Here is a 56,016-nt window from a genome sequence, read left to right on the forward strand (position 1 = left end):
AGCGCCGCCAGCGTCGAGTACGCAGACGGCATCCAGGTGGTCAAGGCGTTCGGCACCGGGGGCCGCGTCCTGCACCGCTTCGACGAGGCCGTGAACGAATACGCCGAAGCGTTCGCCGCCTGGGTCAACGAGGTTCGCCACAGCTCGGCGGTCACCCGGCTGCTCGGCTCGGAGATGGCCGTCCTCACGGCGGTCACGGCCGCGGGGGTGGCCTTCATAGCCCAGGGATCGCTCACCGGCGCGGAGCTGGTGGCGTTCCTGGTCGTCTCGGTCGGTCTGCCCGCCTCGATCATCCCCGCCGTGTCCGGCGCCCAGGCGGTGCGCAAGGGCCGGATGGGCGCGGCCAACATCGAACGGCTGCTCGCGCGCATGCCGCTCCCCGAGCCCGAACGGTCACGCACCCCGGACGGCCACGAGGTCGAGTTCGACCACGTGTCCTTCTCCTACGACGGGACGACCTGTGCGGTCGAAGACGTGAGCGCCGTCTGCCCGACGGGCACGGTGACCGCGATCGTGGGACCCTCCGGCGCGGGCAAGACGACCCTGACGAGCCTGCTGCCGCGCTTCTACGACGTTACCGGCGGCGCGATCCGGATCGGCGGCGTCGACATCCGCGAGATCGGATCGGCCAGGCTGCTGGCCTCGATGTCGCTGGTGTTCCAGGACGTCTCGCTGCTGCGCGACAGCGTGGCGGAGAACATCCGCATCGGCCGCCCCGGTGCCGGCGACGAAGACGTCCGCGAGGCCGCGATCGCCGCGCACATCCACGACGTGATCGAAGCACTGCCCCAGGGCTATGACACGCCGCTCGACGCGGGCGGCGGAGGTCTGTCCGGCGGCGAGCGTCAGCGCCTGACAATCGCGCGAGCGATCCTGTCCGGAGCACCGATCGTCGTGCTCGACGAGGCGACCGCCGCACTCGACCCCGACAGCGAGACCGCGGTCCAGGAGGCGCTGGCCAGGCTGGCGGTGGGCAAGACGGTGATCGTGATCGCTCACCGGCTGCACACCATCGCCGGGGCCGACCAGATCCTCGTGCTCGACAACGGACGACTGGTCGAGCGGGGCCGCCACGACGAACTGCTCACACGCGACGGCCTGTACGCGCGGATGTGGATGGCGCAAGAAGGAGTAACGGCATGATCCGCCGCCTCTACCACCTGTGGCCCGATCCGAAGCTGCTCGCCCGGCTCTGGTCGCTCACCGTGATCCAAGCGGTCCTGCAAGGTCTGCTGCTCGGCCTCCTGGTTCCGATCCTGCATGCCGTTGTACGGCAGGAGCCGGATATCGCCGCGGCGACGCCGTGGCTCGTGCTCGGCGGCATCGGGGCCGTCGTCTACGGGCTGCTGGCCATCGTCTCCGACCCGGTGGGCTACGCGGCGGGCGGTGTTCTCGCGGCACAGCTGCGCAAGCAGTTGATGCGTCACGTGAGCACCCTGCCGCTCGGCTGGTTCACCGCCGCGCACAAGGCGAGGCTCGCGCGCGCGGTGACCGCCGATGTCGGTGACGCCGCACACCTGGCCGTGGTGATCGGCAATCCGGTGATCACTTCGACGCTGTTGCCCGCCACCGTGGTCGCGATCGTGTTCGTCGCCGACTGGCGAGTAGCCGTACTGCTGTGCGTGATCGCTCTGGTCGGTTCCTGGACACTCAGGCGCGCCGCACGGGTCTCCGCCGAAGCGGAGATCGAGTTGGAGCGCGCGGCGGCTGACGTGGCCAGTCGTGCGATCGAGCTTGGCCAGGTCCAGCCCGTTCTCCGCGCGGCCGGACACGCCCACGGAACGCCCCGGATGCATGCCGCGCTCGACCGCCACCGGGACACCTACCGGGAAGGCATGGATCGCGCTCGCCGACCGTTCTTCCTCTACACCGGCGTTGTCGCGACCGGGTTCGTCGCCGTGCTCGCCCTGGTGGCGTGGCTGATGGTCAGCGAGCGCGTCGAGGTCGCCACGGCGGTTGCGCTGCTCGTGCTCGCCGCTCGCTTCCTGCAGCCGCTCGGCAATCTCATCGAGCTCATCGGGGCACTGCGCGCGATGACGAACAAGATCACCCGCATCGAGGAGTTCCTCGCCACGCCCGTGCTGCCGGTACCCGCCGAACCTGTGCGCCGAATCGTGGACCCCCACGTCGAACTCACCGGGGTCACCTTCACCTACCCCGGTGGCGAGGCGCCCGCGCTCCGCGAGGTGACGATCAGGTGCCGGGCGGGCACCACCACCGCGCTGGTCGGCCCGTCGGGTTCGGGAAAGACCACTGTCACCCGGCTCGTCGCCCGGTTCTTCGATGCCGAGGAAGGCCAGGTGCGCATCGGTGGCGTCGATGTCCGGGACCTCGACCCAGAGGTCCTGCTCAACGACATGGCGATCATCTTCCAGGACGTCTATCTCTTCGACGACACCATCGAGAACAATCTTCGCCTCGCACGACCGGAGGCGACCTGGGACGAACTCCGCGAGGTCGCCAGGGCGGCTCGACTCGACGAAGTGATCGAACGGCTTCCCGGCGGCTGGAACACCCGTGTCGGGGAGGCGGGAGCCCAACTGTCAGGGGGTGAACGTCAGCGGGTCGCGATCGCGCGGGCGATGCTCAAACAGGCCCGCATCGTGCTCGTCGACGAGGCGAGCTCCGCGCTCGACCCGGAGAACGAGGCGGCGATCACCCAGGCGATCGCGAACCTCGGTGCCGGCCGTGACCGCACCGTCATCGTGATCGCCCATCGCCCCGCGACGCTGGCATCGGCCGACCAGGTGGTGTCACTCGACGCGGGCCGGGTCGTCGAGACCGGAACCCCGGCAGAACTGCTGCGCACCGGCGGCACGTTCGCTCGCATCAGCCGGCAGTACGAACGAGCCCGGCACTGGCGCATCGGGACCGTTTCGTGAACACCGTCCGGTCCCGGTTCACTCAACCAATCTCATGAGAAGACTTCATGTTCACAGTTAATACATCGTCACGTCGCATCCGACGAAGGAGCGCGCTCGCGCTCACGGTGGCCTCGTGCGTCATCGCCATGGCCGGGTGCGGCTCTGACCCAGGTTCAACCTCTGCGGCGTCGGGTCAAGGCGCGATCGAAGTCCAGTCCTGCGGCCGCACCGTGAGCCTTGCCAAGCCCGCGGAGAGCGTGGTGGTCATCGGTGGCGGCTCGGTCGACACGCTGTTCGAGATGGGCGTCGGCGACCGCGTCGTCGGTGTCGTAGGAGTGCACGCGAAACCGGCTGAGAAGTACCGCGGGCAACTCGGTGAACTCCCCGACATCGGCGACGCGCTGCCGGGACGCGAAGCCCTGCTCGCCCTCCACCCTGACCTGGTGATCGCCGAGCAGGGACGGACTCTGTCGGGCGACGGAGGGACGCCCACGACAGAGCAGTTGGAGGAAGCCGGCATCGCGGTCTACATCGCGAACAGTGGCTGCGAGAAGAACTCGGCGACCAACAAGGTCAGCGACGTGTTCGGCGAGATCAAGAACATGGGCGCACTGCTGGGCGTTTCCGATGGCGCGAAGACCCTCAACGAGCGCCTCCAGAAGGTGCTCGATGACGTCGCCAAACGGGTCGATGGCAGAAAGCCCGTCAAAGTCGCGGGGGTCACGCTGATCGGGTCGGATCTGTGGGTCAACACGGGCGGGTTGGACGTGGACATCGCCGAACTCGCGGGCGGATCCAACAGCCTGTTCGACGATCCGAGCGAGGAGTTCAAGATCCTGAGCAAGGAGGAGATCACCGCCGCCAACCCGGAGGCGATCCTGTTCTTCCCCTCGACGACCACCAACGATCCGGTCGGCTTCGTCCAGCAGACATTCCCAACTACTGACGCGGTGAAGAACGACCGGATTCTCATCGTGAATCCCGACACCGCCGCGAGGACGGGCGTCCGACCGGTGTACGAGGTGGAAGAGTTCGCGCGCTTCCTGCATCCCGAAGCCTTCAAACAGGAGTGAGCCGTGCGTCCACGCTCTGACCGTGTACCGGTCACGAACGCGGCGAAGGCGACCACCCTGTGGGGCGTCGTGTCAGTCCTCTGCGTGGTGCTGGTCGCCATGGGAGCGTTCGGTATCGCGTTCGGCGCGGTCAACATCGACCTGGGGACCGTGGCCGACGTGATCTGGAACCGCCTCCTCGGCGGCTCACAGCACATCGGCGGCGTGAACGACCAGATCGTCTGGAACCTGCGCACGCCTCGCGTGCTGCTCGCTGCCGCTGTCGGGGCGGGCCTGGCGCTTGTCGGCACGGTCCTGCAGGCGACCGTGCGTAATCCACTCGCCGACCCCTACGTCCTCGGTGTCTCAGCGGGCGCCGGGCTCATGGCCTCGATCACCATCACGTACGGCGCGGCGGCCCTGGCCGGTCTGCCGACCTCGACGACGGCGTTCGCCGGTGCCCTCATGGCGACCGTCGCCGTGCTCTGGCTGGGCCAGCGGGGCGGGCGATACTCGCCCACCCGCCTGGTCCTGGCCGGAGTCACGCTGTCCTACCTGTTCACCGGACTGACCAGTTTCGTGATCTTCCGCTCGGCGGATCCTGACAAGACGCGATCGGTGATGTTCTGGCTGCTCGGCTCCCTCGGACAGGCCAAGTGGTCAAATATCGCGATTCCCACAACGGTGGTGGTGGTCGGATGCGGCTATCTCCTCCTCCAAACCCGCGCGCTGAACGCGATGGTGCTCGGGGACGAGGCCGCGCTCTCCCTTGGCTTCCCCGTCCACCGGCTCCGATGGAAGTTCCTCATCAGCACCTCACTCATGACCGGAGTCCTCGTCGCCCTCGTCGGTGGCATCGGATTCGTGGGCCTCGTCATCCCGCACCTCGTCCGGATCATCGTCGGCCCCGACCATCGCCGGGTGCTTCCGATCGCCGTCCTCGTCGGGGCGATCTATCTCATCGCGGTCGATCTGCTGTGCCGCATCGTCATCAGCCCCGAGGAACTGCCGATCGGCATCGTCACCTCCGTGCTCGGTGCGCCATTGTTCCTGTGGCTGCTACGACGTAAAGGGGCCGAGCGGTGACACGACTCCAACTGGCCGGCGTCAGCGTCGAACTCGGGGGAGTGCCGATCGTCACCGAGTGCGATCTTGAGGTCGGCGACAACGAACGCGTCGGGCTCGTTGGTCCGAACGGCAGCGGGAAGAGCACACTGCTGCGCACCGTCTTCCGCGCGGTCGATCCCGTCGCCGGTCGGGTCGCGCTCGACGGCGACGACGTACGGTCCCTCAGCCAACGACAGATCGCGCGTCGTGCCGCCCTCGTGCACCAGGAACCGGTCACCGATTTCGACTTCACCGTCGAGGACATCGTGGCGCTCGGCCGCGCGCCCTGGCAGGGACCGTTCGACCGCACCGGCCCAGCCGACCACGACGCCGTCATGAACGCCCTCGCACGTGTCAATCTCCTCGACTACCGATCACGCCAGATCGGCACCCTGTCAGGTGGCGAGAAACAGCGCGTCCTCGTCGCCCGGGCCATCGCACAGGACAGCCCCCTGCTTCTGCTCGACGAGCCGACCAACCACCTCGACATCCACGCCGCCCTCGATCTCCTCGAACTCGTCCGGACACTCGAACGCACAACCCTGTGCGTGCTGCACGACCTCAACTTCGCCGCGAGCTACTGCGACCGCCTCTACGTCCTCAAAGCAGGCCGCGTCGTCGCGGGCGGCCCCCCGGCGGATGTACTCAGCCCCGAACTGGTCAGAGACATCTTCGGCGTCGAATGCACACACCTGACCCACCCCACCACCGGCCAACTCCTTCTAGCCTTCTCACCAACACCCCCACGAACCCCCGACCCGGCGAGCGGCAACGTGCCCCTGGGAGAGAAAATGAAGAGCCGAGTCGGCCAGTGAGCTCATCCCAGATGTACGGCGCGCACATGCTCACCCGCGCCGACGCGACCCTTGTCGGCGAGATCGATCACCCAACTCATGCCACCATTCCCAAGACCGTTCTCCTGAGGGAACCCCGCGGTCCATATCTGAAATGCCTGTCGAGATCCACGAGGGTGTTGTTCGGGTCGAAGAGCGTCAACCATCGCATGGCGGCTGATGCTAGGAAGAGCCTCTTGCAGGGCTGAGAATCCGCGATGGAATGATTCCCTCTCTCGTTGTGACGGTGACGAGAAGGGCGTGGAACGGCTGGCTGACGTTGGGGGAGCGGCGATGTCGAAACCGCGTGGGCGGCGGTTGCCTGTATGGGTGAGCGGCGCTTTAGCTCTTGCGATCATGGTCGTTGCATGGTCCGTCCTGCAGCCGATCTGGTCCGGTGTCACAGGCAAGGCCGAAGAGGAAGTTGTCTGGGTCGACTCCTCGACGCGCGAGGCGCTCATCGAGGTCGCTGACCGTTTTCTGGAGACGGATTCTGATCGTGTTGGAAACTATGTGCTGGCCAGTGACAGGCCGGATCTGAATCCGCGGGTGTTCTGCCACGAGGAATTCGTAGAGGTACGTCGGAAGGGCTCTGACCTACTGCTCGGGATTGTGGCCGCGTGCGAGGAACTCGCCCGTTCCGGGACCCTGCTCGTTGGCGGTAGCGGGTACCGGACCTCGCTTCTTCTGACCGTGGAGTCGGCCGACGGGCGCTTGGCCGTACGGCAGGTGAAGGAGCCTCTGGACGGTGACCTGAACACCCCTTCGGTCCGTGAGATGTTCTCCTTCTGGGGCGCGCCGCGGGCATTGAGGCTGGAGGCCACCGGTTCGGACATGCACGATGTGGTCAGAGAAGCGGCCTGTGAGGTCTTTGGCCTGCCCTCGGACACCGATGTCACGTACACCCTCGACCTGAAGAGCCTTCCCACTCCAGGTTCGTAGCCCTTGACCGGGCTCCTACAGGGCTTCGTGATGGTCGCGAGCTCGGGAGGCTCCGGCATACTGATGGCTCACCGAGCCAGAGACGCCATCATCATCAAGTGCGTATTCCGCAACCACTGACACAGGGCGGCCTGTGGCCGTTCAGAAATATGATCATGGATGCCCCAGGCCGAGGGCGTATCCACTGACAGGAAGAGTGCCCCCGGCATGATTCGAACATGCGACACCCGCTTTAGGAGAGCGGTGCTCTATCCCCTGAGCTACGGAGGCAGGGACTCTCCTTAAGAGTAGCGAAAGTGTGGAGTGGATGTGCGCTCGGAGGGGGAGTTGGGGGCGATCGCTGGGTTATCGGTTCGCTGAGCTGCGGTAAAGGGGCGGCAAGTGGGTGAGTGTCGCCGGAGTGGCGACGTTTAGTGTCGCACTCCGTGACTGAGCGGCAACGGAAGCGGATCGGCGGGCATCGGGCGTTACGGCCGTTCGTGCTGTGCGGGGCGATGCTGGCGCCCGCGCTTCTGGCGGTAGGTCTGCTGGTGGCGGAGCTCGCTGGCTACCGGGCTGCCGCTCGTGGGATCGCCGCGGGGGCGCAGTTCCGTGGCGGGCCGTCGCCCTACGACCCTCGTGCTCAGGGCATCGGTGAGGGTTTTGAGGGGTTCGGTGTACGGCCTGCCTTTCGGGAGTTGGGTGAGGTTGGTAAACCCTCGGGGCTCGGTGAGGACTGTGTTCTCGCTGAGGCTCCTGTTCGCGGTCTCCGGGAGACCTACGCGGAGGAAACGGGGGCGATGGGGCTTGGGGTCTGGGGGGTGACGGAGGAGGCGGGGGACGGTGCTTCGGAACCGGCGATCGCCCTGGTGCCCATCACGATCGCGCCGATACGGAACATCGTGCGAGTGTCCGAGGTCGCCCCTTCGACCGCGTCCGCGCGGCCGGGAACCGTCTCGGCGAGCATGGTCCTGGAGCCGAAGGTCGTCCCGCCTCCGTATCGGCCTGTCCGTGTCTACGGGAGACAGGTGCCCCCGGTGGTCGTCACGAGGACGCGGCCCTCGGTGGTCGCCGCGCCGCCTCCTGTGATCAGGAGGGAGCGTCCGGCTCCACCCGCGCAACGGCCTGTACGGAGACCTCCGCGTCCCGAACCGGTGAGTGACGCGTTCGGATGCCCCAAGGAGTGGCGGGACACCTGGTTGTGGGAGGTCTGTAGGGAGCGGATGCGGAGCGAGGCCTGAGACGCCAGAGTGCCAAATGGGGTGTTTGGCGCATATCAGCTGTAGTGAGTCTGACCCAGGCACTTGGTTGGCTGTAGTAACGTGCGTGCCTGACCCAGGTCACGAGTTCGCAAACGGAGGGGTCGAACGTGCCACCTCGTCGATCAGCGGGCCTGATCGTCGTCGTCGCGACGATGTCTTCCCTCGTCCCGGGGGTGGCTGTCGCGAATCCGACGCAGACGAAGGCTCAGCCGGTCGCCGCCGGTCAGTCGACCAACCTCGCGAAAAGAACGCAGGTCACCCCTACCGGAACCCTTCGCGAACCCATCAACCTCACCGAACTGCGGCGTGAGGCGGAGAAGGCCGCCAAGGAGCTGGAGGACGCGACAAAGGCGCTTGAGCAGAGACGCGCCAAGATCCAGGCTTCGGAGAAGGAACTGGCCGCCAAGCTCCGCGAACTGCAGGCCGCGGAGAAGGCCTTCGCGGAGGTACGGCAGCCGCTGTCGGATCTGATCGGTCAGCTCTACCAGCACCCCATCGGGGGTGACGCTCTCTTCTTCCTGTCCGGTGACGCCGACGGCTCCACCCTCAGGGCCCTGGCCGACGTCAACCAGATCACCGCCGAACGCAGCCAGGTCCTGGACGACGGGGCCCGTCTGCAGGCGGAGAAGGAACGCCTGGCAGGGGAGGCCCAGGAGCTGAGGGCGGGCAACCTCCTGGCCGAAGCCCAGATGAACGCCGAGATCCAGACCCTCAGGGAGCGCTCCTCCAAGATCGTGAAATCACTGACGCAGGCGTTGGTGAAGCTGGGGGTCAAGGTCAACAGGTCGGGCAATCCCGTGGGAGGGTGCGATCCGACGAGGGCGACCTCGCTGGGTGACTTCCCCAACGGCCTGATTCCCAAGGCCTATCTCTGTCCGCTCCAGCAGCAGGGCAACCAGTTGCGGGCCGACGCGGCGCTGGCGTTCATCAGTCTGAACGAGGCCTATCGGCGGAAATTCGGCAAGCCCATGTGCGTGACGGACAGCTATCGGAGTCTCGCCGAGCAGCAGTCGGTCTACTACCGCAGGCCTGGATTCGCCGCGGTGCCCGGCCGTAGCAACCACGGTCTCGGCCTTGCCGTGGACCTGTGCGGGGGCGTGGAGCGGTTCCGGTCGATCGAGTTCAACTGGCTGGAAGCCAACAGCAAGCAATATGGATGGATGCACCCGAAGTGGGCGTATGTTAGTCCCTTCGAGCCTTGGCACTGGGAGTACGACCCGAAACTCGGTTCACTGCTGTAGACCGTGACACGAGGGCATGACGTGTCTTCGTGATCAGAGGACGGGGGTGACCTGGGCGGTGCACTGGGAGCATCGGGCGGCGGCCCTGGGGATCTCGGAGAGGCATTCCGGACAGTCACGCATGACGCTCTCCTCCTGCCTGGCGAACCTGGAGGAGATCTTCTCGTAGGGGCGGACGACGAGGAAGTAGATGACCGCCGCCACCATCAGGAACGAGATCAGGGCGTTGAGGAAGAGGCCGTACTTGATCTCGCCCCCGCCGATACGCAGGGTGAGCGCGGAGAAGTCGGGACGACCGCCGATGGCGGCTATGAACGGCGTGAGGATGTCGCTGACGAAGGAGTTCACGATCGCCGTGAAGGCGGCGCCGATGACCACCGCGACGGCGAGGTCGACCACGTTGCCGCGCAACAGGAAGTTCTTGAATCCGTTGATCATGGTTCCCCCTCGTCCATGCTCTCAGCCGGTATTCATATCGCTACTTTAGGCATCTGTCACATTACTCTACGTGAGGATTGATGGTGATCGACAGGCGGCCACTCGCCTGGGCGGATGCCAGCTCGGCGGCCTGTGCCGAGGAGGTGGCCAGCACGACGAGCGCGCCCTGGTCCGCCTCGCCTCCGGGTGTGGCCAGCACGGTGACCCCCTCGGCCACGGTCCGCGCCGGGGCGGAGCCGTCCCAGGAGGAAGGAGCGGCGAGCACGTTCACGATGTCACCGGGGGAGAGCAGACGGGCCGTCTGAGGGTCGGCGACCCGGATGGGAGCGGCGACCGTCCCCGGCCCCCGGGCGGTCAGCAGGCCGGGGCCGAGAAGGCGGACGTTCGTCAGCGGTTCCCCACGCCGCACGGGACCGGTCAGGACCTTTCCGGCGATCGGCGCACCGGGTCTCAGCGCACCGTCAGGGACGGTCTCGGGCCGCATGGCGACCGTCTTCAGGTCGGATGCCCTCAGCGCCCCTCCGGGAAGATCTCTGGCCGCGGTGAGCACGGCCACCGACGCGCTGTCGGGCCGTAGCCCGATCAGGGCACAGGCCATCGCCGACGCGGCGACGAAGGTCGCGATGATCCGGTGACGACGCCCTCCGAAGCGGCGCGCGATGTCCCGGCTCCGGGTGGAGGCGGCGGGAGGGGAGGGGGCGCGTGGCTGGGCGGAGGAACCGGTCAGATCACGGAGGACGCGCATGTCTGACTCCAGAGGTGGTTGGGACGAGGCGGAGAGGAGTTTTGTGGCATGCCGAAGGCGGGTGCGCTGTGGGAAAGGCAGCCCTCATGCTGGGTGGTCGGGGCTTCGGCCGGGTTTCGCCGTACGGCAGGCCCGGCGTGGGAGAGCCGGGGGCCTGCCGTAGGAGATCTTGGTCAGCCGGGGAGCTCGAAGGGGAGAGTCAGGCCTTTCAGGGTGGTGGGGCAGGGGCAGGTGCGCTCTTCCGGCAGGGCCGTGACGACGTCGGCGACCAGGGAGCGCATCCGGTTGATGTTGGTGGCGAAGAAGGCCAGGACCTCCTCGTGGGTGACCCCCTCGCCCACCTCGACACCGGCGTCGTGGTCGGTGACCAGGGACAGCGTGGTGTAGCACATGGCCAGCTCGCGGGCGAGGATCGCCTCGGGAGAGCCGGTCATGCCGACGATCGTCCAGCCGTTCGAGGTGAACCAGCGGGACTCGGCGCGGGTGGAGAAGCGGGGGCCTTCGATGACAACCAGCGTGCCGTCCTCGGCCAGCTCCCACCCGGCGGAGCGGGCGGTCCCGATGGCCGCCGCGCGGCCCGAGGGGCAGTAGGGGTCGGCGAAGGTGACGTGGACGACGCCACCGTTGTCGTAGTAGGTCTGCGTGCGGCCCATGGTGCGGTCGACGAGCTGGTCGGGGACGACCAGGGTGCCGGGGCCGAGCTCGGGCCGCAGTGAGCCGACCGCGCTGGGAGCCAGGACCTGGCGGACCCCCAGGGAGCGCAGTGCCCACAGGTTGGCGCGGTAGGGGATGAGGTGGGGGGCGAAACGGTGGTCGCGGCCGTGCCTGGGCAGGAAGGCGACCGACCGTGACCCGATCCGCCCGACGGTGATGACGTCGCTGGGTGGGCCGTACGGGGTGGCTACCTCGATCTCTGCCGCGTCGTCGAGCAGAGAGTAGAAGCCCGAGCCGCCGATGACTCCGATGTCCGCTTTGGTGACCATGGCGCCGAGATTAGCGTCATCGACGAACCGCTGAGGAGGCCCATGGGGGTCCTGTGGATAACTGGGGAACGGCGAAACCTCCCTGTGGAAAACTGGGCCACGATTTCGGACAACCAGGTCACGCCCCGCGAAACCCACCGTGGAGAGGCCCACGAACCGACTGTGGAGAGGCCCACCAACCTGTCACGGGGAAACCCGTGAAACCCACCAGGAAACGATCACGGCCCTCGGTGGGAGCAAGCCGTACGAAAGCCGCACGAAAGCCAGCCGAACCCCCAGCAGAACCAGCGCCACGGAAACGGCCGCGTGAAGCCAGCCGTACGAAGCCAGGCTAAGCCGTACAAAACCCTAAATAGCCCAATAAATCCGCAACAAAACAGGGCCCCACACGACAGAGGCCGCCCTGGGTAGAGGAACAGGGGGCATCGGTGATGAGGGGGACGGGGCATGGGGGTCGCGCGCCGTATGGGGGCGGGAGTGGGGCTCGTCATCGGGGCGCTCATGCTGGGCATGTTGCTCGCGGCCCTCGACCAGACGATCGTCGCCACCGCGCTGCCGACGATCGTGGCCGATCTCGGCGGCCTCGGGGAGCTGTCCTGGGTGGTCACCGCCTACATGCTGGCCTCGACGGTCTCCACGCCGTTGTGGGGCAAACTCGGCGACCAGTACGGCAGGAAGGGGCTCTTCCAGGCCGCCATCGTCATCTTCCTCATCGGCTCCGCGCTGTGCGGTCTGTCGCGGAACATGGGGCAGCTGATCGGCTTCCGCGCCCTGCAGGGGCTCGGCGGGGGCGGGCTCATGGTGCTGGCGCAGGCGATCGTCGGGGATGTCGTGCCCGCCAGGGAACGCGGGAGATACCAGGGGTTCTTCGGGGCGGTCTTCGCCGTCTCCAGCGTCGCGGGGCCGCTGCTCGGCGGCCTGTTCGTCGATCACCTGTCCTGGCACTGGGTCTTCTACGTCAATCTTCCGGTCGGAGCCGTGGCGTTCGCCGTGATCTCCTCCGCGCTGCCCCAGGACACCGACCGGACCCGCCACGTCATCGACCATCTCGGCATCGTCCTGCTGGGCGCCGCGGCGGCCTGTCTGGTGCTGGTGGCGACCTGGGGCGGCACCGTCTACCCCTGGACCGATCCGGTCGTCATCGGTCTGGTGCTGGTCGCGGTGCTGCTGCTGGTGCTCTGGTGGCGGGTGGAGAACCGGGCGGCGGAACCCGTGCTGCCGCCCCATCTGTTCCGGTCGAGGGCCTTCGTCGTGGCATCGCTGATCGGCTTCGCCGTGGGGTTCGCGATGTTCGGCTCGCTCACCTACATGCCGCTGTTCCTGCAGGTCGTGCAGGGGGTCTCGCCCACGTGGTCCGGCATTCACCTGCTGCCGATGATGGCCGGGATGCTGGTGACCTCGATCATCAGTGGCCAGGTCATCACCAGGACCGGCAAGTACAAGATCTTCCCCATCGTGGGCGGCGCGGTCACCACGCTCGGGCTCTATCTGCTCTCCCACGTCCGCGAGGACATCCCGGTCCTCGAACTGAGCGTCTACCTGCTCGTGCTGGGCGTCGGCATCGGCATGGTGATGCAGGTGCTGGTGATCGTGGTGCAGAACGCCGTGGGCTTCGAGGACCTGGGGGTAGCCACCTCGGGGGTCACCTTCTTCCGCTCCATCGGCGGCTCCTTCGGCGTGGCCGTCGCCGGGACCGTCTTCACCTCACGACTCACCGACGATCTCGTACGGCTCTCGCGGACCGTACGGCTCCCGCCGGGGGTCGCCACGGCGGTCCAGTCGGACCCCACGGCCGTCAGGAGACTGGAACCGGAGGCCATGGCCGCCTTCCTGACGGCCTACTCGGACGCGATCGCCAGGGTGTTCCTCTACACGGCCCCCGTGGCGCTCGTGGCCTTCGCCGCGGCCTGGCTGCTTCCCGAGGTGCCGCTCCGCGAGACCACCAGGCCCGTGGACCTGGGGGAGTGCTACGGCGCGGTGTCCACGCAGCGCTCCTCGTTGCGCGAGGTCGAACGCGGCCTGTGGCGGCTGGCCGACGCGGACATGCGCCGGGACTACTACCGCCGTCTCGGGAAGGCGGCCCGTCTCGACCTGCCACCGGGCTCGGTATGGCTGATCGCCAGGCTGGGCACCGGGGGCGGCCAGGCGAGCACAGAGCTGGCGGAGCGGGCCGGGGTGACGGTCGAGGAGGGCAGGCCGTACGCGGACCTGCTCGTCACGCGGGGGCTGGCCCGCCGTACGGACGGCGGCGGGCGCCTTGAACTGACCCCGGCCGGTGAGCGGGTGGCCGGGGTGCTTGTCGCCGAGGCCCGTGAGGGACTGCGGCGGATGATCGACGACTGGGACCCCGCGCGGCATCCAGGGCTCCGCGAACTGCTGGACAGGCTGCCCCACGAGATGCTCGGCTCAGCCTCGGACCGCCCCCACGGGGCGTGAGGTCAGGAGGCCGGGGCGCTCGCGGCGGCCGCGGGCTTGGTCTCGCTGGGCTTCGACTCACCGGACTTCGACTCGCCCGAGGAACCCGAGGAACCGGACGTGGAGGACGTGTTCGAGCTCACCGTGCTGGACGAGGAGGACCTGCTGTCGGTCCGGTAGAAACCGGAGCCCTTGAACACGATGCCGACCGCGGAGAACACCTTGCGCAGCTCACCGGCGCAGGTCGGGCACTCGGTGAGCGCGTCGTCTGAGAACTTCTGGACGATGTCGAACTCGTTGCCGCATGCGCTGCAGGCGTACTGGTAGGTGGGCACCGTTCCTCCTCCTTCGATCCGCGCCGATTGGCACTCTACTGACGCGACTGCTAATGATAGGCAGCCGACAAGCATAAACGCGAGTCGGATCTGTCGCATTCCGGGTAGGAATGGATGGATCAGCTCCCCAGCTCGCCGAACCAGCCCGCCAGCTTGCCTCGGCGGCTGATCGCCTTCATCCTGCGTTCGACCGTGTCCCTGCACGTCGCGGTCGTCACGATCAGGAGTTGGTCGTCGATCCTGATCCTCGTCGAGTCCGAGGGAACGAACGTTCTGCCGTCCCTGACGATCAGTGTGACCTGGGCGTCGGTCGGCAGCCTGAGCTCGAAGATCTCCACACCCTGGAGCTTGGAGGTCGGCGGAACCTTGATCTGCAGCAGGTCGGCGTTGAGCTCCTCAAGGGGCGCCGACTCGACCTCCAGGTCGCGTGCCTCGTCCGGCGTCGACAGGCCCAGGGCCTTGGCGACGAAGGGCAGCGTCGGCCCCTGCACCAGTGTGTAGACGACGACGATCACGAAGACCTCGTTGAACACGAGCTTCGCGGTGCCGTTGTGCACCGAGTTCGTGGCCCAGGGGATGGTCGCCAGCACGATGGGAACCGCGCCGCGCAGACCCGCCCAGGACAGGAAGGCCTGTTCCCGCCAGTTCAGCCGGTCGATCTGCGCGGTCCTGACGATCAGGGCGGAGATCACGATCGAGAGCGGCCTGGCGACGGCGACCAGGATCAGTCCGGCGACCAGGCCGGGGACGATCGCCGCGGGCATCTCCGAGGGGCTGGCAAGCATGCCGAGCATGACGAACAGGCCGATCTGGGCCAGCCAGGCGACGCCCTCGGCGAAACCCCTCGACGAGGCGCGGTGGGGCATCCGGGAGTTGCCCATGACCAGGGTGGCCAGATAGACCGCGAGGAAGCCGCTGCCGTGCAGGAGCACGGCGCCCGCGTAGGCGACGAACGCCAGCGCGAGCACCGCGATCGGATAGAGGCCGGAGACCGGGAGCGCGATGCGGCGCAGCGCGTAGACACCGAGCGGCCCGACCCCCAGGCCGACGACCGCTCCGACGGCCAGCTCCACGAGGACCATGAGCAGTGCCTCGCCCAGGCTGGGGGAGGTGGCGGCGCTCAGCAGCACGACCGCGATGACGGTCGGCGCGTCGTTGAATCCGGACTCGGCCTCCAGGATGCCCGCCAGGCGGGTGGGCAGCGGCAGGCGGCGCAGCACCGAGAACACGGCCGCCGCGTCGGTCGAGGCGAGGACAGCGCCGAGCAGCAGCGCGGTCTGCCATTCCATACCGAGCAGGGCGTGCACCGAGGCCGCGACGGCGGCGATGCTCACCCCGACCCCGACGGTCGCGAGCACGAGCGCGGTGGGAATGGACCGTTTTACATGGCTCCAGTTGGTGGTCAGACCACCTTCGGCCAGGATGACCGCCAGGGCGATCAGGCCCATCTGCTGGGCGAGCACCGGGTTCTCGAACTGGAGCCCGAAGCCGGACTCGCCGAGGAGCAGTCCGAAACCAAGGAAGATCAGAAGACTGGGAAGTCCGCTGCGGTGGGCGACCCGTACGGCGACGATCGCCGCGATGACGACACCCGCTCCGAGAAGCAGCCAGACATCCAATCCCATCTGGCCCCCTCTCTAACTCTTGGGACCATTGTGTCGTATTGGACGGAGTCGTTAGGCACGTCCGGGGACAATTCGGGTGATTCCATCCGGTTGCGCCACGTAGCGAACCGGGATGTCGTGCGGCTCCCCGGGGATGCCTTCCCGCAGCTCACCGTCGTAGAGCAGGGCGACCGTCGGCACATTCGGACCGACCCTCGCCAGGGCTCTGTCGTAGGAGCCGCCGCCGCGGCCGAGCCGTACGCCCGTGGAGCGGTCTACCGCGAGAGCGGGCACGATCACCAGCGCCGCGGTCCTTACGGCGTCCACGCCACGCCGGACGTCGACCGGCTCCATGATCCCGAAACGCCCGGGGGCGAGGGTGTCGGGACCGTCGTAGACCGCCCAGTCGAGATCGTCGTCCTCGCGCAGCACCGGCAGCATCACGGTGGTCCCGTGCTTCCACAGCGCCAGGACGAGCCCGTGCGTCGAGGGCTCGGAGCCGATCGACCAGTAGCACGCGACCAGCCCCGCCATCTGGACCCACGGCTGTTCGAGCAGCGCCTCTCGCGTCATGACGGAGGCGGTGTGCCTGTCGTCCTCGGACACCGCGGCGCGCGCGGCCCCGATCGCCGACCGCAGCCTCGGCTTGTCCACAACCCCTCCACTATCGTTTTCGTATGGCCGACTTCGATCTCGTGACCAAAGCCGTCGTCCCTGCCGCGGGCCTGGGCACCCGCTTCCTACCGGCGACCAAGGCGACTCCCAAGGAGATGTTGCCGATCGTCGACAAGCCCGCAATCCAGTATGTCGTCGAGGAGGCGGTCTCCGCCGGACTGCTCGACGTCCTCATGGTCACCGGCAAGAACAAGCGCTCCATCGAGGACCACTTCGATCGAGCCATCGAGCTGGAGGAAGTCCTGGAAGCCAAGGGTGACGACGAGCGGCTCTCGCAGGTGCGCGAGCCCGCCGACCTCGCCACCCTCCACTACGTACGGCAGGGCGAGCCGAGGGGTCTCGGTCACGCGGTGCTGTGCGCCAAACAGCACGTCGGCGACCACCCCTTCGCCTGTCTGCTCGGCGACGACCTGATCGACTACCGCGACGAACTGCTCAAGCGCATGATCGAAGTCCGCCAGGCCCGTGGCGGCAGCGTCATCGCCCTGATGGAGGTCCCCAAGGAGCAGGTCTCCCTGTACGGCTGCGCCGCCATCGAGCCGACCGACGAGGACGACGTGGTCCGCGTCACCGACCTCGTCGAGAAGCCACCGGCCGACGAGGCCCCGTCCAACTGGGCGATCATCGGCCGCTACGTGATCGACCCGGCCGTCTTCGAGGTTCTTGAGAACACCCCGCCCGGCAGGGGGAACGAGATCCAGCTCACCGACGCCCTGCGCACCCTGGCCGGCCGTGGCGGCGACGAGGGCGGCCCGGTGCACGGCGTGCTGTTCCGGGGACGCCGCTACGACACGGGCAACAAGCTCGACTATCTGCGCACGGTGGTCCAGTTCGCCGCCGACCGCCCCGACCTGGCGCCCGAGTTCGTGCCCTGGCTCAAGGAGTTCCTGGCCAACCGATGACCTTCACACGATCGGTCGAGAAGCACCTCGCCGACATCCTGCTCGCCGTACGGCCGACGGCACCGAGGGAGACCGGCCTTCAAGAGACGCTGGGCACGGTCCTGGCCGAGGAGGTCACCTCTCCCGTCGCGCTGCCGCCCTTCGCGAACTCGGCCATGGACGGCTACGCCGTACGGGCGCGTGACGTCGCCGAGGTTCCGGTGAGACTGCCGGTGACCGGCGACGTCGCGGCGGGCGAGGCCGGACGGCCGGTCGTCGCGCCGGGTACGGCCATGCGCATCATGACCGGCGCCCCCCTGCCAGAGGGCGCCGACGCCGTCATACCGGTCGAATGGACGGACGGCGGTACGGAACAGGTCGAGATCGGGCGTTCCGCCCCCGAGGGGAACGCGATCCGCCAGGCGGGCGAGGACGTCAGGGCCGGTGACGTCGTGCTGCGGGAGGGGACGCTCATCGGCCCCGCCCAGCTCGGCATCCTGGCCGGTGTCGGCCGCGCCCACGCACTGGTACGGCCCCGCCCCCGGGTGGTGGTCATCTCGACCGGCGCCGAGCTGGCCGAGCCGGGCACACCGCTGGCGCCGGGGCAGATCTGGGAGTCCAACAGCTACGCCCTGGCCGCCGCGGTGCGGCAGGCGGGTGGCGAGGGTTACCGGGCCGGGATCACCGCCGACGACGCCGGGAGCTTCCTCGACCAGCTCAACGCCCACCTTCCCGGGGTCGACGCCGTGATCACCAGCGGCGGAGTCTCGATGGGGGCCTACGAGCCGGTCAAGGAGGCCTTCGGCGGTCTCGACACCTTCCGTTTCGAGCGGGTCGCGATGCAGCCGGGCATGCCCCAGGGCTTCGGCCTCGTGGGGGAGAACCAGGTCCCGGTCTTCGCCCTGCCGGGCAACCCGGTGTCGTCGTTCGTGTCGTTCGTCCTGTTCGTCGCTCCGGCGCTGCGGAAGATGCGGGGGCTGACGCCGGAGTCCCCGCCCGCCGTACGGGCCGTGACCGGTGTCCCGCTCCGCTCGCCCGCGGGCAGGCGCTCCTACCTGCGCGCCGTACTCACCGGAGAGTCCGTCACCCCGGTGAGCCGGCAGGGCTCCCACCAGCTCGCCGCGCTGGCCTCGGCGAACGCGTTGATCGTGGTCAACGAGGACGTCACCGCCGTGCCAGAGGGAACGGAAGTCGAGGTCATCCCGCTATGAGTGGCTTCACGCACATCGACGAAACCGGCGCGGCGCGCATGGTGGACGTCTCGGCCAAGGACGTCACGGTCCGTACGGCCCGCGCCACCGGCAGGGTGCTGCTGGCCGAACAGGCCGTCGCCCTGCTGCGGTCGGGGGAGGTGCCCAAGGGTGACGCGCTGGGCACCGCGCGGATCGCGGGCATCATGGGGGCCAAACGCACCCCCGACCTGGTCCCGCTCTGCCACCCGATCGCGCTGCACGGGGTGAAGGTCGAGCTGGCCGTCGCCGACGACGGGGTGGACATCGTCGCCCTGGTCAGGACGGCGGACCGGACCGGCGTCGAGATGGAGGCGCTGACCGCCGTCTCGGTCGCCGCCCTCACGTTGATCGACATGGTCAAGGCGGTCGATCCGGCGGCCGTGATCACCGACGTCCGGGTCGAGGAGAAGACCGGCGGCAAGACGGGAACCTGGACCAGGCCATGAGAGCTTTGGTGATCACCGCCTCCACTCGGGCCTCTGCCGGGATATACGACGACAAATCAGGAAAGCTCCTGGCGGAGCTGCTCGCCGAGGCCGGGTGCCAGGTGGACGGCCCACGCGTCGTCCCCGACGGGGAGGCGGTCGAGGAGGCTCTGCGCGCGGGGGTCGCCGCCGACTACGACGTGATCGTCACCACCGGCGGCACCGGCCTGACCCCCGCCGACCTGACCCCCGAGATGACCGCCCGCGTGCTCGACCGCGAGATCCCCGGCATAGCCGAGGCCGTACGGCAGGCCAACCGTGACCGGGTGCCCACCTCGATCCTGTCCAGGGGGCTCGCGGGACAGGCCGCCCACACCCTGGTCGTCAACCTCCCCGGCTCCTCGGGAGGGGTCCGCGACGGCATGGCGGTGCTCGCGCCGATCCTCGCGCACGCGGTCGACCAGATCAGGGGTGGCGACCACTCCCGCTGACGCCGCTCCTCCGCCCCCGCTGACAGGCCCAGAGACTCCATGGCACGTCGGCGCGTCTTGGGGGGATGATGGGAAGCGTGGATCGACTTCGTGGCTGGCCGGTGACCCTGACGGAGGGCCCGGTGGGACTCCGGCCGCTGCGCCTGCGAGACGTTCGTGTCTGGCGCGAGACGCGGCTGCGCAACGCCGGCTGGCTGCGCCCCTGGGAGCCGAGCAATCCCGAGACCCCGCTGTTCCGGACCGGTCTCGGCCCCTATGTCTCGATGGCGGGCACGCTGCGCAGGGAGGCCAGGCAGGGGCTCGCCCTGCCCTGGGTGATGACCTACCGTGGCGCCTTCGCCGGTCAGCTCACCATCGGCGCCATCGTCTGGGGCTCGGCCAGGTCGGCCCAGATCGGCTACTGGATCGACGGCGCCCTCGCGGGCCGGGGCATCACCCCGACCGCCGTCGCGATGGCCGTCGACTACTGCTTCTTCACGACCGGTCTGCATAGAGTTGAGGCAAATATCCGCCCGGAAAATCACGCGAGCCGCAGGGTGGTTGAAAAGCTGGGGTTTAGGGAAGAAGGCATAAGACGGCGCCAGCTGCACATAGATGGCGCTTGGCGCGACCACATTTGTTACGCACTCACGGTCGAAGACGCACCGAGGGGTTTGCTGGTGCGTTGGCGCAGGGCCCGGGAGTCGGCGCCCCACGGTGGCCCTCCCCATGAAGAGGCTTGAAGATCTCGCGACACACCGCACTGAATACTCGTCAAATAGTGACACGCGGTCTTACTGTGCGTGACGTGAGCACATTGGAGACGCCAAGGGACCCCAGGCGTTTTCATGCTGCCCGGAGGTGGCCGTGAGCAGCGTTCTCCTGTACCTGGCCATTGTCGTCATGTGGTTGTGCGTGCTCGTGCCCATGTGGCTGCGCCGCGACCGGGTCACCTTCACCGAGCTCACCGAGGACGCCGAGCCGTACGCCCAGGACGAGGAGGAGCAGCCGTCAGAGGACTCGATCGAGACGCAGCGTGACATCGTCCTCCCTTCGGCTCCGGTCTCCCGGGAGGCTGTGCCGGTGGAGACGGAAGCACCCCAGGTGCCTCCCGCCCCGCCCACCCGGCCGGTACGGCGCGCCGCCGCCGAGCGCAGGCGGGCGGAGCTGCGCGGCCGGGCCAGACGGGTCGCCAAACGCAGACGGCTGACCCTGTGGTGCGTTCTGCTGGTCGTCGCCTCAACGGTGACGGCCTCTGTCCGGCTCATCCCCTGGTGGGGCGTGGGGCCCTCCGTGGCCCTTCTCGGGCTCTATCTGGTGATCCTCCGGAGCGCGGGACGGCTCGACGCCCAGCGCCGTCAGGCGATGGCCCGGGCACGCATGGAACGGATCAGGCGCGCCCGCAGGCGGGCCGAACTCGAAGCACGGCGCCCGGTCGCCGAGATCATCGACCTGTCGGCCCACCGCGACGAGATCTTCGACCAGTACGCCGAGCCGAACCGCCGCGCGGTCGGAGACTGATCCCACCCCTCGCTGCGCGGATGGCGCGAGCGCCTCCGGATGTTTGCTAATCTAGGGGACGTCTTCGGGGATGTAGCGCAGTCCGGTAGCGCACTTCGTTCGCATCGAAGGGGTCAGGGGTTCGAATCCCCTCATCTCCACCTAAGTCAGAGGCCGCTTCCGAGAGATCGGAAGCGGCCTTCTGCGTTGCTGGGTGACTACGCCGTACGGGAACCAGGAATGTGGGGGCCAGGTTGCACGGTGCTGCTGTGAAGGCGTTTCCCTCCGAACTGGGCGCCGAGGTCGAGCAGGTCGTGCGACTGCTGGTGCCCTCCCGCCATGCGTCGATGGATGGCTTTGACGTGTCGGTGCGGGGACAGTGGTTGCGGATCCCGTACCGGATCTATGAGGACCCGCCCTCGTCTGGAGCGATGGACGACCTCGGCGAGGTGGCCCGGGGAATCTTGGACTGCCTGCTCACCCGCCATCACAGCGGTTACGTGCGCCAGCAGCACGTGAAGAAGGTGATCTCCATTGACGCGGACTGGGGAGTGCCGTTCGTCGTCACCCTGGTTGGTGAGTACGTCATCGAGATCGTTGATGTAATCAGGATGGGCCTCACCGAGCTGGATACCCCCGGTACTTGGCAACGACAGCGGTACGGGCACTTCGCGGCCGACAACCCCGCCTTCATGACGTTGACGCGGCAGCGTGCCGCCAGCTACTGGAGTTGCTACCACCGTTGGAGGTTTCCGAAGCTCAGCCACTACCCGGGTGCCCAGGTGCTCGCGTCCCTCCACTCCGCAGCCACTGAGCTCCAGGACGGCCGTACGGTCGCCACCAACCCACCTGACCTGCCGGCCGACGACGTTGGTTACCGTCGCCTGCCGGCAGGTCGGGTGGGGGAGGTGGACTGACGGGCGCGGTGGCGGCGTACCGCGTCCCGGTTGGCGCACGGCTGGGAGCAGTAACGCTGCCGTGCGGTGCGTGAGGTGTCCGCGAAGATCGTCTCGCAACCCGCGGCGGCACACCGTCCGAGCCGGTCCATGCCCCGGTTGACGAGGTGCATTGCCGTCCCCACGGAGATCAGCGCGAACAGTACCGCGCCAAGCGGCTGCAGGTCGTCGCGATAGTGCAGGTGCCAGCCATGGGCGTGGTCGGTCAGCCGGGGGTAGGCGGCCGACCTGGCCAGCATCTCGTTGACGAGCTTGGCCTTCTCGCGCTCGTCCGTGGCATCGACGACGTTCGTCCAGGCGTCGATGACGGCGAGGGTCTGGTCGAGATCCGACGGTTCGACGGGGCGTTCCAGCACCAGACCGGCCGCGCGGCAGCGATCGGCGAGTTCGTCGGCGCTCGCCGGTGGGCGGTTCGCCAGTTCTGCGGCGAAGTTCACCACATCCGCTCCGTAAGGGTTGAGATGCATAAGCTCATTACATCAGCCTGTACGCCGTGACGCGAACAGCAACAGAAAATGACATTCCAGAACTCGTCCGCCTTCGGGCACTGCTCTTCGACGACCTCGGCGGCGACTTCTTCAACCCCGCGAACGCCGATGACGACTGGCGCGACGCGCTCGCACGCGTTTTCCAGCGGAAGCTGACCGAACCCGACTGCCGGATCCTGGTCGTGGACGGCGACACCGGCTTGGCCGCCTGCGGCATCGGCACGATCGAACAGTGGTTCCCCGGCCCCCACTCCCGCAACGGGAGGATCGGCCACGTCATAGGCATGGTCACCGACCCGACGTACCGGCGGCGTGGGCACGGCCGGGCGATCATGCTCGGTCTGCTCGACTGGTTTCGCGACCGCGACGCCGTACGGGTCGACCTCACCGCCTCCCGCGAGGCGGAACCGCTCTACCGGCGGCTCGGTTTCTTCGGCCACCCCGACCCCCTGCTGTGCTGGAAGCCGTGAGGACATCGCAGTACCGCTGGGTCATTCTGGGGGTCGCGACCTTCACTCAGACCGCGGCTGCGTTCTTCGTGCAGGGCATCGGCGCGATGAGCGTCCACCTGCGACGGGACCTGGAGCTGAACACGACCCAACTGGGTCTGCTGCTGTCGGCGGCTCAGCTCCTTCCTCTGGCCGGACTACCCGTGGCGGGACGACTGCTGGACCGCCACGCCGAACGCTGGGTCGTCGGGATCGGTGCTCTTGTGGTCGCCGTCGCGTTGGCCGCCGGCAGCGCGGCCCCGGGGTATGTCTCCTTGCTCGTCGTCCTGCTGATCGTCGGTGCGGGATACAGCACCGTTCAGCCGGGTGGCAGTAAATCGGTGGCGTCCTGGTTCGACGCCTCGCAGCGTGGCTTGGCCATGGGTATCCGCCAGGCGGGACTCCCGCTCGGTGGTGTCCTCGCCGCCCTCACACTTCCCGCACTGGCGACGGCCTTCGGCTGGAGGTCGACGCTCGTGGTCGGTGCGCTCGTCGCGCTGTCAGGCGCCGTCGCCTTCATGACCTTCTATCGGCGCCCACCGGATCAACGCCCCATGGTGACCGCGTCCCGCGTGCGGCTGGAACTGCTCCGCGAGCCGTACATGAAGAAGATCATCTTGTCCGGTACGAGTATGGTGTCGGTGCACGGTGGCCTGGGCGTTCTCACCGTGCTGTACCTGCACGAGGTGACGTCCGTGACCCCCGTCTCGGCGGTCCTGGTCTACGTCGCGGTCCAGTGCGCGGGCGCGCTGGGCCGTGTCTGCCTGGCGGCCTGGAGCGACCGCCACGGATCCGGCCGTTACGCCTGCGTCCTGACATGCCTGGCCGCCGTGATCATCGGGATGGCCGCGTTGACGACTCCCATCGGCCGCTCCCCGGTCGCGGCCTGTCTGGTCTTCGTCTGGCTCGGCTTCTTCGGAATCGGCTGGTACGGCCCCTGGGTCGCCTACGCCGCCGAATCGGCGCCGCCGGACCACACCGGATTCGCCCTCGGCCTGGCCATGGCCGTCAACCAGGTGGCGGTCGTTCTGGCGCCACCCGCGCTTGGCCTGCTCACGGACCTGACCGGCGGTTTCGCGGCGGCCTGGGCTCTGCTCGCCGTGCTGACCGCTGTCACCCTGGCGATGACGGCCCGGCTGTGATGTCGAGCCCTGGCGACCGGGTTCGGCGCCGAAGCGTCAGGTGTGGCGCTTTGCTAGGCTCAGTTTAGGTCTAAACTGAATGGGGATTGGCATGACGCGCACGATCGTGGTCAGCGGTGGCGGTACCGGTATTGGTAAGGCGGTGGCAGCGCGCTTCGCGGCCGATGGGGACCGGGTGGTGATTGTCGGTCGGCGGGTCGACGTGCTGGAGAAGGTGGCCAAGGAGATCGGCGGCACCGCGCTGCCTGCCGACCTGAGTGAGCCGGCCGGGGTCGAGCGAGTGCGTGCCGACCTGGTCGAACGTTTCGGCACGATCGACGTGCTGGTCAACAACGCGGGTGGCAACGTCGAAGGGCGCGGTGGTTCCGATGATGTCGTGGGGCGTTGGACGGGCAACTTCCGGGCCAACGTGTTGACGTCGGTGCTGCCGACCGAGGCCTTTCGCGATCTGCTGAACCCGTCGGGGCGGATCGTGTTCATCTCCTCGATCGCGGCCTTCCGTGGCTCGGGCGGCACCTCCTACGGCCCGATGAAGGCGGCCCTGCACCCGTACGCGTTCGACCTCGCCGCCGCTCTCGGGCCACGCGGCATCACGGTGAATGTGGTCGCCCCGGGGTTCATCGAGGACACCGAGTTCTTCGGCGACGCCCTGGATGACAACCGCCGCGCGATGCTCGTCGGGCAGACCCAGACGGGCCGACCCGGGACGCCGCAGGACGTCGCGGAGACCGTGCACTGGCTCGCCTCGCCCGGTGGCGGGCACGTCACCGCGCAGATCATCCAGGTGAACGGCGGCGCGGAACGTGGCCGCTGACCCGCCACGCGATGGTGCCGACGTCATCCAAGACGCCTGGCGGCGTGAGTTGCCCGGCGTGCCGGTGGAGTCGATCGGGGTGATCACCCGGATCTGGTGGGCGGCCAAGGTGTTCGGCGACGAGCGCCGCCGTCTCCTCGCGAACCTGGGCATCGATGTCGCCGTGCTGGATCTGCTGTCCACGCTGCGACGCGCTGGCACGCCGTACCGGATGAGTCCGAGCGAGCTGGCCGACGCGTGCATGGTGACGCGCGGTGCGATCACGCAGCGCGTGGAGCGAGCGGTCAGGGCGGGGCTGGTCGAACGGACCACCGCCGGGTCGGGTTACCACGCGCGTGCGGTCACCCTCACCGACGCGGGCAACGCCCTGCTTGACCGCGTTGTCGCCGACCTGCTCGCGGCGGAGGACCGCCTCATCGGCCACCTCGCGCCCGAACGCCGTGACCAGCTCGCCGGTTTGCTGCGTGAACTGCTCGCCGGACTCGGCGGCCCGAGCCTGACCGGGCAGGTTGGGGACTGACGCTCGCACGTTCGGACAGAACCTGCGCCAAGGATCTGGCCACGGCGATCGGGTGTCATGGCCCGGCATGTCTGGAGACTTCGAACGCCGTTGAGGCAGGTAACCGAGGTTGACGGGATCCCGTCCGATCATTGTGATCAGGCGGGATCTCGTCGTTTCCGAGGTTCTTGGGCCGTCAGCCAAGCTGGTTCCGGCTCGTGCGGAGGGCGACAGGCCAGGCCGTACGCGACCATTGTGTTGATCGAGACGCGCCAGTCCGAAACCGCGCCTCAGGTCAGGTCTCCACGCTACGCGGGCGGCTGGAGGACGGTGACCACGTGGGTGGTCTTCGCTGGCTTCATGGTCGAGTTGCCGACCAAGCTGACGGTGTACGTGTGTTCGCCAGCCGTGGTCGGCGTGTCGGAGAAGCTGAACGAACCGTCGGCGGCAGGGCGCAACTTCACCAGGCTCTTGGAGGTGACGGTGCCGTCCGGGCTGACGACCTTGCGCGAGACGGTGACGGTCGTCTGCGGGAAGGTGATGCCGTCGGCGCCGAAGGTGCCGTTGACGTCAAGCCGTTCGCCGACGTTGCCCGTCGCCGGTCCGGTCACGGTGAGCGTCGGCTCGTACAGGGCCACCGTGACGGTCACCGAGGAGCCGCTACCCCGGAACCATGAGTTGCCCGGCCAGTACACCTGATATCCGAACGTCCCGGTGGACGGTGGGGCGTCGGTGAACCGGTAGGTCCCGTCCGCCGCCGTGGTGATCTCCTGGAACGGCCTGGAGGTGCCGTCGGGGAGCGAGCTGTACAGTTCGAGCGTCTGTACGCCGGGTGGCAGTCCGCTGCTCAGTGTGAGCTGCCCGGTGAAGGTCGACTGCTTGAGCGTGGTCACCTTGGCGGGAGCCGTCAGGGTCAGCGTGGAGGAGTGGTAGGGCGAGGGCGGCAGCCGCCAGAGGTGCATCCGCCCGGTGCCGGGCTCTTTCAGGACCGCGAAGGTGAGCGTGCCGTAGAACTCGATGCTGCCCGCAACCACCGTCTTCCCCTGGTGGGCGGCCGTGTAGACGACCTCCGAGGTGGTCGTGTCGTACACCACGAGCTCGGCCGCGTCGCCCGCGGAGGAGTTCCAGCCGCCCACGGCGTAGGCGCCGTTCGGGCTGGCCCCGATGGCGGTGGGGATGCCGTGCCCGCCGAATCCGTTGCTGTCGTAGGCGCGGCCTCGCGTCAGGGCCGTCGTGTACCAGGAGTCGAACCGGCGGGTGTCGTCCAGCGCCGTCAGCGCCGTCGCCCCGTGCTCGGCGAGTGCGAGATCCCGCAGCCCGTTCGCCTCTCCGGGGAACTCGCCGCGTGACGTGGCGGGCGTGGTGCTGATGTCGTACACCCTGACCGTGGTTCCCGGCTCCCCGGCCACCAGCGTGTTTCCGGCGACGGCGACGAGTGGAGCCCGGGTCGTGGCCGGCCCGACCCGGACGGGGGTTGGGGTCGCCTCCGACGTGGTGAGGCCGAGAACGCCTCCCTCTCCCGCTTCGCCGCAGCCGAAACCGATCCACAGCCGGTCGTACTCCTGCGCCAGGCTCGACGGGCACGGGTAGGCGGTGAGGTCGATGCGCTTGGTGATGGCGAGCGTGACGATGTCGATCTCGATCACTTCGTGCGAATCGCGCAGTGCCGCGTACACCTTCCTTCCCGCCTTGGGCGCGGCCAGGGCGACAGCGCCGGACAGGCCGGGGACCGTGCCGATGACCTTGCCGTCGATGGACGCGACCACGATCTGGTCGTCGGCGGCGACGAAGACCTTCTTGCTGCGCGCCACCACGTCTCCACCCCTCCCGGCGACGCCGAGGTCGGTGATGATCGCGGGGACCGCCGCGTTCGAGGCGGTGGGCGTCTGAGTGACGAGCAGGGCCGTCGCCAGGAGCAGGGACCCGGCCCAGGCGACTAATCGGCGAGGTAGAGGAGCGCAGCGCACAGATACTCCGTTCTGGAGGAGAGGGGAGAGCACCCCGGCATGACCACGGGGCTCGCTCCCGTTGGCGATCTTCATAAATCGAACACATATTCGCATGGCGTTGGATTGTCGTCCAGGGCGTTGGTCGGTCCGGCAACGGCTTCGACGGGAGAGCCGCCTGCGAGTCCCACGGTTCTTCCACGTCGTGGATGTGTCTTGGCCCCGCGCGTGTTCAACTGCCCGGTACCGCGCCCCACGGCGATCAACTGATGCCCCGCCTCCACGAGCGCCTGCCGAGGAACCGCCCGTCGTGGATGGCACGGGAAACGATCTTCGGGTGCGTCTGTTCCGTGTCGTTCCTGGGTCTCCAGTTGGGGAGCTGTTCTGGGTGCCTCCTGGTGGAGGGGTGAAGGAGGGCGAGTGGGGGCCGTGCCTGTGGGTCTTCGAAACGGACGTGCTGTGGGGTGGCGAACCCGTGCGGTACTTCCTCGCGCGGGCTTACGGCACGGCGACCATCACCCGCGTCCACCTGGAGCCGAGCGAACAGCAGGGGATCATTGGGGGTCCCTGGCCGAGCTCGTCGAGGCCGAGGCCCCGGAGGAGACCCTGCGGCCCGTGGGGCTTCCCGAGCTGCTGGCCGGTAGGTAGTCCCGCGCGTTCCTGAGAGCGCGGAAGCGTTTCGCGGGCACCGGGCAGGTGGCGGTTAGGATCCGCGCATGTCCCGTTTCGAGGTGACCACCCTGGTTCTCGCGCCTCCGTCGGTCGTCTTCGACACGTCCTTGTCGGTCGAGGCGCACACCTCTTCCATGCGCGACTCGGGCGAGAGGGCGGTCGCGGGGGTTACCTCCGGGCGGCTCTCCCTGGGCGACCAGGTCACGTGGCGGGCGCGGCACCTCGGCCTCACATGGCACCTGACCTCGACGATCAGTGCCTACATCCGGCCCTCGTACTTTGTCGACGAACAGGTGAGCGGCCCGTTTCGGTACTGGCGCCACGAGCACACCTTCGAATCGACGCGGGACGGTGACAGCGGCGTCGAGGCGACCCTCATGAAAGACGTCGTCGAGTTCGCCGCACCCGCCGGTCCATTGGGCACCTTCGCCGAGGCCCTCGTCCTGCGCCGTTACATGACCAAGCTGATCCTGCTGCGTAACACGCACCTCAAGCAGGCGATCGAAACCACCATGCGGTGACAGACTTCGAGGCCGGGTCAGCCAGGGCCATGGCCGTCTGGGTGTCCAGTTCCCAGCCTTTCGTGTAGGCCGCACCGAATGCCTCCTCGCCCAGGGTGGTCTGGGCGCGGTGGGTGAGGTCGCGGATCCGCGGATCGGTGTGGTCGTGCGCGCCTCGCAGGCGGGCGGCGGCGCCGAGCCGTACGGCCGCCTCGTGGTGCCGTCCGCGTGCTGCGGCGAGTGTGGCGGCGGTCACCGCCACCGGTGACAGGGTCGGCAGTTCCCGGGTCGCCAGCGCGGCGGCGTATGCCTCCCGCAGTGCCTTGTCGGCGCCGGGCAGGTCGCCCAGTGCCAGGCAGAGCGCGGCCCGTGCGTTGCCGACCAGCGCCCGGGCGTGGTCCGTGGGAAACGCGGCGTCGGCGAGCAGGTCGGCCGCCCTGTCCAGGTCGCCGAGCCGTACTCGGAAGTCGGCTTCCCGCGCGTTGATCAGGACCAGCATCTCCGCCGAGGACGCGTGCAGCGCCCGCTCCCGGGCTGAGTCGATCATGGCCATAGCCTGCTCGGTCTCGCCGCGCCGGAGGTGCACGTCGATCCAGCGCAGGTCGCCGTAGAACCGGTCGCCGAGGCTGAGCGCGCCGAACTCGCCCGCCAGAGTCTGGGCCTCGCGCAGGTCGGACAGCGCGCCGTCGAGGTCGTCGTATCGCCGCAGTCGAGCACGTACCGGCAGCGTGGCGGCCCGGCCCCAACGGTCACCGGCCTGCTCGAAGCGGGTCAGGGCCGCCTCCGCGTGGACGCGCATCCGGTCGAGCGCGCCCATGGTCTCGGCGATCTCGGCCAGGAACATGTGGGCCAGCCCGGACAGCCACACGTCGTCGCCGTCGGCCAATTGCTGGAAGATCGCGAGTGCGGCCTGCTCCTCCTGGAGGAAGAGCAGGACCGGGCCGAACACGCGGTAGTGGCCCGGCAGCTCAGGATGCGCGAGCAGCCGGTCGGCCAGCTCACGCATCTCCGCCCGGTCGTCCGCGGCCTCTCCCGTGGTGATTCCGGACAGGATGTCCGCCCGGTTGAGCAGGTAGGCGGCCCGGGCGCAGTCACGCTCGGGCGTCGGCCCGCCGCCGGGCACCGCCAGGACCTCGCCCAGCCAGTAGGCGGCGTCGGAGTGGCGGCCGAACATCTGCCAGTACCAGATCAGGGTCAGGGCGAGGGTGGTCGCGCCGGGGGAGTCGTGGGTGGCGCACAGGTGACGCAGGGCGGCGAGCGTGTTGTCGTACTCGGCGCCGATGATCTCCATGGCCGTCAGCTGGCCTGGCCCGCGCAGCCGAGGGTCGTGGCGGGCCATCAGCTCGGCGAAATGGACGGCGGCCAGGTCGCGGGCCGTACGGAGGTCGCCGGTTTCGGTAAGGCGGCCGACGCCGTACTCGCGGATGGTTTCGAGCATGCGGTAACGGCCGGTGCCGGGCGCGAGCTGCAGCAGCGACCGATCGACGAGGGCGGCGAGCAGCTCGGGGATCTCGGCGGCGGGTACGGCGGTGCCGACGCAGACGGCGGTGGCTGAGGCGGGGGTGACGCCGCCGGGCAGGACGGAGATCCGTTCCGCGACGACGCGTTCGTGCTCGCTGAGCAGCTCCCAGCTCCAGGCGATGATCGCACGCAGCGTACGGTGCCGGGGTGGGGCGGTGCGGCTGCCGGTGGTGAGCAGCCGGAACCGGTCGGAGAGCCCGTCGGCCAGGTCGGGCAGCGACAGCGTCCGCAACCGGGCGGCTGCCAGCTCAAGGGCCAGCGGCATGCCGTCCAGGCCGCGCACCACGCGCACGATGTCGGGCAGCGTGGTCTCTTCGAGGTCGAAACCGGGTCGTACGGCGGCGGCCCGCTCGATGAACAGACGAACCGATGGCGTTCCTCCGGCCTGTTCGACGTCGTCGTCCGGGTCGGGCAGCGTGAGCGGGGCCAGCGGCACGAGCGCCTCGCCGTCGACCGCGAGGGGTTCGCGGCTGGTGGCGAGCACGCGCAGCCCGGGGCAGCGGGGGAGCAGCGTCGCGACCAGGTGGGCCACGGCGTCGATCAGGTGCTCGCAGTTGTCGATCAGCAGCAGGCACTCCTGGCTGACGAGAACGTCCAGTTCGTCACTCTCGACTCGCCTGCGGGCGTCGAGCATCGCGCCGCCCCGCAGCCCGATCCCGGCGAGTACGGCGGTGGCGATCTTCGCCGGTTCGGTGACGGACGCGAGGTCGATGAGCCAGGCGCCGTCGCGGTACTCGTGGCGGTGGCGGCGGGCGGCCTCCAGCGCGAGCCGGGTCTTCCCCGCGCCACCGGGGCCGAGGACGGTGACCAGGCGTCCGGTGGCGAGCAGGTCGCCGACGCGCGTGAGGTCGTCGTCGCGGCCGATGAAACTGGTCAGCGGCAGGGGCAGGTTGTTGTTCGGAACCCTCGGATTTTCGACCGGGGTGGGGTGCAGCAGACGCAGATGGCGTTCCCGCAGGGCGGTGCCCGGGTCGGCGCCGAGGGCGTCGGCCAGGGACTGACGGACCCGCTCGTGGACGGCCAGCGCCTCGGCCTGACGCCCCTGGGCGGCGAGCGCGTCCATCAGCAGCGCGGCCGCCCGCTCATGGACCGGCTGCTCGGCCAGCACCACGGTCAGCCGGTCGGCGGCGGCCTCGGCCAGGCCCAGCGACACCTCGGCCTCGGCGAGGTCGGCGACCGCCTCGATGGACAGATGCGCCAGCCGGGTCGCGACCGTGGGCGCGACGGCCGCGATGATCGCGGGTTCGGTGCCGGGACGGTCGCCCCACAACGCCATGGCCTCGGTGAGCGCGGTGCTCGCGGCTTCCGGGTCGCCCGCCCGCAGCCTCTCCCGGCCGGTGGCGGTGAGCCGCTCGAAGCGCAGCGCGTCCACGTCGACCGGGTCCACCGCCAGCCGGTAGCCGCCCGCGCCCTGCGTGACCACGTCACGGGTGGCACCGGTCCGGGTGAGCGTACGGCGCAGCCGGGAGACGAGGGTCTGCAGGGCGGGGCCGGGGCCGGACGGCGGCTTCTCGGCCCAGATCGCGTCGACCAGCACGCCCGGTTCGACCGCGCGGCCACCGGTGAGCGCCAACCGGACGAGCAGACCCTGCAACCGGGCGCCGGGAACGGGCAGGACGGTGCCGCCGCAAGAGACCTGGAACGCGCCGAGCAGCGTGATGCGAAGTCGTGCTGCCCCGTCCATCCCCCAATCTTCGCGCGCCCCGGAGCGTGTCAGCGCCGTGTTTGTCCCGTGTCAGTGACCCGCCCCAGTCTTCGCATGCCGTACAAACACGAACAACGGAGGCGACAGATGATCGAGACGAACAGCGGCTGGGTGCGGAGCTGGGGTGCCTCGCCGCAGGCGGTCCACGACGGGCTCGGTTCGTTCGAGGACCACCCGCCCCTCGCCGACGTGACCCTGCGCCAGGTGGTGCGTGTCAGCGGTGGTGGGCATCGGGTGCGGGTCCGCTTCACCAACGAGTTCGGGACCGGGCCCCTCAGCATCGGCGCGGCGCGGGTGGGCCTCGCGACGCCCGGTGGCGGGGTTCGGCCGGGCAGCGAGCGCGTGCTGACCTTCTCCGGCGCGTCGGCCGTCACGGTTCCGGCGGGTGCGCCGGTCCTCAGCGATCCGGTCGATCTGCTCCTGCCCGCGCTCGCCAAGCTGTCCATCAGCCTCTACCTGCCGGAACGGGTGGAGACCTGCACCTGCCACGACCCCGGTTTGGAGACCGGCTGGATGATCCCGGGCGACGCCGTCGCCGTCCCCGTCGTGCCGGAGAACGCCGAGGTTCTGCCGGTGCGGGCCCTGATCTCCGCCGTCGAGCTGCTCACCGACGGCCCGGCCAGGACCATCGTGGTGGTGGGCGACTCCCGGGTCGACGGCACCGGATCGACCCCGGACACCAACCACAGCTGGCCGGAACTGCTGGCCGAACGTCTCGCCTCGCAGGGCGCGGCAGCCGGTTACATCTCCAACCAGGGCATCAGCGGCAACCGGCTGCTCAACAACGGCATCGGTGTCGCCGTTCTGGCCCGCTTCGACCGTGATGTGCTGGCGACGCCCGGTCTCGGCCACGTGGTGCTCTCCTCGGGGGGCGACATCGCGATCTCCTTCGCCCCGCGCGACGACTCCCTGGCCGATTTCCTGAGGATGTTCCCCGGGGCGCCGGTGACGGCGGACGACGTCATCGCGGGCTACCGACAACTGGCCGCCCGGGCGCGCGAACGCGGCGTGCGGGTCTACGCCACCACGATCCCGCCCTACGGGGACGCGGAGACCTACACGCCGGAGGGCGAGCGCGCACGTCAGACGGTCAACGAGTGGATTCGTGCCGGGGGTGCCTTCGACGCCGTGCTGGACTTCGACGCCGTCTGGCGCGACCCGGACCGCCCGAGCCGGATCAGGGAGGAATTCCACAGCGGGGATTATCTGCACGGCAGTGACGCGGGTTATCAGGCTCTGGCTGACTCCGTGGATCTGTCGCTGTTCGACTGAACGGTCTTCAGACTCGCGGGGCTCAGTTGGAACCGACGTTGTCCACGACTCCCACGACGTCCGAAATCGCGATCGTGCCGCGTTCGGGGGCGTCCCGATAGGCGCGTGAGTCCGCGGACACGTCACGGTTGTCGCCCATGATCCAGAGCCGGTCCGGTGGCACGTCGATCTCGAAGGTCACGGCGGAGGCGGGGCTCGCGGACACGTACGGCTCAGGCAGCGGACGCCCGTCCACCACCACCTTTCCTGTGGTGTCGCAACAGCTGACGGAGCTTCCGGGGACGCCGATGATCCGTGCTGTGAGAAAGTCGGCATCCAGTTGGGGTTCCTGGTCGAGCCAATATGTGGGTGGCCGATAGACGACGACCTCGCCGATTTTCGGTAAGTAATTCTCGTCGACCGTGCGAGCGGTGATGTGTTGGCCTTTCCTGATGGTGGGTTCCATCGTGATGCTTCCGGACCGGAAACCTTTTCTTCCCACGACATTTTCGACCGCGCCGCAGGCGGTGGTGGAAACGATAAGTAACACCGCGAGCAAGATTCTCAGTTCTCTGAATGCCATTCGGACATTATCCAAAACAGAATGAACCGATGATGGAAAGGTCGCAGGCGTAGGCGTCGGGGGGTGCGTTCAGGGCCCAGACGATCATCGCGGCCAGGGACCGAGGTTGGATGCACAGGTCGGGGTCGTACGGGCGGCCGAAGGCGTGTCTGACCTCTCCCAGCAGGTCGGTCGCCGTCCCTCCGGGAAAGACCGTGGTGACGCGCACCCCGTGGGCCGCCTCCTCCGCGCGCAGTGACTCGGCCAGTTCCCGCAGCGCCGCCTTGCTGGCGACGAACGCCGACCAGCGGGGGACACCGGTCATCCCGGGGGAGGCGTTGACGAAGATCACGTGGCCCTTGGAGCGGCGCAACGCGGGCAGCGTCAGCCGTACCAGCTCGGCGGCGGAGGCCGCGTTCACCGCCAGCGTCCGCCGCCACGTCTCGGGATCGGTCTCGGCGACGGTCTCGACGGGGGAGATCCCCGCGCAGTGCACCAGCGCCTGTATGTCCTCCAGCTCTCCTGCGGCTTTCCCCAGGGCGGCGGCCAGCGTCGCGGGTTCGGCGAGGTCGGCCTCGATCCCCGGCACGCCGAGCCGCCCGACGTCACGCCCCAGGGCGACCACCCGGTGCCCGGCCTCCACGAGCGCCCCGACCAACGCCCTCCCTATCCCTCCGGTGGCCCCGGTCACCAGTACGTTTCCCACGAGGTTCCTCCTGTCGAACCGGTGATCGTTCGCAGCAGGGTACTGACCGGTTCGGTGGGAGTCGCGTTAGTTTGTTGTGGGTGAGCGAGGGTGATCCGCACATTCATGTCGAACGGTCGGTGCCGCAGGTCGGGGGTGCCTCCCGTGGGGTGATCGTGTCGACGTTCGGGCTCGTGCCTGAGAGTCCGAGTGTTGTCACCACCGGTTGCGGGCTTCGGGTGCCCTTCGCGATGACCTCGCCCCGGCCGGAGAGCGTCACCTGCCTTCCGTGCCGGGAGCACGCGCACCGGGAGTATCTGGGCTTCGCCGATCAGGTGGAGCGGCTGAGCCGGATGCCCGGCGCGCCCGTTTCCGGTGACCGGGCGGTCGAGGTCGCACGGTGGGCCAGGGACCTCGCGCGACGGTTCGCCGGTTAGCCACGGCGATTCTCCGACTGGGTGGGCCCGCTCGCCAAGGAATGGGCCTTCCCGCCAGGGACCTGCCCGCCAGGGAACGGCTGGGCGGATGTCGAAGGGTGCCGGGGAAGGGCGGACGTCGGGTATGTCGCCCTTCCGGGCGCTGACGTGTTCGGGAGGATGACGGGAGGCTTTCGAAGCCTTCTGCGGGCGCCACGTCGGAGCCGTCACGCGATCCACGGCCCACACGGTCGCGGTGCTCGGCTCGGCGCACACCTGCCGCTCCGGCCTGGGCGGTGCGATCGGCTGGCTGTACGGCGTGGCACGCGACACCCTGTCCGCGGAACGACGGACGGCGGCTTCTCGACCCGTCGCCTGCGAGAAGCCGACCTCCGGTGGGGCCCACCGTGCGTGTTCGACGAAGCCGCCTTCGGGAATATGGAACCCATTGGGTAGCGCTGCTATCGAATGTTGGATAACATCACTATCCAAGGAAGGTGAGTTCTATGACCGTGATCGTCCTTTTCGTGGCCACGCTGTTCTTCCGCCTGTTGGGTGCGGTGTTCGGTGTGGCGCGCTTCGCCACCTGGAGGGTGAGTGCCGCCCACGGGCTGGCCGTCATGCTGGTGATGACGGCCAGTGCCCATTTCGTCCCGCCGAGCGTGACCTTCATGCCGAACCACGCCGACATGGTGGCGATGGTTCCGCCGTTCGTCCCGCTCCCCGCCTTCGTGGTCTACCTGACCGGCATCCTGGAGCTGGCCGGGGCGGTCGGCCTGGTGCTCCCCGCCACGCGGCGGGCGGCCGGGATCTCCCTGGCGCTGCTGTTCGTGCTCATGCTCCCGGCCAACATCTACGCCGTGCTGGCCGAGACGACCCTCGGGGGAGAGCCGGCGACCCCGCTGTGGCAGCGGATTCCCGAGCAGGTCCTCTACATCGGCGTCGCGCTGTGGGCCGCGGACGTCGTGGCGAGCAGGACGCGCAAGCTCTCCGCCGTGCGTTGATCAGCGCGCGACCCTGGTGCCGCCGAAGATGAGGCCCCGGGGCATCGGGCTGGCCAGGAACGTGTGCGGGAAGCCGAGATCGACGGCGCTGGCCTCGTCGAGGGCGGCCACCTCGTCCTCGGTGAGGCGCAGCCCAAGGGCGCCCAGGTTGTCCTCCAGCTGCGTGAGGGTCCTCGCCCCGACGATCGGGGCCGTGACCGCGGGGTCGAGCAGCGTCCAGGCGAGCGCGACCTGCGCGGGAGTGGCCCCCTTACCTGCGGCGACGTCCCTGACCACGTCGGCGATGGTGAGGCCGCGCTCGGTCAGGGAGCCGTTGGCGACCGCGACGTTCCTGCGTGTCCCCTCGGGAGCCGCGGACGCCTCTCCGGTCTCCAGGTCGTCGCGGGTGTACTTGCCGGTCAGCACGCCGCTGCCGAGCGGGGACCAGGGGATCACCCCGAGTCCCATCTCGCGTGCCATCGGGATGAGGTCACGCTCGACGGTCCGCTCGATGAGGCTGTACTCGATCTGCAGGGCGACCAGCGGGCTCCAGCCGCGCAGGTCGGCGATCGCCTGCATGCGGGAGACCTGCCAGGCGGGGGTGTCGGAGATGCCGACGTAGAGCACCTTGCCCGCCCTGACCAGGTCGTCCATGGCGCGCAGCACCTCCTCTACCGGGGTGGTGCCGTCCCAGGCGTGCAGGTAGAGCAGGTCGATGTAGTCGGTGCCGAGCCTGCGCAGGCTCGCCTCGACCGAGGCGACCATGCTCTTGCGGTGGTTGCCGCCCGAGTTCGGGTCGCCAGGGCGCGTGGCGATCGTGTACTTCGTGGCGAGCACCAGGCGTTCGCGGCGGCCGTGGACGAACTCGCCGAGCAGGCGCTCCGCCGTACCGTTGGTGTACTGGTTGGCGGTGTCGACGAAGTTGCCGCCCCTGTCGAGGTAGGTGTCGAAGATCCGGCGCGCCTCGTCCCTGTCCGCGCCCCAGCCCCAGTCGGACCCGAAGGTCATGGTGCCCAGGGCCAGCGGGGAGACGCGCAGACCGGAACGGCCGAGCAGCCGGTAGAGATCGAGGGAGACGGATTCGGTCACGATGGCCTCCTGTGTGTCGGATTGGCTCCTTCCATGCTGGGACGCTCGCGTACGGCCAGCCAGTGAAGCCCCTTCCTGGGAAGGCGAGTCCCAGGAAGGCTCCCGAGTAGGATCGAGACGGTGAACGGCAACGCGGACGTGACCAACGAGCTGGCGGCGTTCCTGCGCCTCCGACGTGAGCGCCTCGCGCCCGACGACCTCGCGCTCCCCAGAAACGGGCGTTCGCGCCGCACTCCCGGCCTCAGGCGGGAGGAGGTCGCCGAGCTGGCCGGGGTAAGCGTCGACTACGTGATCCGCCTTGAGCAGGGACGGGGCCTGCGGCCCTCCCCGGAGGTGCTGTACGGCCTGGCCAGGGCGCTGCGGCTGAGCGACGACGAGCGGGCCTACCTGTTCGACCTGGCCGGGCAGCGGGCGGAGGCCAGGGTCGCCCCCTCCGGACAGGTCGCCGGGCCGGTCGCGCGGCTGGTCCACGACCTGTCACCGCTGCCGTGCATGCTGCTCGACCACCGCTTCGACATCCTCGCCTGGAACCGCGAGATGGCCGCGCTGATGATGGACTTCGGCACCGTGCCGGACCGGCAGCGCAACACGCTCTGGCTCTGCTTCGTCCATCCCGGCCTGCGTGACTTCTACCGTGACCGCGAGCACGTGATGCGGGAGGGCATCGCCGACCTGCGCGCGGCGTGGGCCGCCAACGCCGGTGACGCCGCGCTCGGTGAGCTGGTCGGCGAGTTGCAGATGCAGAGCGAGGAGTTCGTCCGCCTGTGGGCGCTGCGTGACGTGAAGGTGAACGGCCGGGGCAGCAAGCCGCTGCTGCATCCCCGGGTGGGGCCGCTCACCGTCGACTTCGAGGTGCTGAACCCGCTTCAGGACCCCGGCCACCGGCTCATCATCTACCGCGCCTCCGACCCCGCCTCGCAGGCCGCCCTCGACGAGATCGCCCGCGAGGCGGCGGACGGCCCCCGCGCGCTCCACGGCGCCGCAACCGGCTAGGGCCGAACCTCGCGGTGAGGTGGCTCAGCGGGCACCCGGAAGAGACGCCCGGCGATCTGGGTGACGGCGGTGACGAACCTTTCCCGTACGGCCTGCTCCGGCACGCGGGTCACCTGGCCGGAGCTCACCAGGATCCGGCCGTCCACGATGACGGTGTCGACGTCGGTGGAGCCGCCCAGGACCAGGAATCCCTCAAACGGCCGGACGAGGACCAGGTCGGCCCGTCTGCCGACCCGCAGGCTGCCGATCTCCTCCTCCCACAGCAGGGCCCTGGCGCCAAGGCGGGTGGCCATGGCCAGCGCGTCCGTGGGCACCACCGCGGTGTTGTCCGAGAACAGTTCGTTGTGCGTCAGCCAGGTCTGGCGCATGGCCTCGGCCATGCCGCCGATCGGCAGCCGGTGACGGTCGGCGAAGGCGGCCAGCCCCCTGCCCAGTTCGTCGCTCGTGTTGACGGTGTAGATGGCCGAGGGCATCACCCGGATCCGGCCGCTGTCGTGGGTCGCGGCGGTCAGCCGTACCCGCTCCAGACGGTCCAGCACCTCGGCGGCGTCGCGGGTACGGCGGAAGCGGGACTCCCCGGGGGCGCACATCCCGTCGCCCGCCCAGTCCACCGTACGGACGTCGCGCACCGCGACGATCAGTCCTCCGACGGCCAGCACCGAGCCCTCAGGATGGGTTCTCGCCTCCTCGTGGACCAACAGACCGTCCGGGTGGCTCATCGTGGGACGGCCAGGAAGGCGCGCAGGGCGGGGGCGATCGCACTCGCCAGGTCGTCGGCCGTGTGAAGGTCGGCCGAGACGCTGACCGGCGCGAGATGGCCGTCCCCCAGCACCCGGACGACCCGCTCGGCGAGCTCCGTGGGGTGCCGCGCGTCGGTTCCCGGGACCACCAGGGTCGGCGTCGTGATCGCGGCGAGTTCGCCGACGTCGCGGAAGGACCTGTCGTGGCCGATGGCCGCCGCGGCGGCGATGCTCGCCGGGTCGGAACGCGGGATGGCGTCGCGCACCATGGCCCCGATGACCGGTGGGAAGTGCTCCAGGATGGGCGTCCAGGCGGCCTCGACGCCGTCGGTTCGCACCCTGGCGGCGAACGCGTCGAGGAAGGCGGTCTCGGCTTCCTTGTCCTGGTCGTCCTCGATGTCCTCGACGCCGATCAGTACGGCGGCGCGCACCCGCTCCGGATGGGCGAGCATGGCGCGCAGGGCCACCGTGGCGCCCAGGCCCGTGCCGCCCAGCGCCGCGACGCGGAGGTCCAGGTGGTCCAGCAGCGCCACGACGTCCGAGACGTACTGGTCCCAGGTGTGCAGGGCCGGGTCGGCGCAGACCGACCGTCCGTAGCCGCGCACGTCCGGCAGGATCACGGTGTGCCGGTCGGCGAGCAGGTGCGCCAGCGGCAGCAGGCTGTGGTGGTCGGGGCCGCCGCCGTGCAGCAGGACGAGCGGCGCCCCCGTGGAGCCGACCGTGGTCGCGTGCAACGGGCAGCCGTCGGCGCCCCGGTAGGTGAACGTCATCATGAGGATCCTTTCCTGGAACGGGTCTCCGGCAGGAAGCGGCACACGGCCAATCCGGCCAGAGGGACGCAGGCCACCACGGCGAACACCGTGACCAGGCCGTGGGCGTCGGCGAGCAGACCGAGCAGGGGCGCGACCACGCCGCCCGCGGAGACCGACAGTCCCAGCGTGACGCCGCTGGCCGTACCGATCCGCCCCGGGAGGTACTCCTGGCCGAGCGTCACGTCCACGGCGAACGGGATGAACACTCCCAGGCCGAGGACCACCGCGGCGAGCAGCGCGAGGCCCAGGTTCGGGGCGACCATCAGACCGATCGCACCGGGCGGGCACAGCGCCAGTCCGATCCGTACGGTGGCCACCCGCCCCAGGCGGTCCGCCATGCGGCCGCCCAGCAGCGTCCCGGCCACGCCGGTGCCGGTGTAGGCCAGGACCGCCAGCGTGGCGGCCACGTCCGAGACCTGGAAGCGGCTGATCAGCAGCAGCGCCAGGAACGAGTGGACGCCGTAGGCGATGACCGACCGCACCACGACCACGGCCGTCAGCCAGCCGAACGCCCGCCAGTCGTCCCGCCCCGTCGCGGGAGGGGGGACCGCTTCCACGGCGACGGGGCGGGACCGCAGCAGGGGCAGCGCCACGACGGCGAGGACGAGCGCGGGCAGGGCCAGCAGGGGAGTGCCCGCCAGTCCTGTGCCGCCGAGCACCGGGGCCACGACCAGGGCGGCGCCCGCGCTGCCGAGGGTGCCGCCCACGCTGAACCAGCTCATCCCGCGGGCCGACCCTCCCGAGGCGTCCCTGGCGGCTCTGGCGGCCTCCGGGTGGTAGGCCGCGACGCCGATGCCGGAGACCGCTATCGCGCACCAGGTGAGCCAGTACTCCCCGGTGACGCCGGACAGGCCGATGCCGAGCCCGGCCACCAGCATGCCCACGGCGATCAGCCAGCGTCGCCGTACCCGGTCGGCGAGGATCCCGAAGGCGGGCTGCAGCAGGCTGGACAGGAACGTGGCCGCCAGGGTGAACCCGCTGGCCGCCGCGTAGCCGTACCCCCGCTCGATCACGAGGAACGGCAGGACCACCGGGACCGCGCCCTGGTAGAAGTCGTTGACCGCGTGTGTGGTGGTGAGCAGCCCGAGCCGGGGTCTCATCCGCATGGCATGGTCCTTGGAGACTCATATGGTGAACAGTGCGCCGGTGAATGAGCCTAGAACTGGGCAAAGTGTGACGACAAAGACGAAACTTCAGCGGTACCCATAGGCTTTCGCCTATGGACAGCCGCATCTCCCTCCACAAACTTGAGGTCTTCTGCGCCGTCGTGGAGTACCGGGGAGTGGGACGCGCCGCCGCCCACCTGTACGTCTCCCAGCCCGTCGTGAGCGGCCACATCCGGTCGTTGGAGGAGCGCCTCGGCGTCGAGCTGTTCCACCGGGTGGGGCAGCGCCTTGAGCTCACCGACGCGGGTCACGCCGCCTACCGGTGGGCAAGGGACACGCTGCGGCGCGGCAACGAGCTGGAGCGGGAACTCGCCGGGCTCACCACCGGCACCGCGGGGGCCGTGGCCGTGGCCACCAGCATGACGGTGGGCAGCTACCTGCTGCCGCCGATCCTCACCGACTTCGCGCGGGCCAATCCCGGCGCGCGGATCGCCGCCCACGTGTTCGACCCCAACCAGATCTGGGAGGCCGTCACCTCGGGGCTGTGCGACCTGGCGGTGCCCATCGCCCCGCGCATCCCCCACGGCAGCGGTTTCAGCGGGGAACTCGTCGGCCACCAGGACCTCGTCCTCGCCGGTGCGCCGGACATCGGGTTCGACAGCGTCTCCGCGGCCGACCTCGCGGGGTTGTCCTTCGTCTCGACCCCCCGCACGTCGGTACGGCGCGACCTTGAGGACATGGCGTTCGCGGAGCTGGGAGTCACCGACCGCGAGGTGGTCATCGAGTTCGGCCATCCCGAGGCGATCAAACACGCAGTGCGCGCGGGCCTCGGCGTCGCGCTGCTCTTCCGCGCCTCGGTCGCCGCCGACCTGGCCTCCGGCTCGCTGCGGGAGATCGAGATCGTCGGCGCCCGGCCGAGTCTGCCGGTGTTCGTCGTCTGGCGCACCGGCAAACGCCTGTCACCCGTGCAGCGGACACTGATCGCCGCGATCCGTCAGGCGCTGAGTATGTTGGGATCATGAACGGTCGGTTTGTCAGGACCAGGGCCGCCGCGGGCGCGCTCTTCTTCGACCAGGACGGCCGGGTCATGATCGTCGAGCCGTCCTACAAGCCGGAGCGGGACATCCCCGGGGGTTCGTCGAGCCGGAGGAGACCCCGTACGAGGCGTGTGTCCGGGAGATCGCCGAGGAGCTGGGCATCCACCCGCCGATCGGCAGGCTGCTCGTGGCCGACTGGGCTCCCGACCCGGAGGCGGGGGAGATGGTCCTCTTCGTCTTCGACGGCGGGGTGCTCGACGCGGAGACGCTCGAACGGATCACCTTCGCCGACGACGAGATAACCGCCTTCGGGTTCCATCCGGTGGAGGACCTGGACGACCTGCTGATCCCGCGCCTGGCCCGCAGGGTCGCGGCCGCGGTGGCCGCCCGCGAGCTGGGCGAGACCGTCTACCTGGAGCACGGCCTGCCGCTGTTCAGCGGGTCGGAGGGGTGACGAACTCGGGCTGGTCGAGCAGGCGCAGCCAGCTCCCGTCGGGCTGGCGCCGTACGACCTGGGCACGGGCACCCGAGCCGTCCTTCGGCGGGGTGGAGGTGAGGGCGATGTCACCGCTCACCAGGGTCGGCAGCGGCTCCTCCGGCTCGAAGCGGGGCCGGTTGGCCAGGACCTTCTCCCACAGCGCGCGGATGGCCTCCCTGCCGACGGTCTGTCCGCCCGGCGGGTAGGCGAGCACCGCGTCCTCCTCGTAGAGGGCGGCGACCCCGGCCGCGTCACCGGCGTTGGAGCGCTCGACGAACAGCCGGGTGATGTCCTCGGGGCGCATGGCCTTCTCGTACTTCGTCATGGGACCTCCTGGGTTGTTGTTCCCAGTCTTGTCACGACATTTCCAGAAGTCCAACAGATTGTTCTTCTCGCAACTAGAATTCACAGTTATGGAACTGAGGCAGCTGGAGTATTTCGTCGCGGTCGCCGAGGAGCGGAACTTCACCCGGGCCGCCGAGCGGGTCCGCATCAGCCAGTCCGGCGTCAGCGCCCAGATCCGGCAGCTCGAACGGGAGGTCGGGGCGGAGCTTTTCGACCGTTCCGCGCGTGTCGTGACCCTCACCGTCGCGGGCAAGGCCGCGCTCCAGCACGCCCGCGCCACGCTCGCCGAGGCCGCCGCGCTCAGCCGTGCGGTGGGGGAGGTGACCGGCCTGGTCAGGGGGCGGCTCACGGTCGGCATGGTCGTCGGCTGCACCGTCACGCCGCTCTTCGACGCCCTGGCCGCCTTCCACCGGGCCCATCCCGGGGTGGAGATCTCGCTGTTCGAGGCCGACTCCGAGCGGCTCGTCGAGGAGGTGCGCGCGGGCGGCGCGGACCTGGCCCTCGTCGGGTGCGCGGGCGCGACCCCCGAGGGGCTTGAGGCGCTGACGATCGTCAGCGAGGGGCTCGTCGCGGCCGTGCCGTACGGTCACCCGCTGGCCGGGCGGTCGAGCGTCACCCTGCGGGACCTGACCGAGCACCCGATCGTGTGCATGCCACCGGGCACGGGACTGCGCGCCGTACTCGACCTGGCCTGCGCGGCACGCGACCTCAGGCCGGAGATCACGTTGCAGGCCGGTGCCGCCGACGCCGTCGCCGACCTCGCCGCCCGTGGGCTGGCGGTCGCGGTCCTCAGCGCCTCGATGGCCACCGGGTACGGTGACCGGCTCGCGGTCCTCACGATCGACGACGTCGAGGTGCCCGCCCTGCTCGCGCTGGTCTGGCGGGACACGCACAACCCCGCGCTGCGCGAGCTGGTCGCGTACGGCAGGCGGGCCTTCGCGGGTCCTCAGGACCTCACGCGTGCGGGCACTCCCACACCCGGGGGCTCGTGACGGTGTCCAGATCGAGCTGGGCCCAGAGCGCGCGTTCGGCTTTCGTCGGCCTGACGTGCGGGACCAGCCGTTCCGGGTGACCCGGCGCCGGGCAGCGGTCGCAGGCCCCGGCGTACTCCTCGCGCGGGACGTGCCAGTGCATCGAGGCGAGTGAGGGGCCGATGTTCTCGACCACGCTGATGACCAGCCTCAGCAGCCTCCGGCTGAGCCTCCACGACGGCGCGGTTCTGTTCGGTCGCACGGCGATCGTCTCTCCTTGTCCGGCCCTTGGCGCCACCTGGGGATGGCGTTGAGGGAGATCATGCCCACGACAGTGACATCTGCCACACCCCGTTCACCAGTCTTGTGTTTTCGGGACGCCTGCTTAAGGCCGAAAAATCGGTACATGCGATCGTGTTTCCCGAACACACCCCTCCCAGTAAGGAGTCGCCATATGTCCGCAGACGCACAGCCGACGCCGCAGAACAGGAACGCGGCCGTCATCGAGGAGTTCCGCGCGAACGAGGGGAAGGTCGGGGGCTACTTCGAGGGCTCCGACCTCGTCCTGCTCACCACCGTGGGGGCCAGGAGCGGTCAGCCGCACACCACCCCGGCGCTCTACGTGAGGGACGGCGACACGGTCGTGGTCGCCGCCTCCTTCGCCGGGGCGCCGAAGCATCCGGCCTGGTACCACAACCTGGTGGCCAACCCGGAGGTGACCGTGGAGATCGGCGCGGAGAAGTATCAGGCGACCGCGGTTCCCGCGGAGGGCGCGGAGCGCGACCGGCTCTTCGCCCTGCTGGCGGAGGGCACCCCCCGCTTTTACGAGTACGCGGAGAAGACGACGCGGGTCATCCCCATGGTCGTCCTGCGCGCCCACTGAAGATCGTCGTCAACCCAGGGTTGACGCTCTCGAAGCGTCAACCTATGGTTGACGCATGACAGATCCCGTTCGTACGACGAACCAGGTTCGCCTCGACGATCTGATCGAGGCCATCAAGAAGTCCCACCCGGACGCGCTCGCGCGGCTCTCCGGGGCGGTCATCGTCGCCGATCACCTGGGTGAGCTGGCGGACCACCTGATCGGCCACTTCGTCGACCAGGCCAGGCGCTCCGGCGCCTCCTGGACCGACATCGGCAGGAGCATGGGGGTGACGAAGCAGGCCGCGCAGAAGCGTTTCGTAGTAAAGAGCGATTTTTCCCTCGACCTCAGCCAGGGGTTCGACCGGTTCACCGACCGGGCGAGGAACGTCGTGGTGGCCGCGCACAACGAGGCCCACGCCGCGGGCAACGCCGAGGTCCTTCCCGAGCACCTGGTGCTCGGCCTGCTGAGCGAACCCGAGGGTCTGGCCGCCAAGGCGCTCGGCAAAGAGGGGGTGTCACCGGAGGCCGTCAGGCGGGCCGCGACCGCGACGCTGCCCGAGGCGGCCGGTGAGGTGCCCGACCTCATCCCCTGCGACGCGGGCTCGCAGAAGGTGCTGGAACTCACCCTGAGGGAGGCCCTGCGCCTGGGCCACAACTACGTCGGAACCGAGCACCTCCTGCTCGCCCTGCTGGAGTTCGAGAACGGTCAGGGCGTGCTGTCGGGCCTGGGGATCGACAAGGCCACCGCCGAGACCGGCATCCTGGCGGACCTCGCCGCCATCACCGCCGCCCGGGGCTAATCGTTTTGCCTGGTAGGAACCCTGCTCAAACCCCACCAGTCACACCGTTATCCAATCGTTGCATGATCAGGTACGCATAACGCGGTTTTCGGTTGTCTCACATATGGAGCGCGCCAGTAGCTCAAACGGGCGCGGAAGTATGCATATGAGGAGCAGACCGTGAAGACCCTCAGGCGGACGGCCCAGGCCTCGCTCGCCCTCGTGGCTCTCGCCACCGTTGCGGCCTGCGCGGGGGAGGGCGGGGCCGTACAGGTGGCACCCGTGTCCGTGTCCAGCGCCGCCCCGACCAAGGCCGGGGCGGCGACCCCGCCCCCCTCGGCCGGCCAGGTGGCCAAGGTCGCACGGCGTGGCAAGCCCATACTCGGCATCGCGGACATCACGCCCATGGGAGAGAAGACCGAGCGGATCGGCGTCGGCGCCCCGATCATCGTCACCTTCGACAGGGCCGTCGCCAAGCGGGCCGCGGCCGAGGCCGTCCTCCAGGTCCAGGCGGACAAGCCGGTCCAGGGCGCCTGGCGCTGGGTCTCCGACCGCAAGGTCGTCTACCGCACCAAGACCTACTGGAAGCCGCACCAGAAGGTCCTCCTCACCGCCAGGCTCAGCCAGATCCCCGGCAACGAGGCGGCCAAGGACGTCAGCCGCCGCTTCGCGATCGGCACGGCCAACATCTCCACGGTGAGCACCGGCAGGCACGTGATGAAGGTCTACCGGGACGGCAAGCTCGCCAAGACCATCCCGATCAGCGCGGGCCGGGGCGGCCTGGTCAAGAACGGCGTCGACGTCTACCTCACCACCAGCGGCGTCCACCTCACGATGGGCAAGAAGGCGGTCGAGACCATGACCTCCTCCTGGCTCGGCGTCACCGACCCCAAGGACCCGCGCTACTACAAGGAGGAGATCCCCTGGGCGGTGCGGATCTCCGACAGCGGTGAGTATGTCCACCAGAGCGCGGGCTACTACCAGTACCTCGGCCACTCCAACCAGAGCCACGGCTGCGTGCGCGCCACCCCCGAGGGCGCCAAGTGGTTCTACGGCATCGCCCAGCGCGGCGACGTGGTGAAGATCGTCGGCACCAAGCGCAAGCTCGACTGGCGCAACGGCTGGGGCTTCTGGCAGCTCAGTTGGACCGAGTGGAAGAAGGGCAGCGCCCTGCCCCCCGGCGGCGTCCCCACGCCCGCCCCCACCCCGACCCCCAGCACCCCCGCCGCCGACCCCAACCCGGGCGGCGAGCAGGCGGGCCAGGAGGGCGGCCTCTGACCCCTCTTCTCGTACGGCCTGGCCTTCACACCTCGAAGGTCAGGCCTGTTCCTGTTTGGGCAGGACGACCTCGCGGACGATGAGCAGGATGGCCGCGACCAGCGGGATGCCGAGCAGTGCCCCGACCACGCCCAGCAGTGCCCCGCCGAGCAGTGCCCCGACGATCGTCGCCAGCGGTGGCACGTCCACCGAGCTGCGCATGACGCTCGGCGCGATCCAGTAGTTCTCGATCTGCTGGTAGATCGTGAAGAAGACCACGCACACCAGGCCGACGGTCGGCGAGACGAAGAACCCGACGAGGGAGGCGAGTCCCGCGCCGATGAAGGCGCCGACCAGCGGGATCAGGTCCGTCAGCGCCACGATCAGGGCCAGCGCCAGGGCGTAGGGGACCTCCATCAGCACCAGGAAGAAGAAGGTCGCGACCCCGGCGATCAGCGAGACGATCAGGTTCCCCCCGACGTAGCCGCCGATGCTGTCGATGATCTTGTCACCGAGCAGGCTCGCGCGGGTCCTGCGGGAGCGGGGGACGAGGCGGTAGGCCATCCTCTTGAGCGAGTTCAGCGAGCCGAGGAAGTAGAGCGTCAGGACCAGGACTGTCAGCGCGTTGAAGACCGCCCCGATGATCACCTGGCCGAAGCCGAGCACCCCGCCGAACATCTGGCTGCCGAAGTCGCCGCTCGTCACGTACTGCTGGAGCTTGTCCAGGAGCTGGAAGCGCTGGTCCAGGTCCCGGATCAGCGGGTTGTCCTGCAACTGCTGGACGTACAGCGGCACCTTGCGCACGAAGTCGGCAGACTGCGTCGTCAGCGGCGGCACGATGGCCAGCCCGAAGGCGGTGAAGACCGCGATGACGCCGAGGAAGACCACCGTGATCGCGGCCAGGCGGGGCAGGCCGCGCGCCTGCAGGCCCTCGACGGCCGGGTTCAGGCCGATGGCCAGGAAGAGGGAGACGATGATGAGGATCAGCACCGAGCTGGCGCTCACGACGGCCTGCACCAGCCACCAGGCGGTGAGCACGCCGAGGGCGCCGGTGAAGCCGAAGACGAACGGGTTGCCGCGTATCGGCCTGCCCGGCCTGCCGAAGGGGAACTCGGAGGTGGGGGTACGGCCTTCGCCGGGGGTGGGGTCGGACACGCCCCGGCAGCTGCCCGTTATGCAGGTAAATAGTCGATTTAGGGAAGATTGACGTACTGGCGGGGCCGCAGGGCGTGGTTGCGCAGGGCCGTGAGGGCGGCGGAACGGCCCGCGGGCGTCAGCCTGCCCCCGGCCCTGAGCCCGAAGACGTCGAGCCGACGTCCCAGCTCGGCCAGTGAGGCCTCGACCTCGGCCGTCTGCCACTCCTCACAGTCGATCACCGCCGTGACGTGCTCACGCTCCGCGGGGGAGCCGTCCACGAGCAGCATCAGCGCGACCTCCCGCGCCGAGGCGCCGAAGTCGTTCTCCCCCGGCACCGGTGCCAGCAGCGCGGCCGCGGCCGACTCCCAGAGCAGGACGGGATCGGCGAGCAGGCGCTGCCCGACCGAGGTGGTCACGAGCCGCCTGCCGGCCCGGTGAAGCGCTCCCAACTGCGTCTGCGCCATCTCCCTGGCCGCGGCCAGCTCGGCGGCGCTCCAGGTGCTCTCCGCCAGCACGGACCGGGCCAGGTTGTGGCGCTGGGTCAGCGGGATGCCGCCCTGCCTGTCGCCCACCCTCAGCAGCCACCGCAGCGCCTCAAGGTGGTCCTTCTCCGGGACGGGGATCGGGGCGTGCAGGCACACCTCGAAGGGCTGGGCCAGCTCGCGCCAGGCGGTGCCCCTGCCCAGCACCCAGCGGTTGAGCCGTTCCCCCTGGACCCGGTGCAGCCAGTTGTCCCCGCCAAGCTCGACGCGGGGCGTGACGAGCCAGCGGCGGGTCAGCGCGATCCGCTCCCGCGAGTCGGGGTTGAGCTGCCCGGAGACGATGGCCAGTTCGAGCGCCGCCGAGCAGGCGCCGTGCGCGCCCAGCTCCTCGGGGCCCATGATCGAGCTCCAGCGCAGCTCGGGGACGTCGGGAGGGAGCACGCCGGTGGCGTCGAGCGCGCTCTGGTAGGCGGCCATCCCGGCCTCCTCCCCGGCACGGGCGTAGACGCGCAGGATCCTGGTGGTCGTGGGGGAGACGCAGATCGCGGCGTAGCGTTCGAGACCGCCGAGACGCAGCAGGCGGCCGAGGGCGTGGGCGATGGCGGCCCGGTCACCGCGGGCCTTGGTCGGCAGCGTGTACCAGAGGAACTCACACACGTTGAGTTCGGTGATCGTCTCCAGCGGCTCACCGCCGGTCAGCCAGTCGACCGCGCTCCTGGCGTGCTCGGCGCAGCCGGGCTCGGACCGTTCAAGCTCGGACAGAAGCGCGGCCACGTCCGGTGCAGGCATGCTTCGAAGTCTGCCGTATGCAGGCCTGCCATGACGATGAACGTGACGTAATGGATCGCGCACGTCGCCTACCCTAGGAAATCGGTGCTAAGCGGATCGTGAGCCGGGCGCTCAGATCCAGCCCTTCTTGAAGAGCATGCGGGAACTCCAGTCCGCGTAGGGGATGATCTCGGCGGTCAGCACCGGATAGAGCCACCAGAAGTTGATGATCGCGAGCACCGCGAAGGCGCCGACCACCACGGAGCCGAGCAGCCGTCGTGACGGTATGGCGTCCGCCGGGCCGAGGATCAGTCCCGCGGCCAGGGTGATGGCCAGGATCATGAACGGCACCATGGGGATGGCGTAGAACATGAACATGGTGCGGTGGTCGGCGATGGCCCAGTAGAACCAGGGCACCCAGCCCGCGGCGTAGCCGAGCAGCACGGCCCCGGCCCGCCAGTCGCGGGTGGCCACGTACCACGCGATCATGGCGATCAGGGCGGCCAGCCCGCCGTACCAGATGATCGGGGTTCCGACGCCGAGCACGGCCTGGGAGCAGGTCTCGGCCCCGCAGGAGCCCTTCGGGCTCTCGTAGAAGAAGGCGACGGGCCGCAGCAGCAGCGGCCAGCTCCACGGCTCCGACTGGTAGTTGTGCGGGGTCGAGAGCCCGGAGTGGAAGCTCAGCACCTGGAAGTGGTAGTTCAGCCACGACCGGACGGAGTCGAAGACGAAGAACGCCGGTCCCTGCGAGGTGGCCTGCGCCCAGTTGCGGCCCCACCCGGTGGCGCTGATGAACCAGCCGGTCCAGGAGACCAGGTAGGTGAGCGCGGGCAGCAGTCCCATCGCGCCCAGCAGCGTGGGCAGGTCCTTGCCGAGCGCGCCGCTGTACGGCCTGCGCAGGCCGACCGCCCTGCGGGCTCCGGCGTCCCACAGCAGGGCCATGACGATGAAGGCGACCAGGTAGAAGATGCCCGACCACTTCACCGCGCAGGCCGCCCCGAGGAGGACGCCCCCGGCCAGGCGCCAGGGACGCAGGCCCAGCCAGGGTCCCTGGTCGGTGATGGGGGAGCTCTCGTACCAGTTGGCGAGTCTTTCCCTGGCCCGGTCGCGGTCGACGACGAGGCAGGCGAAACCGGCCAGGACGAAGAACATCAGGAAGATGTCCAGCAGCGCCGTACGCGACAGGACCAGGTGCAGGCCCTCGACCGCGAGCAGGAGACCGGCCAGGCAGCCCAGCAGGGTGGAGCGGGTCATCCTGCGCGCCACCCGCGCCAGGATCAGGATCGACAGACTGCCCAGCAAAGCTCCGGCGAAGCGCCAGCCGAACGGGGTCATCCCGAACAACTGCTCACCCACCGCGATCAACCACTTGCCCAGCGGCGGGTGGACCACGTAGGAGGCGCACTTGTCGATCTCGGCGGGGGCGCACTTCTGCCAGATCTCGGTGCCACCGGCCATCAGGACCTTGTCGGCGTCCTTGACCATGGTGCGTTCGGCGAGGAAGTTCACCAGGGACCAGGCGTCCTTGGCGTAGTACGTCTCGTCGAACATCACCGAGTTCGGGCGACCCAGGTTGACGAAGCGGAGGAACGCCCCGAACACCGTCACCAGCAGCGGGCCGAGCCAGCCCCACATGGCGCTGCCGGGCATCGGCGGCACCAGCCGGTCACGCACGGAGACGACCGAGGCGGCGCTCGGTTCTGACTCCGGCTGTTCGAACGCCTGGTTGGGGAAGTCGGTCACGGCCACCCGGCCATCGTACGGGCCTCCTCCCCTCCCGAACCTAAGAAACACCGCCTACATGTCCAATTACGGAACTTCTCCCCTTGTTGGGACCCCGTGTCGGATGCGGGAGGATGGAACCGTGAACGAGAACGGCAGGCTGGTGCTCGCTGGAGCCCCGATCGGACGGACGGGCGACGCCTCGCCGAGGTTGCGTGAGGCGCTGGAGACCGCCGACGTGGTCGCCGCAGAGGACACCCGCCGTCTGCGCCGCCTCGCGGCCGACCTGGGTGCGGAGATCGGCGGCAGGATCGTCTCCTACTACGACGCCAACGAGGCGGGCAGGGCGGCCGAGCTGCTGGGCGAGCTGCGCGACGGCAGGACCGTTCTGGTCATCACCGACGCCGGGATGCCCGGTGTCTCCGACCCCGGCTACCGCCTGACCCACCTGGCCGTCGAGGCCGGGATCACGGTCACCTCGCTGCCCGGCCCCTCCGCGGTCACCACCGCACTTGCCGTCTCGGGCCTGCCCAGCGACCGCTTCTGCTTCGAGGGCTTCCCGCCGCGCAAGCCGGGCGAGCGTGACCGCAGGCTGCGGGCGCTGGCCACGGAGGAGCGCACGATGGTCTTCTTCGAGGCGCCCCACCGGCTCGGGGCCGCGCTCGGCGCGATGGCCGAGGCGTTCGGGTCGGAGCGCAGGGCCGCCGTCTGCCGCGAGCTGACCAAGACCTACGAGGAGGTACGGCGCGGCGGCCTGGGCGAGCTGGCCACGTGGGCGGCCGAGGGGGTCAAGGGCGAGATCACCGTGGTGGTCGCCGGTCACGATCCCCAGGAGGTCGAGCCGGACATCGAGGACCTGGTCGCCGAGGTCGCCCGGCGCGCGGAGACCGGGGTGCCGAGGAAACAGGCGATCGTGGACGTCGCGAAGTCGGCGGGGATTCCCAAGCGAGATCTATACGATGCTGTCCACAGAGGGTGATTTTTCTCCATACTTCCCTAAATGGGATTAACCAGAGATCGACTTCTGCCCCCCATGCCGGGAAACGTCCTGCTGGGCTGGCTTGGACCGCTGCTCGTCGCCGCGTTCGGGGCGTTCCTGCGCTTCGACCGTCTCGGGGTGCCGAAGGCGGTGGTGTTCGACGAGACCTTCTACGCCAAGGACGCCTACGCGCTGAGCCTCTACGGCGTCGAGCGGGCCACGTTCGGTGATTCGTCGGACCCGATCGCCGACCGGATGCTCATGTCGGGGAACACCGACATCTGGATCAGCTGTTCCCCGCCAGAGGCCGATCCCTGCCCGCTGTACGTCGCCCACCCGCCGCTGGGCAAGTGGTTGATCGCGGTCGGTGAGCAGTTGTTCGGGATGACCCCGTTCGGCTGGCGCTTCGCCGGAGCTTTGCTGGGCAGTCTGTCGATTCTGATCCTGGCGCGGGTGGCGCGCAGGATGACCCGCTCCACCCTGCTGGGCTGCCTGGCCGGTCTCCTGCTGGCGGTCGAGGGCCTGCACCTGGTCCTGTCGCGTACGGCGCTGCTGGACATCTTCCTGATGTTCTTCGTCCTGGCCGGATTCGCCTGCCTCGTCGTCGACCGTGACCACTCACGAAGCAGATTGGTCGACCGGTACGAGAACTCCTCGGTGACCGATCACGGCCCGTGGCTGGGCCTGCGTCCCTGGCGTCTGGGCGCGGGCGTGCTCCTCGGCGCCGCGTGCGCGGTGAAGTGGTCGGGCATCTTCTACTTGGTCGCCTTCATCGTCATGGCTCTGCTGTGGGACGCCGGAGCCCGCAGGGCGGTCGGCCTGCGCAGGCCGTACAGCGGAACCTTGAGCAAGGACCTGCCGACGCTGCTGGGCGCGATGGGGCTGCTGCCCGCGCTCACCTATCTGGCCTCGTGGAGCGGGTGGTTCGTCTCCTCGCTCGGCTGGGGCCGCAACTGGGCGCAGGCCACCTCGCAGGGGCCGTTCTTCTTCGTCTTCGACTCGCTGCGCTCCTGGCTGGCCTACCACTTCCAGGTGCTGAGCTACCACTCCGCCCTGTCCACCACGCACCCCTACAAGTCGGAGCCGTGGAGCTGGCCGCTGCTGCTGCGCCCGGTGGCCTTCTTCTACGAGGGAACCGACGACGTCTGCGGGGTCAAGACCTGCGCCCAGGCCGTGCTCGGTGTCGGAACCCCGATCATCTGGTACGGCGGGCTGGCCGCGCTGCTCGCCATGATCGTGTGGTACGTCTCGACCAGGGACTGGCGGGCCGGGGCCGTGCTGCTCGGCTACGTCGCCGGTTGGGTGCCCTGGTTCTACTGGGCCATCGCCGACCACCGCACCATGTACAACTTCTACACGATCCCCATGGTGCCGTTCATGATCCTGGCCATCACCCTGGCCGCGGGACTGATCCTCGGCCCGGCGGACGCCGTACCGTCACGACGGCTGCTCGGCTCCGTGGTGGTCGGCGCCTTCGCCTTCCTCTCGATCGCCAACTTCTGGTGGCTCTATCCGGTGCTGAGCGCCGAGGTCATTCCGCACGAGGAGTGGTGGCGGCGGATGCTCTTCCGGAGCTGGGTCTGAACCCGTGCCGCAGCGCGATCGCCGCCGCCAGACACGCCAGCGGTACGGCGGGCAGCACGTAGCGGTAGTCGAACTCGGCAGTCGCCGCGGGCGCCAGGATCAGCCCGAAGGCGGCGAGCCACGGCAGCAGGACCGGACCGCCCAGGGTGCGCCAGCGCACCACGACCCCGACGAGACCCGCCAGCAGCAGCACGCCGACCACGATGCCGGGCAGCCTGACCGTCTGCTGGTAGCCCTGCATGAACCTCGCCCACGGGTCGTGGACCTCGGTGCCGATCACGCTGGGCTTGCCGCGGATCTGGGCGGTCGGCAGGCTCGGGTCGTAGTTCTGGGCGTCACGGTCGCTGGTGCCCCGGTAGGACGACCAACTGGGCAGCACCTTGCCCTCCGGCAGGAACTCGTACTGCCGGTAGGTGTTGGCGTCGGGGAACTGCGGCCTGTCCCAGCGGAAGGCGCGGAAGAAGTCTCCGGCCATGACGCCGAGATAGTCGAGCGGCTGGGCCATGATGGCCCGCCTGGCGAAGACCCCCGCGGCCCGGTTGATGTCGGGGGTGAAGGTGGTGTTGGGGCCGAAGGCGTGGAAACGCTGCCCAGGCTGGGCCCACCACAAGTACTTCTGCCCGGAGAAGTGCCGCTCGCTCGGCGGCGCGCTGATGCACAGCAGCGCCAGTTCGAGCTCCTTGCGGGGATCGACCTGCATCTTCCTGCAGTCGGCGAACAGCGCGGTCCGCATGTAGAGGATCGCGCCGTCGCTGTTGGTCATCGCGAAGTTGCCGTACGTCGAGGCGAACCACGCCATGTAACCGACAACCGGCACGGCACAGGCCGCGACCATGGCCACGATCGGCTTCCAGCCGGTCCGTTTGATGAGCATGTAGACCGCGACCAGGGCCAGGATCGGCAGGCCGATCGACCTGGTCAGCGCGGTCAGCGCGAGCAGCAGGCCGACCACGGCGCCGACCCGCCAGGTCATCTTCCTGTGCCAGAGCACCAGCGTCACGACGCCCACGACCAGCAGCATGAACATCGCGTCCGACATGACCAGGTGCTCAAGCTGGATCTGGTAGGCGTCGAACAGCACCGGCAGCGTGGCCAGCGTCGCCCCCCACCCGGGCAGCCCGAACCTCCTGCGCAGCAGGGCGTAGATCAACAGCGCCACGCCCAGACCCATCAGGTGCTGGGTGAAGGCCACCAGGGAGAAACTGTGGAAGGGTCGCAGCAGCAGCAACCAGAAGGAGTAACCGTTCGGTCTCAGGGCACTGGGTCTGTCAGGATTGACCGCTCCCGAGACGTACTCGAAGGAGTCGTTGAACCACAGCGCGGGGCCGTACCCCAGCATCGTGACCAGACGCAGCGCGAACGCCAGCGCCACGGCCGAGGCGAACAGCCGGTGGCGGCCGAGAAGGGCCAGCACGCGCGCGAGCACACCTGCGGCGGGCGCGTCGAGGCGCGGTGGTTCGGTGACGGTCACCATGCATTACAGGATGCCAGCCGTTTCATGGAGTTGACCCGCACAGTAGACGTTAGAGGGCATCATGATGAGGTTGGGCTGTGCCGTAACTGAGAGGTTGAGACGTGGAACTGACCGTGGTCATGCCTTGCTTGAACGAGGCGGAGACCGTGGAGACCTGCGTACGCAAGGCACTGGCCTGCATGCGGGAGCACGGGATAGACGGAGAGGTGCTGATCGCCGACAACGGCAGCACGGACGGCTCGCAGCAGCTCGCCCGTGACGCCGGTGCCCGCGTCGTGCACATCGACGCCAAGGGGTACGGCAACGCCCTCATCGGGGGCATCAGGGCCGCCCGCGGCAAGTACGTCATCATGGGCGACGCCGACGACTCCTACGACTTCACCGCGTTGCTTCCCTTCGTCGAGCAACTGCGCGACGGGGCCGACCTGGTGATGGGCAACCGCTTCAAGGGCGGCATCGCCCCCGGCGCCATGCCCCCGTTGCACCGCTACCTCGGCAACCCGGTGCTGTCCTTCATCGGCCGCCTTTTCTTCCCCAGCGCCATCGGTGACTTCCACTGTGGCCTGCGCGGTTTCCGGCGTGACTCGATCCTCAGGCTGGGCCTGCAGACCGGCGGCATGGAGTTCGCGAGCGAGATGGTCGTGCGCTCGACCCTGTCGGGTCTCGACGTGCGCGAGGTGCCGACCACGCTGTCGCCCGACGGCCGCTCCCGCCCGCCGCACCTGCGCTCCTGGCGCGACGGCTGGCGCCACCTGCGCTTCCTGATGCTGTACAGCCCGCGCTGGCTGTTCTTCATCCCCGGCCTGGTCCTGATGACCCTCGGCCTGGTCGCGGGTGCCGCGCTGAGCTTCGGGCCGATCTACATCGGCAAGCTCGGCTTCGACGTCGACACATTGGTCGGTGCCTCGGCCGCCGTGGTGATCGGCTTCCAGGCGGTCCTGTTCGCCCTGTTCACCAAGGTCTACGCGGCCGAGGAGGGCTTCCTGCCCGAGGACAGGCGGGTGCGCAAGCTCGTCGACATCGTGACCCTTGAGAAGGGCCTGATCGCCGGAGGCCTGCTGGCCCTGGCGGGTCTCTTCGGTCTCGGCGCCTCGCTGGTCCACTGGCAGACGCGCAGCTTCGGCCCGCTGATCCCCTCGGAGTCGCTGCGCCTGGTGGTTCCCTCGGCGACCGCGCTGGTCATGAGCTTCCAGACCATCTTCGCGGCGCTGTTCATCAGCATCCTGGGCATCCGCCGTTCCAAGGAGACGCCGATCGACGTCGCGGCCTCCGCGGCCGAGGAGGCCGCCCAAGCCGTCAGCCTGGACGGCGACGTCTCCCGGGAGAGCAGCAAGGCGTAATCCTCTCCCGGGGCCCGATCCCCGGGAGAGCATCAAGCCCTGAGTCCGCGTCCTCTAGGCTTGGTTTCATGTCCCAGCACATCCTGACCGCGGTCGCGTGGCCGTACGCCAACGGCCCCCGCCACATCGGGCACGTCTCCGGATTCGGCGTGCCGTCCGACATCTTCAGCCGCTACCAGCGGATGGCGGGCAACAAGGTCCTCATGGTGAGCGGGACCGACGAGCACGGCACCCCCATCCAGGTGCAGGCCGACAAGGAAGGGCTGACCGCCAGGCAGCTCGCGGACCGCTACAACAGGGTCATCGTCGAGGACCTCCAGGCGCTCGGCCTTTCCTACGACCTGTTCACCCGGACCACGACGGACAACCACTACGCCGTGGCCCAGGAGATCTTCAAGGGTCTGTACGCCAACGGCTACGTCTTCCCCAAGACCACGATGGGGGCGAT

Annotated in this window: 55 protein-coding genes, 2 tRNA genes and 1 pseudogene (2 of these 58 only partly in view); 35 read left to right on the plus strand and 23 right to left on the minus strand. The window is 69.2% G+C overall.

Translation table 11 applies throughout. The annotated features are described in order from the left end of the window. From FHS44_RS23815 to FHS44_RS23840, 6 genes are all read left to right on the plus strand, one after another. Window positions 1-1,143 carry the 3' portion of an ABC transporter ATP-binding protein gene (locus tag FHS44_RS23815; RefSeq protein WP_221461208.1) on the plus strand. Its footprint begins 663 nt before the window's first position, so only the last 1,143 of its 1,806 coding nucleotides appear in the window; its start codon lies off the left edge, out of view; its stop codon occupies window positions 1,141-1,143. Beyond that, a complete protein-coding gene (locus FHS44_RS23820) occupies window positions 1,140-2,882 on the plus strand; it encodes an ABC transporter ATP-binding protein (RefSeq protein ID WP_184718299.1) in 1,743 nt (580 codons plus the stop codon). Before FHS44_RS23815 ends, FHS44_RS23820 begins: the two co-directional genes overlap by 4 nt. A 47-nt stretch (window positions 2,883-2,929) precedes the next feature. Continuing rightward, window positions 2,930-3,937: an ABC transporter substrate-binding protein gene (locus FHS44_RS23825; protein WP_221461209.1), complete on the plus strand. Its 1,008-nt coding sequence runs from the start codon at window positions 2,930-2,932 to the stop codon at window positions 3,935-3,937. A gap of 3 nt (window positions 3,938-3,940) precedes the next feature. Then, the gene (locus FHS44_RS23830) at window positions 3,941-5,002 is read left to right on the plus strand and encodes a FecCD family ABC transporter permease (protein ID WP_221461210.1); all 1,062 of its coding nucleotides are present in this window, start codon (window positions 3,941-3,943) and stop codon (window positions 5,000-5,002) included. Further along, a complete protein-coding gene (locus FHS44_RS23835; protein WP_184718303.1) occupies window positions 4,999-5,838 on the plus strand; it encodes an ABC transporter ATP-binding protein in 840 nt (279 codons plus the stop codon). Before FHS44_RS23830 ends, FHS44_RS23835 begins: the two co-directional genes overlap by 4 nt. Window positions 5,839-6,186: 348 nt before the next feature. Then, on the plus strand, window positions 6,187-6,798 hold the full coding sequence (locus tag FHS44_RS23840; RefSeq protein ID WP_184718305.1) for a hypothetical protein: 612 nt from the start codon (window positions 6,187-6,189) through the stop codon (window positions 6,796-6,798). Between the two features lie 197 nt (window positions 6,799-6,995). Here FHS44_RS23840 and FHS44_RS23845 read toward each other — a convergent pair. Both FHS44_RS23845 and FHS44_RS23850 read right to left on the minus strand, forming a co-directional pair. Then, a tRNA-Arg gene (locus tag FHS44_RS23845) sits at window positions 6,996-7,068 on the minus strand. A gap of 487 nt (window positions 7,069-7,555) precedes the next feature. Then, window positions 7,556-7,744 carry a hypothetical protein gene (locus FHS44_RS23850; RefSeq protein WP_184718307.1) on the minus strand — a complete coding sequence of 63 codons (189 nt, stop codon included), beginning with the start codon at window positions 7,742-7,744 and terminating at the stop codon, window positions 7,556-7,558. Between the two features lie 402 nt (window positions 7,745-8,146). Between FHS44_RS23850 and FHS44_RS23855 the strand changes: the two genes are divergently transcribed. Then, entirely contained in the window at window positions 8,147-9,280 is a 1,134-nt protein-coding gene (locus tag FHS44_RS23855) for a D-alanyl-D-alanine carboxypeptidase family protein (protein ID WP_312863785.1), read from the plus strand. Between the two features lie 33 nt (window positions 9,281-9,313). On the opposite strand, the gene mscL is transcribed toward FHS44_RS23855, so the two are convergent. The 3 genes from mscL to FHS44_RS23870 all read right to left on the minus strand — a co-directional run bounded on the left by mscL (window position 9,314) and on the right by FHS44_RS23870 (window position 11,446). Then, window positions 9,314-9,718, minus strand: a complete 405-nt coding sequence (gene mscL / locus FHS44_RS23860; protein ID WP_184718310.1) for a large conductance mechanosensitive channel protein MscL — start codon at window positions 9,716-9,718, stop codon at window positions 9,314-9,316. A 61-nt stretch (window positions 9,719-9,779) separates the two neighbouring features. After that, a complete protein-coding gene (gene cpaB / locus FHS44_RS23865) occupies window positions 9,780-10,463 on the minus strand; it encodes a Flp pilus assembly protein CpaB (protein ID WP_184718312.1) in 684 nt (227 codons plus the stop codon). 173 nt (window positions 10,464-10,636) lie between these two features. Further along, complete coding sequence (locus FHS44_RS23870) at window positions 10,637-11,446, minus strand: S-methyl-5'-thioadenosine phosphorylase (protein ID WP_184718314.1); 810 nt, start codon at window positions 11,444-11,446, stop codon at window positions 10,637-10,639. Between the two features lie 447 nt (window positions 11,447-11,893). On the opposite strand from FHS44_RS23870, the gene FHS44_RS23875 reads away from it, so the two are divergent. Then, window positions 11,894-13,882, plus strand: coding sequence for an MFS transporter (locus FHS44_RS23875; protein WP_184718316.1), 1,989 nt, complete (start codon window positions 11,894-11,896; stop codon window positions 13,880-13,882). Window positions 13,883-13,884: 2 nt separating this feature from the next. Here FHS44_RS23875 and FHS44_RS23880 read toward each other — a convergent pair whose 3' ends face one another. The 3 genes from FHS44_RS23880 to FHS44_RS23890 all read right to left on the minus strand — a co-directional run bounded on the left by FHS44_RS23880 (window position 13,885) and on the right by FHS44_RS23890 (window position 16,454). Further along, the gene (locus tag FHS44_RS23880) at window positions 13,885-14,196 is read right to left on the minus strand and encodes an FmdB family zinc ribbon protein (RefSeq protein WP_184718318.1); all 312 of its coding nucleotides are present in this window, start codon (window positions 14,194-14,196) and stop codon (window positions 13,885-13,887) included. Window positions 14,197-14,315: 119 nt separating this feature from the next. Beyond that, window positions 14,316-15,821 carry a potassium/proton antiporter gene (locus FHS44_RS23885; RefSeq protein WP_184718320.1) on the minus strand — a complete coding sequence of 502 codons (1,506 nt, stop codon included), beginning with the start codon at window positions 15,819-15,821 and terminating at the stop codon, window positions 14,316-14,318. A gap of 51 nt (window positions 15,822-15,872) precedes the next feature. Then, window positions 15,873-16,454, minus strand: a complete 582-nt coding sequence (locus FHS44_RS23890; protein WP_184718322.1) for a 5-formyltetrahydrofolate cyclo-ligase — start codon at window positions 16,452-16,454, stop codon at window positions 15,873-15,875. A 23-nt stretch (window positions 16,455-16,477) separates the two neighbouring features. Between FHS44_RS23890 and galU the strand changes: the two genes are divergently transcribed. The 8 genes from galU (at window position 16,478) to FHS44_RS23930 (ending at window position 21,900) form a co-directional block, all read left to right on the plus strand. Beyond that, the gene (gene galU / locus FHS44_RS23895; RefSeq protein ID WP_184718324.1) at window positions 16,478-17,377 is read left to right on the plus strand and encodes a UTP--glucose-1-phosphate uridylyltransferase GalU; all 900 of its coding nucleotides are present in this window, start codon (window positions 16,478-16,480) and stop codon (window positions 17,375-17,377) included. Continuing rightward, window positions 17,374-18,567, plus strand: coding sequence for a molybdotransferase-like divisome protein Glp (glp, locus tag FHS44_RS23900; protein ID WP_184718326.1), 1,194 nt, complete (start codon window positions 17,374-17,376; stop codon window positions 18,565-18,567). The genes galU and glp overlap by 4 nt, the downstream gene beginning before the upstream one ends. After that, a complete protein-coding gene (moaC, locus tag FHS44_RS23905; RefSeq protein ID WP_184718327.1) occupies window positions 18,564-19,034 on the plus strand; it encodes a cyclic pyranopterin monophosphate synthase MoaC in 471 nt (156 codons plus the stop codon). The genes glp and moaC overlap by 4 nt, the downstream gene beginning before the upstream one ends. Then, window positions 19,031-19,504 (plus strand): MogA/MoaB family molybdenum cofactor biosynthesis protein, encoded by a 474-nt coding sequence (locus FHS44_RS23910; RefSeq protein ID WP_184718329.1) that lies wholly within the window; start codon window positions 19,031-19,033, stop codon window positions 19,502-19,504. The genes moaC and FHS44_RS23910 overlap by 4 nt, the downstream gene beginning before the upstream one ends. A gap of 68 nt (window positions 19,505-19,572) precedes the next feature. Further along, window positions 19,573-20,226 carry a GNAT family N-acetyltransferase gene (locus tag FHS44_RS23915; RefSeq protein WP_184718932.1) on the plus strand — a complete coding sequence of 218 codons (654 nt, stop codon included), beginning with the start codon at window positions 19,573-19,575 and terminating at the stop codon, window positions 20,224-20,226. Window positions 20,227-20,350: 124 nt separating this feature from the next. Continuing rightward, complete coding sequence (sepX, locus tag FHS44_RS23920; RefSeq protein ID WP_184718331.1) at window positions 20,351-21,004, plus strand: divisome protein SepX/GlpR; 654 nt, start codon at window positions 20,351-20,353, stop codon at window positions 21,002-21,004. Window positions 21,005-21,070: 66 nt separating this feature from the next. After that, window positions 21,071-21,144, plus strand: a tRNA-Ala gene (locus tag FHS44_RS23925). A gap of 108 nt (window positions 21,145-21,252) precedes the next feature. Beyond that, entirely contained in the window at window positions 21,253-21,900 is a 648-nt protein-coding gene (locus FHS44_RS23930; RefSeq protein ID WP_184718333.1) for a hypothetical protein, read from the plus strand. Here the strand turns inward: FHS44_RS23930 and FHS44_RS23935 are convergent. After that, complete coding sequence (locus FHS44_RS23935; RefSeq protein ID WP_312863786.1) at window positions 21,858-22,376, minus strand: CGNR zinc finger domain-containing protein; 519 nt, start codon at window positions 22,374-22,376, stop codon at window positions 21,858-21,860. The genes FHS44_RS23930 and FHS44_RS23935 overlap by 43 nt on opposite strands. Before the next feature lie 56 nt (window positions 22,377-22,432). Here FHS44_RS23935 and FHS44_RS23940 point away from each other — a divergent pair, with 56 nt between their 5' ends. The 4 genes from FHS44_RS23940 to FHS44_RS23955 all read left to right on the plus strand — a co-directional run bounded on the left by FHS44_RS23940 (window position 22,433) and on the right by FHS44_RS23955 (window position 25,391). After that, window positions 22,433-22,897, plus strand: coding sequence for a GNAT family N-acetyltransferase (locus FHS44_RS23940; protein ID WP_184718337.1), 465 nt, complete (start codon window positions 22,433-22,435; stop codon window positions 22,895-22,897). Continuing rightward, a complete protein-coding gene (locus tag FHS44_RS23945) occupies window positions 22,894-24,057 on the plus strand; it encodes an MFS transporter (RefSeq protein WP_312863787.1) in 1,164 nt (387 codons plus the stop codon). Before FHS44_RS23940 ends, FHS44_RS23945 begins: the two co-directional genes overlap by 4 nt. Window positions 24,058-24,148: 91 nt before the next feature. Further along, window positions 24,149-24,871 (plus strand): SDR family NAD(P)-dependent oxidoreductase, encoded by a 723-nt coding sequence (locus FHS44_RS23950; protein WP_184718339.1) that lies wholly within the window; start codon window positions 24,149-24,151, stop codon window positions 24,869-24,871. A gap of 58 nt (window positions 24,872-24,929) precedes the next feature. Continuing rightward, the gene (locus FHS44_RS23955) at window positions 24,930-25,391 is read left to right on the plus strand and encodes a MarR family winged helix-turn-helix transcriptional regulator (protein ID WP_312863788.1); all 462 of its coding nucleotides are present in this window, start codon (window positions 24,930-24,932) and stop codon (window positions 25,389-25,391) included. A 287-nt stretch (window positions 25,392-25,678) separates the two neighbouring features. On the opposite strand, the gene FHS44_RS23960 is transcribed toward FHS44_RS23955, so the two are convergent. Continuing rightward, window positions 25,679-27,337 (minus strand): YncE family protein, encoded by a 1,659-nt coding sequence (locus FHS44_RS23960; protein WP_184718343.1) that lies wholly within the window; start codon window positions 27,335-27,337, stop codon window positions 25,679-25,681. Window positions 27,338-28,032: 695 nt separating this feature from the next. Between FHS44_RS23960 and FHS44_RS23965 the strand changes: the two genes are divergently transcribed. Then, complete coding sequence (locus FHS44_RS23965; protein WP_184718345.1) at window positions 28,033-28,509, plus strand: SRPBCC family protein; 477 nt, start codon at window positions 28,033-28,035, stop codon at window positions 28,507-28,509. Here the strand turns inward: FHS44_RS23965 and FHS44_RS23970 are convergent. Further along, the gene (locus FHS44_RS23970; protein WP_184718347.1) at window positions 28,478-31,693 is read right to left on the minus strand and encodes an ATP-binding protein; all 3,216 of its coding nucleotides are present in this window, start codon (window positions 31,691-31,693) and stop codon (window positions 28,478-28,480) included. The genes FHS44_RS23965 and FHS44_RS23970 overlap by 32 nt on opposite strands. A gap of 108 nt (window positions 31,694-31,801) precedes the next feature. On the opposite strand from FHS44_RS23970, the gene FHS44_RS23975 reads away from it, so the two are divergent. After that, window positions 31,802-32,986, plus strand: a complete 1,185-nt coding sequence (locus FHS44_RS23975; RefSeq protein ID WP_184718349.1) for an SGNH/GDSL hydrolase family protein — start codon at window positions 31,802-31,804, stop codon at window positions 32,984-32,986. A 22-nt stretch (window positions 32,987-33,008) separates the two neighbouring features. Here the strand turns inward: FHS44_RS23975 and lepB are convergent, their stop codons facing one another. After that, entirely contained in the window at window positions 33,009-33,548 is a 540-nt protein-coding gene (lepB, locus tag FHS44_RS23980) for a signal peptidase I (protein WP_184718351.1), read from the minus strand. 7 nt (window positions 33,549-33,555) lie between these two features. Beyond that, the gene (locus tag FHS44_RS23985) at window positions 33,556-34,233 is read right to left on the minus strand and encodes an SDR family NAD(P)-dependent oxidoreductase (RefSeq protein ID WP_312863789.1); all 678 of its coding nucleotides are present in this window, start codon (window positions 34,231-34,233) and stop codon (window positions 33,556-33,558) included. Between the two features lie 80 nt (window positions 34,234-34,313). On the opposite strand from FHS44_RS23985, the gene FHS44_RS23990 reads away from it, so the two are divergent. Together FHS44_RS23990 and FHS44_RS42830 are read left to right on the plus strand one after the other, a co-directional pair. Further along, on the plus strand, window positions 34,314-34,649 hold the full coding sequence (locus tag FHS44_RS23990) for a hypothetical protein (RefSeq protein ID WP_184718353.1): 336 nt from the start codon (window positions 34,314-34,316) through the stop codon (window positions 34,647-34,649). A 485-nt stretch (window positions 34,650-35,134) separates the two neighbouring features. Further along, complete coding sequence (locus FHS44_RS42830; RefSeq protein ID WP_184718355.1) at window positions 35,135-35,632, plus strand: DoxX family protein; 498 nt, start codon at window positions 35,135-35,137, stop codon at window positions 35,630-35,632. On the opposite strand, the gene FHS44_RS24000 is transcribed toward FHS44_RS42830, so the two are convergent. Then, entirely contained in the window at window positions 35,633-36,700 is a 1,068-nt protein-coding gene (locus tag FHS44_RS24000) for an aldo/keto reductase (RefSeq protein WP_184718357.1), read from the minus strand. Window positions 36,701-36,820: 120 nt separating this feature from the next. Between FHS44_RS24000 and FHS44_RS24005 the strand changes: the two genes are divergently transcribed. Further along, a complete protein-coding gene (locus FHS44_RS24005) occupies window positions 36,821-37,693 on the plus strand; it encodes a helix-turn-helix transcriptional regulator (RefSeq protein WP_184718359.1) in 873 nt (290 codons plus the stop codon). On the opposite strand, the gene FHS44_RS24010 is transcribed toward FHS44_RS24005, so the two are convergent. Genes FHS44_RS24010 through FHS44_RS24020 form a run of 3 tightly spaced genes read right to left on the minus strand, consistent with a single transcriptional unit; the run spans window position 37,690 to window position 40,351 of the window. Beyond that, the gene (locus FHS44_RS24010) at window positions 37,690-38,412 is read right to left on the minus strand and encodes an amidohydrolase family protein (RefSeq protein WP_184718361.1); all 723 of its coding nucleotides are present in this window, start codon (window positions 38,410-38,412) and stop codon (window positions 37,690-37,692) included. The two genes, FHS44_RS24005 and FHS44_RS24010, sit on opposite strands and share 4 nt — an antisense overlap. Continuing rightward, window positions 38,409-39,206 (minus strand): alpha/beta fold hydrolase, encoded by a 798-nt coding sequence (locus tag FHS44_RS24015; protein WP_184718363.1) that lies wholly within the window; start codon window positions 39,204-39,206, stop codon window positions 38,409-38,411. The genes FHS44_RS24010 and FHS44_RS24015 overlap by 4 nt, the downstream gene beginning before the upstream one ends. After that, window positions 39,203-40,351 (minus strand): MFS transporter, encoded by a 1,149-nt coding sequence (locus tag FHS44_RS24020; RefSeq protein ID WP_184718366.1) that lies wholly within the window; start codon window positions 40,349-40,351, stop codon window positions 39,203-39,205. The genes FHS44_RS24015 and FHS44_RS24020 overlap by 4 nt, the downstream gene beginning before the upstream one ends. Before the next feature lie 113 nt (window positions 40,352-40,464). On the opposite strand from FHS44_RS24020, the gene FHS44_RS24025 reads away from it, so the two are divergent. Next, complete coding sequence (locus tag FHS44_RS24025; protein ID WP_184718368.1) at window positions 40,465-41,373, plus strand: LysR family transcriptional regulator; 909 nt, start codon at window positions 40,465-40,467, stop codon at window positions 41,371-41,373. A 151-nt stretch (window positions 41,374-41,524) separates the two neighbouring features. Further along, window positions 41,525-41,842 (plus strand): annotated as a pseudogene (locus FHS44_RS24030) (NUDIX hydrolase); the annotation flags it as partial. Here FHS44_RS24030 and FHS44_RS24035 read toward each other — a convergent pair. After that, a complete protein-coding gene (locus FHS44_RS24035) occupies window positions 41,823-42,191 on the minus strand; it encodes a YybH family protein (protein ID WP_184718370.1) in 369 nt (122 codons plus the stop codon). The pseudogene FHS44_RS24030 and the gene FHS44_RS24035 overlap by 20 nt on opposite strands. Window positions 42,192-42,279: 88 nt before the next feature. Between FHS44_RS24035 and FHS44_RS24040 the strand changes: the two genes are divergently transcribed. Continuing rightward, the gene (locus FHS44_RS24040; protein WP_184718372.1) at window positions 42,280-43,203 is read left to right on the plus strand and encodes a LysR family transcriptional regulator; all 924 of its coding nucleotides are present in this window, start codon (window positions 42,280-42,282) and stop codon (window positions 43,201-43,203) included. Here FHS44_RS24040 and FHS44_RS42420 read toward each other — a convergent pair. Beyond that, on the minus strand, window positions 43,166-43,444 hold the full coding sequence (locus tag FHS44_RS42420; RefSeq protein WP_184718374.1) for a DUF6059 family protein: 279 nt from the start codon (window positions 43,442-43,444) through the stop codon (window positions 43,166-43,168). The genes FHS44_RS24040 and FHS44_RS42420 overlap by 38 nt on opposite strands. A gap of 192 nt (window positions 43,445-43,636) precedes the next feature. On the opposite strand from FHS44_RS42420, the gene FHS44_RS24050 reads away from it, so the two are divergent. From FHS44_RS24050 to FHS44_RS24060, 3 genes are all read left to right on the plus strand, one after another. Then, the gene (locus FHS44_RS24050; RefSeq protein WP_184718376.1) at window positions 43,637-44,065 is read left to right on the plus strand and encodes a nitroreductase family deazaflavin-dependent oxidoreductase; all 429 of its coding nucleotides are present in this window, start codon (window positions 43,637-43,639) and stop codon (window positions 44,063-44,065) included. A 55-nt stretch (window positions 44,066-44,120) separates the two neighbouring features. Further along, window positions 44,121-44,846 carry a Clp protease N-terminal domain-containing protein gene (locus FHS44_RS24055; protein WP_184718378.1) on the plus strand — a complete coding sequence of 242 codons (726 nt, stop codon included), beginning with the start codon at window positions 44,121-44,123 and terminating at the stop codon, window positions 44,844-44,846. Window positions 44,847-45,005: 159 nt separating this feature from the next. Beyond that, a complete protein-coding gene (locus FHS44_RS24060; protein WP_184718380.1) occupies window positions 45,006-46,103 on the plus strand; it encodes a L,D-transpeptidase in 1,098 nt (365 codons plus the stop codon). A gap of 39 nt (window positions 46,104-46,142) precedes the next feature. Here the strand turns inward: FHS44_RS24060 and FHS44_RS24065 are convergent, their stop codons facing one another. From FHS44_RS24065 to FHS44_RS24075, 3 genes are all read right to left on the minus strand, one after another. Continuing rightward, window positions 46,143-47,237, minus strand: a complete 1,095-nt coding sequence (locus FHS44_RS24065; RefSeq protein WP_312863790.1) for an AI-2E family transporter — start codon at window positions 47,235-47,237, stop codon at window positions 46,143-46,145. A gap of 38 nt (window positions 47,238-47,275) precedes the next feature. Then, on the minus strand, window positions 47,276-48,490 hold the full coding sequence (locus tag FHS44_RS24070) for a hypothetical protein (protein ID WP_184718382.1): 1,215 nt from the start codon (window positions 48,488-48,490) through the stop codon (window positions 47,276-47,278). 111 nt (window positions 48,491-48,601) lie between these two features. Then, a complete protein-coding gene (locus tag FHS44_RS24075; protein WP_184718384.1) occupies window positions 48,602-50,218 on the minus strand; it encodes a dolichyl-phosphate-mannose--protein mannosyltransferase in 1,617 nt (538 codons plus the stop codon). A 97-nt stretch (window positions 50,219-50,315) separates the two neighbouring features. On the opposite strand from FHS44_RS24075, the gene rsmI reads away from it, so the two are divergent. Further along, window positions 50,316-51,170 carry a 16S rRNA (cytidine(1402)-2'-O)-methyltransferase gene (rsmI, locus tag FHS44_RS24080; RefSeq protein WP_184718386.1) on the plus strand — a complete coding sequence of 285 codons (855 nt, stop codon included), beginning with the start codon at window positions 50,316-50,318 and terminating at the stop codon, window positions 51,168-51,170. A gap of 54 nt (window positions 51,171-51,224) precedes the next feature. Further along, window positions 51,225-52,754, plus strand: coding sequence for a dolichyl-phosphate-mannose--protein mannosyltransferase (locus FHS44_RS24085; RefSeq protein ID WP_246435932.1), 1,530 nt, complete (start codon window positions 51,225-51,227; stop codon window positions 52,752-52,754). On the opposite strand, the gene FHS44_RS24090 is transcribed toward FHS44_RS24085, so the two are convergent. After that, entirely contained in the window at window positions 52,702-54,228 is a 1,527-nt protein-coding gene (locus tag FHS44_RS24090; RefSeq protein WP_184718390.1) for a hypothetical protein, read from the minus strand. The two genes, FHS44_RS24085 and FHS44_RS24090, sit on opposite strands and share 53 nt — an antisense overlap. Before the next feature lie 101 nt (window positions 54,229-54,329). Between FHS44_RS24090 and FHS44_RS24095 the strand changes: the two genes are divergently transcribed. Next, window positions 54,330-55,568: a glycosyltransferase gene (locus tag FHS44_RS24095; protein ID WP_184718392.1), complete on the plus strand. Its 1,239-nt coding sequence runs from the start codon at window positions 54,330-54,332 to the stop codon at window positions 55,566-55,568. Window positions 55,569-55,636: 68 nt separating this feature from the next. Then, window positions 55,637-56,016: the start of a methionine--tRNA ligase gene (gene metG, locus FHS44_RS24100; protein ID WP_184718394.1), read on the plus strand. 1,396 nt of this gene lie beyond the right edge of the window; the window shows 380 of its 1,776 coding nt (coding positions 1-380); its start codon is at window positions 55,637-55,639; its stop codon lies beyond the right edge, outside the window.

The sequence above is a fragment of the Streptosporangium saharense genome (assembly GCF_014203715.1).
In the GTDB taxonomy this organism is placed as follows: Bacteria; Actinomycetota; Actinomycetes; order Streptosporangiales; family Streptosporangiaceae; genus Streptosporangium; species Streptosporangium saharense.

Bases quoted from the DNA above. Each gene is read 5' to 3' on its own strand.
- FHS44_RS23820 (WP_184718299.1), top strand. From the start codon at position 1,140: ATGATCCGCCGCCTCTACCACCTGTGGCCCGATCCGAAGCTGCTCGCC.
- FHS44_RS23825 (WP_221461209.1), top strand. From the start codon at position 2,930: ATGTTCACAGTTAATACATCGTCACGTCGCATCCGACGAAGGAGCGCG.
- FHS44_RS23850 (WP_184718307.1), bottom strand. From the start codon at position 7,744: ATGCTCGCCGAGACGGTTCCCGGCCGCGCGGACGCGGTCGAAGGGGCG.
- mscL (WP_184718310.1), bottom strand. From the start codon at position 9,718: ATGATCAACGGATTCAAGAACTTCCTGTTGCGCGGCAACGTGGTCGAC.
- cpaB (WP_184718312.1), bottom strand. From the start codon at position 10,463: ATGCGCGTCCTCCGTGATCTGACCGGTTCCTCCGCCCAGCCACGCGCC.
- FHS44_RS23870 (WP_184718314.1), bottom strand. From the start codon at position 11,446: ATGGTCACCAAAGCGGACATCGGAGTCATCGGCGGCTCGGGCTTCTAC.
- FHS44_RS23875 (WP_184718316.1), top strand. From the start codon at position 11,894: ATGGGGGTCGCGCGCCGTATGGGGGCGGGAGTGGGGCTCGTCATCGGG.
- FHS44_RS23885 (WP_184718320.1), bottom strand. From the start codon at position 15,821: ATGGGATTGGATGTCTGGCTGCTTCTCGGAGCGGGTGTCGTCATCGCG.
- galU (WP_184718324.1), top strand. From the start codon at position 16,478: ATGGCCGACTTCGATCTCGTGACCAAAGCCGTCGTCCCTGCCGCGGGC.
- glp (WP_184718326.1), top strand. From the start codon at position 17,374: ATGACCTTCACACGATCGGTCGAGAAGCACCTCGCCGACATCCTGCTC.
- moaC (WP_184718327.1), top strand. From the start codon at position 18,564: ATGAGTGGCTTCACGCACATCGACGAAACCGGCGCGGCGCGCATGGTG.
- FHS44_RS23910 (WP_184718329.1), top strand. From the start codon at position 19,031: ATGAGAGCTTTGGTGATCACCGCCTCCACTCGGGCCTCTGCCGGGATA.
- FHS44_RS23915 (WP_184718932.1), top strand. From the start codon at position 19,573: ATGGGAAGCGTGGATCGACTTCGTGGCTGGCCGGTGACCCTGACGGAG.
- FHS44_RS23950 (WP_184718339.1), top strand. From the start codon at position 24,149: ATGACGCGCACGATCGTGGTCAGCGGTGGCGGTACCGGTATTGGTAAG.
- FHS44_RS23965 (WP_184718345.1), top strand. From the start codon at position 28,033: ATGTCCCGTTTCGAGGTGACCACCCTGGTTCTCGCGCCTCCGTCGGTC.
- FHS44_RS23970 (WP_184718347.1), bottom strand. From the start codon at position 31,693: ATGGACGGGGCAGCACGACTTCGCATCACGCTGCTCGGCGCGTTCCAG.
- FHS44_RS23975 (WP_184718349.1), top strand. From the start codon at position 31,802: ATGATCGAGACGAACAGCGGCTGGGTGCGGAGCTGGGGTGCCTCGCCG.
- lepB (WP_184718351.1), bottom strand. From the start codon at position 33,548: ATGGCATTCAGAGAACTGAGAATCTTGCTCGCGGTGTTACTTATCGTT.
- FHS44_RS42830 (WP_184718355.1), top strand. From the start codon at position 35,135: ATGACCGTGATCGTCCTTTTCGTGGCCACGCTGTTCTTCCGCCTGTTG.
- FHS44_RS24010 (WP_184718361.1), bottom strand. From the start codon at position 38,412: ATGAGCCACCCGGACGGTCTGTTGGTCCACGAGGAGGCGAGAACCCAT.
- FHS44_RS24015 (WP_184718363.1), bottom strand. From the start codon at position 39,206: ATGATGACGTTCACCTACCGGGGCGCCGACGGCTGCCCGTTGCACGCG.
- FHS44_RS24020 (WP_184718366.1), bottom strand. From the start codon at position 40,351: ATGCGGATGAGACCCCGGCTCGGGCTGCTCACCACCACACACGCGGTC.
- FHS44_RS24025 (WP_184718368.1), top strand. From the start codon at position 40,465: ATGGACAGCCGCATCTCCCTCCACAAACTTGAGGTCTTCTGCGCCGTC.
- FHS44_RS24035 (WP_184718370.1), bottom strand. From the start codon at position 42,191: ATGACGAAGTACGAGAAGGCCATGCGCCCCGAGGACATCACCCGGCTG.
- FHS44_RS24040 (WP_184718372.1), top strand. From the start codon at position 42,280: ATGGAACTGAGGCAGCTGGAGTATTTCGTCGCGGTCGCCGAGGAGCGG.
- FHS44_RS24050 (WP_184718376.1), top strand. From the start codon at position 43,637: ATGTCCGCAGACGCACAGCCGACGCCGCAGAACAGGAACGCGGCCGTC.
- FHS44_RS24055 (WP_184718378.1), top strand. From the start codon at position 44,121: ATGACAGATCCCGTTCGTACGACGAACCAGGTTCGCCTCGACGATCTG.
- FHS44_RS24070 (WP_184718382.1), bottom strand. From the start codon at position 48,490: ATGCCTGCACCGGACGTGGCCGCGCTTCTGTCCGAGCTTGAACGGTCC.
- rsmI (WP_184718386.1), top strand. From the start codon at position 50,316: ATGCGGGAGGATGGAACCGTGAACGAGAACGGCAGGCTGGTGCTCGCT.
- FHS44_RS24085 (WP_246435932.1), top strand. From the start codon at position 51,225: ATGCCGGGAAACGTCCTGCTGGGCTGGCTTGGACCGCTGCTCGTCGCC.
- FHS44_RS24090 (WP_184718390.1), bottom strand. From the start codon at position 54,228: ATGGTGACCGTCACCGAACCACCGCGCCTCGACGCGCCCGCCGCAGGT.